Annotated in this window: 55 protein-coding genes (1 of these 55 cut by a window edge); 23 read left to right on the forward strand and 32 right to left on the reverse strand. The window is 61.8% G+C overall.

The window, feature by feature from the left end:
* The 3 genes from NTD80_RS25835 to coxB all read right to left on the reverse strand — a co-directional run.
* Positions 1–371, reverse strand: the 5' portion of a protein-coding gene (locus tag NTD80_RS25835) for a cytochrome c oxidase assembly protein (protein ID WP_262135436.1). The gene continues 181 nt to the left of window position 1, outside the view; the window shows 371 of its 552 coding nt (coding positions 1–371); the start codon lies at positions 369–371; the stop codon falls past the left edge of the window.
* A 144-nt stretch (positions 372–515) separates the two neighbouring features.
* Positions 516–2,105: a cytochrome c oxidase subunit I gene (ctaD, locus tag NTD80_RS25840; protein ID WP_065902781.1), complete on the reverse strand. Its 1,590-nt coding sequence runs from the start codon at positions 2,103–2,105 to the stop codon at positions 516–518.
* A gap of 58 nt (positions 2,106–2,163) precedes the next feature.
* Positions 2,164–3,291 (reverse strand): cytochrome c oxidase subunit II, encoded by a 1,128-nt coding sequence (coxB, locus tag NTD80_RS25845; protein ID WP_106805541.1) that lies wholly within the window; start codon positions 3,289–3,291, stop codon positions 2,164–2,166.
* Positions 3,292–3,658: 367 nt separating this feature from the next.
* On the opposite strand from coxB, the gene NTD80_RS25850 reads away from it, so the two are divergent.
* On the forward strand, positions 3,659–4,306 hold the full coding sequence (locus tag NTD80_RS25850) for a hypothetical protein (protein WP_065902777.1): 648 nt from the start codon (positions 3,659–3,661) through the stop codon (positions 4,304–4,306).
* A gap of 131 nt (positions 4,307–4,437) precedes the next feature.
* On the opposite strand, the gene NTD80_RS25855 is transcribed toward NTD80_RS25850, so the two are convergent.
* The 6 genes from NTD80_RS25855 to NTD80_RS25880 form a co-directional block, all read right to left on the reverse strand.
* A complete protein-coding gene (locus NTD80_RS25855; RefSeq protein ID WP_262135437.1) occupies positions 4,438–5,985 on the reverse strand; it encodes a SulP family inorganic anion transporter in 1,548 nt (515 codons plus the stop codon).
* 85 nt (positions 5,986–6,070) lie between these two features.
* Positions 6,071–6,802, reverse strand: coding sequence for a carbonic anhydrase (locus tag NTD80_RS25860; protein ID WP_065902773.1), 732 nt, complete (start codon positions 6,800–6,802; stop codon positions 6,071–6,073).
* Between the two features lie 227 nt (positions 6,803–7,029).
* Positions 7,030–8,088, reverse strand: a complete 1,059-nt coding sequence (locus NTD80_RS25865; RefSeq protein WP_262135438.1) for a PA0069 family radical SAM protein — start codon at positions 8,086–8,088, stop codon at positions 7,030–7,032.
* Positions 8,089–8,169: 81 nt separating this feature from the next.
* Positions 8,170–9,468, reverse strand: coding sequence for a cytochrome c (locus NTD80_RS25870; protein ID WP_262135439.1), 1,299 nt, complete (start codon positions 9,466–9,468; stop codon positions 8,170–8,172).
* A gap of 12 nt (positions 9,469–9,480) precedes the next feature.
* Positions 9,481–11,265 carry a GMC family oxidoreductase gene (locus NTD80_RS25875; protein ID WP_106805545.1) on the reverse strand — a complete coding sequence of 595 codons (1,785 nt, stop codon included), beginning with the start codon at positions 11,263–11,265 and terminating at the stop codon, positions 9,481–9,483.
* A 2-nt stretch (positions 11,266–11,267) separates the two neighbouring features.
* Entirely contained in the window at positions 11,268–12,020 is a 753-nt protein-coding gene (locus tag NTD80_RS25880; protein WP_262135440.1) for a gluconate 2-dehydrogenase subunit 3 family protein, read from the reverse strand.
* A gap of 273 nt (positions 12,021–12,293) precedes the next feature.
* On the opposite strand from NTD80_RS25880, the gene NTD80_RS25885 reads away from it, so the two are divergent.
* Positions 12,294–12,950: a dual specificity protein phosphatase family protein gene (locus tag NTD80_RS25885; protein WP_262135441.1), complete on the forward strand. Its 657-nt coding sequence runs from the start codon at positions 12,294–12,296 to the stop codon at positions 12,948–12,950.
* Between the two features lie 88 nt (positions 12,951–13,038).
* On the opposite strand, the gene NTD80_RS25890 is transcribed toward NTD80_RS25885, so the two are convergent.
* Together NTD80_RS25890 and prlC are read right to left on the reverse strand one after the other, a co-directional pair.
* Positions 13,039–13,311 (reverse strand): YheV family putative zinc ribbon protein, encoded by a 273-nt coding sequence (locus NTD80_RS25890; RefSeq protein WP_262135442.1) that lies wholly within the window; start codon positions 13,309–13,311, stop codon positions 13,039–13,041.
* On the reverse strand, positions 13,308–15,359 hold the full coding sequence (prlC, locus tag NTD80_RS25895; RefSeq protein WP_065902758.1) for an oligopeptidase A: 2,052 nt from the start codon (positions 15,357–15,359) through the stop codon (positions 13,308–13,310). Before prlC ends, NTD80_RS25890 begins: the two co-directional genes overlap by 4 nt.
* Positions 15,360–15,461: 102 nt before the next feature.
* On the opposite strand from prlC, the gene NTD80_RS25900 reads away from it, so the two are divergent.
* Together NTD80_RS25900 and NTD80_RS25905 are read left to right on the forward strand one after the other, a co-directional pair.
* Complete coding sequence (locus NTD80_RS25900) at positions 15,462–16,004, forward strand: gamma carbonic anhydrase family protein (RefSeq protein ID WP_262135444.1); 543 nt, start codon at positions 15,462–15,464, stop codon at positions 16,002–16,004.
* Complete coding sequence (locus NTD80_RS25905) at positions 16,001–16,660, forward strand: HAD family hydrolase (protein WP_106805549.1); 660 nt, start codon at positions 16,001–16,003, stop codon at positions 16,658–16,660. Before NTD80_RS25900 ends, NTD80_RS25905 begins: the two co-directional genes overlap by 4 nt.
* A 41-nt stretch (positions 16,661–16,701) precedes the next feature.
* Here NTD80_RS25905 and NTD80_RS25910 read toward each other — a convergent pair whose 3' ends face one another.
* Positions 16,702–17,811, reverse strand: coding sequence for an aminopeptidase (locus tag NTD80_RS25910; protein WP_262135445.1), 1,110 nt, complete (start codon positions 17,809–17,811; stop codon positions 16,702–16,704).
* A gap of 142 nt (positions 17,812–17,953) precedes the next feature.
* On the opposite strand from NTD80_RS25910, the gene NTD80_RS25915 reads away from it, so the two are divergent.
* Entirely contained in the window at positions 17,954–18,376 is a 423-nt protein-coding gene (locus NTD80_RS25915) for a hypothetical protein (RefSeq protein WP_262135446.1), read from the forward strand.
* On the opposite strand, the gene NTD80_RS25920 is transcribed toward NTD80_RS25915, so the two are convergent.
* Together NTD80_RS25920 and NTD80_RS25925 are read right to left on the reverse strand one after the other, a co-directional pair.
* Positions 18,377–18,616, reverse strand: a complete 240-nt coding sequence (locus tag NTD80_RS25920) for a DUF1161 domain-containing protein (protein ID WP_010207769.1) — start codon at positions 18,614–18,616, stop codon at positions 18,377–18,379.
* A gap of 163 nt (positions 18,617–18,779) precedes the next feature.
* Entirely contained in the window at positions 18,780–19,211 is a 432-nt protein-coding gene (locus NTD80_RS25925) for an OsmC family protein (protein ID WP_010207768.1), read from the reverse strand.
* A gap of 215 nt (positions 19,212–19,426) precedes the next feature.
* Here NTD80_RS25925 and NTD80_RS25930 point away from each other — a divergent pair, with 215 nt between their 5' ends.
* Complete coding sequence (locus tag NTD80_RS25930) at positions 19,427–20,428, forward strand: LLM class flavin-dependent oxidoreductase (RefSeq protein ID WP_065902748.1); 1,002 nt, start codon at positions 19,427–19,429, stop codon at positions 20,426–20,428.
* A gap of 151 nt (positions 20,429–20,579) precedes the next feature.
* On the opposite strand, the gene NTD80_RS25935 is transcribed toward NTD80_RS25930, so the two are convergent.
* Together NTD80_RS25935 and NTD80_RS25940 are read right to left on the reverse strand one after the other, a co-directional pair.
* A complete protein-coding gene (locus NTD80_RS25935) occupies positions 20,580–20,807 on the reverse strand; it encodes a DUF1161 domain-containing protein (RefSeq protein ID WP_025854355.1) in 228 nt (75 codons plus the stop codon).
* Positions 20,808–20,921: 114 nt separating this feature from the next.
* On the reverse strand, positions 20,922–21,137 hold the full coding sequence (locus tag NTD80_RS25940) for a dodecin (RefSeq protein WP_003187305.1): 216 nt from the start codon (positions 21,135–21,137) through the stop codon (positions 20,922–20,924).
* A gap of 154 nt (positions 21,138–21,291) precedes the next feature.
* Here NTD80_RS25940 and NTD80_RS25945 point away from each other — a divergent pair, with 154 nt between their 5' ends.
* A complete protein-coding gene (locus NTD80_RS25945; protein WP_003233664.1) occupies positions 21,292–21,618 on the forward strand; it encodes a YqjD family protein in 327 nt (108 codons plus the stop codon).
* On the opposite strand, the gene NTD80_RS25950 is transcribed toward NTD80_RS25945, so the two are convergent.
* Positions 21,615–22,511 (reverse strand): LysR family transcriptional regulator, encoded by an 897-nt coding sequence (locus NTD80_RS25950; RefSeq protein ID WP_262135447.1) that lies wholly within the window; start codon positions 22,509–22,511, stop codon positions 21,615–21,617. The genes NTD80_RS25945 and NTD80_RS25950 overlap by 4 nt on opposite strands.
* 110 nt (positions 22,512–22,621) lie before the next feature.
* Here NTD80_RS25950 and trpB point away from each other — a divergent pair, with 110 nt between their 5' ends.
* The 3 genes from trpB to NTD80_RS25965 all read left to right on the forward strand — a co-directional run bounded on the left by trpB (position 22,622) and on the right by NTD80_RS25965 (position 25,253).
* Entirely contained in the window at positions 22,622–23,863 is a 1,242-nt protein-coding gene (trpB, locus tag NTD80_RS25955) for a tryptophan synthase subunit beta (RefSeq protein ID WP_262135448.1), read from the forward strand.
* Positions 23,864–24,673 carry a tryptophan synthase subunit alpha gene (gene trpA / locus NTD80_RS25960; protein WP_262135449.1) on the forward strand — a complete coding sequence of 270 codons (810 nt, stop codon included), beginning with the start codon at positions 23,864–23,866 and terminating at the stop codon, positions 24,671–24,673.
* A gap of 139 nt (positions 24,674–24,812) precedes the next feature.
* Entirely contained in the window at positions 24,813–25,253 is a 441-nt protein-coding gene (locus NTD80_RS25965) for an anti-virulence regulator CigR family protein (protein WP_065902741.1), read from the forward strand.
* A 382-nt stretch (positions 25,254–25,635) separates the two neighbouring features.
* Here NTD80_RS25965 and NTD80_RS25970 read toward each other — a convergent pair whose 3' ends face one another.
* From NTD80_RS25970 to NTD80_RS25995, 6 genes are all read right to left on the reverse strand, one after another.
* Positions 25,636–26,946, reverse strand: coding sequence for an MFS transporter (locus NTD80_RS25970; RefSeq protein WP_262135450.1), 1,311 nt, complete (start codon positions 26,944–26,946; stop codon positions 25,636–25,638).
* A gap of 159 nt (positions 26,947–27,105) precedes the next feature.
* On the reverse strand, positions 27,106–28,254 hold the full coding sequence (gene dgoD / locus NTD80_RS25975) for a galactonate dehydratase (protein ID WP_003187297.1): 1,149 nt from the start codon (positions 28,252–28,254) through the stop codon (positions 27,106–27,108).
* A 48-nt stretch (positions 28,255–28,302) separates the two neighbouring features.
* Positions 28,303–28,923, reverse strand: coding sequence for a 2-dehydro-3-deoxy-6-phosphogalactonate aldolase (locus NTD80_RS25980; RefSeq protein ID WP_120447315.1), 621 nt, complete (start codon positions 28,921–28,923; stop codon positions 28,303–28,305).
* A gap of 1 nt (position 28,924) precedes the next feature.
* Positions 28,925–29,890: a 2-dehydro-3-deoxygalactonokinase gene (locus NTD80_RS25985; protein ID WP_262135451.1), complete on the reverse strand. Its 966-nt coding sequence runs from the start codon at positions 29,888–29,890 to the stop codon at positions 28,925–28,927.
* 176 nt (positions 29,891–30,066) lie between these two features.
* Complete coding sequence (locus NTD80_RS25990; protein WP_065902730.1) at positions 30,067–30,393, reverse strand: DOPA 4,5-dioxygenase family protein; 327 nt, start codon at positions 30,391–30,393, stop codon at positions 30,067–30,069.
* 31 nt (positions 30,394–30,424) lie between these two features.
* Positions 30,425–31,375 carry a choline sulfate utilization transcriptional regulator gene (locus NTD80_RS25995; RefSeq protein WP_120447313.1) on the reverse strand — a complete coding sequence of 317 codons (951 nt, stop codon included), beginning with the start codon at positions 31,373–31,375 and terminating at the stop codon, positions 30,425–30,427.
* A gap of 103 nt (positions 31,376–31,478) precedes the next feature.
* Here NTD80_RS25995 and betC point away from each other — a divergent pair, with 103 nt between their 5' ends.
* The 3 genes from betC to NTD80_RS26010 all read left to right on the forward strand — a co-directional run bounded on the left by betC (position 31,479) and on the right by NTD80_RS26010 (position 35,626).
* Positions 31,479–32,993, forward strand: a complete 1,515-nt coding sequence (gene betC / locus NTD80_RS26000) for a choline-sulfatase (protein ID WP_262135452.1) — start codon at positions 31,479–31,481, stop codon at positions 32,991–32,993.
* 16 nt (positions 32,994–33,009) lie between these two features.
* Positions 33,010–33,924 (forward strand): choline ABC transporter substrate-binding protein, encoded by a 915-nt coding sequence (gene choX, locus NTD80_RS26005; protein ID WP_262135453.1) that lies wholly within the window; start codon positions 33,010–33,012, stop codon positions 33,922–33,924.
* A 133-nt stretch (positions 33,925–34,057) separates the two neighbouring features.
* Positions 34,058–35,626 carry a SulP family inorganic anion transporter gene (locus NTD80_RS26010; RefSeq protein WP_120447310.1) on the forward strand — a complete coding sequence of 523 codons (1,569 nt, stop codon included), beginning with the start codon at positions 34,058–34,060 and terminating at the stop codon, positions 35,624–35,626.
* 126 nt (positions 35,627–35,752) lie between these two features.
* Here the strand turns inward: NTD80_RS26010 and aroE are convergent, their stop codons facing one another.
* Together aroE and hemF are read right to left on the reverse strand one after the other, a co-directional pair.
* Positions 35,753–36,571 (reverse strand): shikimate dehydrogenase, encoded by an 819-nt coding sequence (gene aroE / locus NTD80_RS26015; RefSeq protein WP_262135454.1) that lies wholly within the window; start codon positions 36,569–36,571, stop codon positions 35,753–35,755.
* Positions 36,571–37,503, reverse strand: a complete 933-nt coding sequence (gene hemF / locus NTD80_RS26020; RefSeq protein WP_065902724.1) for an oxygen-dependent coproporphyrinogen oxidase — start codon at positions 37,501–37,503, stop codon at positions 36,571–36,573. The genes aroE and hemF overlap by 1 nt, the downstream gene beginning before the upstream one ends.
* A gap of 160 nt (positions 37,504–37,663) precedes the next feature.
* Between hemF and NTD80_RS26025 the strand changes: the two genes are divergently transcribed.
* Positions 37,664–38,641 (forward strand): NADPH:quinone reductase, encoded by a 978-nt coding sequence (locus tag NTD80_RS26025; RefSeq protein WP_065902722.1) that lies wholly within the window; start codon positions 37,664–37,666, stop codon positions 38,639–38,641.
* 67 nt (positions 38,642–38,708) lie between these two features.
* Here NTD80_RS26025 and NTD80_RS26030 read toward each other — a convergent pair whose 3' ends face one another.
* The 3 genes from NTD80_RS26030 to NTD80_RS26040 form a co-directional block, all read right to left on the reverse strand.
* Positions 38,709–39,266, reverse strand: coding sequence for an L-threonylcarbamoyladenylate synthase (locus NTD80_RS26030; RefSeq protein WP_065902720.1), 558 nt, complete (start codon positions 39,264–39,266; stop codon positions 38,709–38,711).
* Between the two features lie 54 nt (positions 39,267–39,320).
* Positions 39,321–40,415 carry a DNA-processing protein DprA gene (dprA, locus tag NTD80_RS26035; protein WP_262135455.1) on the reverse strand — a complete coding sequence of 365 codons (1,095 nt, stop codon included), beginning with the start codon at positions 40,413–40,415 and terminating at the stop codon, positions 39,321–39,323.
* Positions 40,416–40,478: 63 nt separating this feature from the next.
* Complete coding sequence (locus NTD80_RS26040; RefSeq protein ID WP_262135456.1) at positions 40,479–41,255, reverse strand: peptidoglycan-binding protein; 777 nt, start codon at positions 41,253–41,255, stop codon at positions 40,479–40,481.
* A 135-nt stretch (positions 41,256–41,390) separates the two neighbouring features.
* Between NTD80_RS26040 and def the strand changes: the two genes are divergently transcribed.
* The 5 genes from def (at position 41,391) to NTD80_RS26065 (ending at position 46,071) form a co-directional block, all read left to right on the forward strand.
* Positions 41,391–41,897, forward strand: coding sequence for a peptide deformylase (gene def, locus NTD80_RS26045; RefSeq protein WP_053127413.1), 507 nt, complete (start codon positions 41,391–41,393; stop codon positions 41,895–41,897).
* A 69-nt stretch (positions 41,898–41,966) separates the two neighbouring features.
* Positions 41,967–42,920 carry a methionyl-tRNA formyltransferase gene (fmt, locus tag NTD80_RS26050; protein ID WP_262135457.1) on the forward strand — a complete coding sequence of 318 codons (954 nt, stop codon included), beginning with the start codon at positions 41,967–41,969 and terminating at the stop codon, positions 42,918–42,920.
* Positions 42,917–44,227, forward strand: coding sequence for a 16S rRNA (cytosine(967)-C(5))-methyltransferase RsmB (gene rsmB / locus NTD80_RS26055; protein WP_065902715.1), 1,311 nt, complete (start codon positions 42,917–42,919; stop codon positions 44,225–44,227). The genes fmt and rsmB overlap by 4 nt, the downstream gene beginning before the upstream one ends.
* Positions 44,228–44,249: 22 nt before the next feature.
* A complete protein-coding gene (gene trkA / locus NTD80_RS26060) occupies positions 44,250–45,623 on the forward strand; it encodes a Trk system potassium transporter TrkA (protein ID WP_065902713.1) in 1,374 nt (457 codons plus the stop codon).
* Positions 45,624–45,759: 136 nt separating this feature from the next.
* Positions 45,760–46,071 carry a hypothetical protein gene (locus NTD80_RS26065; protein ID WP_262135458.1) on the forward strand — a complete coding sequence of 104 codons (312 nt, stop codon included), beginning with the start codon at positions 45,760–45,762 and terminating at the stop codon, positions 46,069–46,071.
* A gap of 129 nt (positions 46,072–46,200) precedes the next feature.
* On the opposite strand, the gene NTD80_RS26070 is transcribed toward NTD80_RS26065, so the two are convergent.
* Both NTD80_RS26070 and NTD80_RS26075 read right to left on the reverse strand, forming a co-directional pair.
* On the reverse strand, positions 46,201–47,088 hold the full coding sequence (locus tag NTD80_RS26070) for a lysophospholipid acyltransferase (protein ID WP_065902711.1): 888 nt from the start codon (positions 47,086–47,088) through the stop codon (positions 46,201–46,203).
* Between the two features lie 40 nt (positions 47,089–47,128).
* Positions 47,129–47,686 carry a DNA-3-methyladenine glycosylase I gene (locus tag NTD80_RS26075; protein WP_262135459.1) on the reverse strand — a complete coding sequence of 186 codons (558 nt, stop codon included), beginning with the start codon at positions 47,684–47,686 and terminating at the stop codon, positions 47,129–47,131.
* Between the two features lie 81 nt (positions 47,687–47,767).
* Here NTD80_RS26075 and glyQ point away from each other — a divergent pair, with 81 nt between their 5' ends.
* From glyQ to NTD80_RS26095, 4 genes are all read left to right on the forward strand, one after another.
* Complete coding sequence (glyQ, locus tag NTD80_RS26080) at positions 47,768–48,721, forward strand: glycine--tRNA ligase subunit alpha (protein ID WP_003187265.1); 954 nt, start codon at positions 47,768–47,770, stop codon at positions 48,719–48,721.
* Positions 48,718–50,772 carry a glycine--tRNA ligase subunit beta gene (glyS, locus tag NTD80_RS26085; protein WP_065902707.1) on the forward strand — a complete coding sequence of 685 codons (2,055 nt, stop codon included), beginning with the start codon at positions 48,718–48,720 and terminating at the stop codon, positions 50,770–50,772. The genes glyQ and glyS overlap by 4 nt, the downstream gene beginning before the upstream one ends.
* Complete coding sequence (gmhB, locus tag NTD80_RS26090) at positions 50,772–51,311, forward strand: D-glycero-beta-D-manno-heptose 1,7-bisphosphate 7-phosphatase (RefSeq protein WP_262135471.1); 540 nt, start codon at positions 50,772–50,774, stop codon at positions 51,309–51,311. Before glyS ends, gmhB begins: the two co-directional genes overlap by 1 nt.
* 82 nt (positions 51,312–51,393) lie before the next feature.
* Entirely contained in the window at positions 51,394–52,164 is a 771-nt protein-coding gene (locus NTD80_RS26095; RefSeq protein ID WP_065902705.1) for a lysophospholipid acyltransferase family protein, read from the forward strand.
* Positions 52,165–52,346: 182 nt separating this feature from the next.
* Here NTD80_RS26095 and NTD80_RS26100 read toward each other — a convergent pair whose 3' ends face one another.
* Positions 52,347–54,626 carry a CHASE2 and HATPase_c domain-containing protein gene (locus NTD80_RS26100; RefSeq protein ID WP_262135460.1) on the reverse strand — a complete coding sequence of 760 codons (2,280 nt, stop codon included), beginning with the start codon at positions 54,624–54,626 and terminating at the stop codon, positions 52,347–52,349.
* Positions 54,627–54,629: 3 nt separating this feature from the next.
* Positions 54,630–55,565: a FecR domain-containing protein gene (locus NTD80_RS26105; protein WP_262135461.1), complete on the reverse strand. Its 936-nt coding sequence runs from the start codon at positions 55,563–55,565 to the stop codon at positions 54,630–54,632.
* Positions 55,566–55,638: the final 73 nt, after the last annotated feature.

Consider the following 55,638-nt stretch of genomic DNA (forward strand, 5'->3'; position numbering starts at 1 on the left):
TGGAAGTACATCGCCGCTTCGGCCGGGGAAATGCTGGGTACGGCCTGGGCGGTCATGGCTTTGTCGGTAGGGTTGTAGGCCACGAACAGCATTTCGGTGACGGCACCCGGATTGACCACCACCTCATCGGCCTTGGAATGAAATTCCCAGACCATGTCGATGGCATTGGTCGACAGGAACTGCACCCGCACCTGCCGCGTGGGGTCGACGACCTGCTCGCCCTCGTACTGCCCGGCGGTCTTGCCGTTGATACCGAACGCCTTGCACATCACGTCGTAGATCGGCACCAGCGCAAAGCCGAAGCCGAACATCGCCACCACCAGGATCAGCAGGCGGGTGACCAGGCGCTTGGTGGGGATCGACTCAAGCATGACGATCACCCGCTCTTGGCTTTTCTGTAGGGGCTGACTTGCCGGCGATAGCGGTGTAACAGTCACGCAATCCATCAACTGTCAGGCCCTCATTGCAGGCAAGCCAGCTCCCACAGGAGACCCTGGCAGCCTGCGCCAAGCTGTTCACTTGACCTCCGGTGGCGTAGTGAAGGTGTGGTACGGCGCAGGCGAGGGGATGCTCCACTCCAGGCCTTCCGCGCCGTCCCAGGGCTTGGCCGGCGCAGGCGGGCCGCCACGGATGCACTTGATCACGATGAACAGGAAGAAGATCTGCGTGGCGCCAAACATGAAGGCGCCGATCGAGGAGACCATATTGAAGTCGGCGAACTGCAGGTTGTAGTCCGGCACACGGCGCGGCATGCCAGCCAGCCCGACGAAGTGCATCGGGAAAAACGCCATGTTCATGCCGATGAAGGACAACCAGAAGTGCAGCTTGCCGAGGGTTTCGTCGTACATGTGGCCGGTCCATTTCGGCAGCCAGTAGTAGGCCGAGGCGAAGATGCCGAAGATCGCACCGGGCACCAGCACGTAATGGAAGTGCGCCACCACGAAATAGGTGTCGTGGTACTGGAAGTCCGCCGGGGCAATCGCCAGCATCAGCCCGGAAAAGCCGCCGATGGTGAACAGGATCACGAAAGCCACGGCAAACAGCATCGGCGTCTCGAAGGTCAGCGAGCCTTGCCACATGGTGCTGACCCAGTTGAATACCTTCACCCCCGTCGGCACCGCAATCAGCAGCGTGGCGTACATGAAGAACAACTCGCCCACCAGCGGAATGCCGACCACGAACATGTGGTGCGCCCACACGATGAACGACAGGAACGCGATGCTCGCCGTGGCGTACACCATCGACGTATAGCCGAACAGCGGCTTGCGCGAGAACGTCGGGATGATCGAACTGACGGCGCCAAAGGCCGGCAGGATCATGATGTACACCTCGGGGTGGCCGAAGAACCAGAACACATGCTGGAACAGCACGGGGTCGCCACCGCCGGCAGCACTGAAAAAGCTGGTGCCGAAGTGGATGTCCATCAGCATCATGGTCACGCAACCGGCCAGCACCGGCATCACTGCGATCAGCAGGAAGGCAGTGATCAGCCACGTCCAGACGAACAACGGCATCTTCATCAGGGTCATGCCGGGGGCGCGCAGGTTGAGAATGGTGGCGACCACGTTGATCGCGCCCATGATCGAACTGATACCCATCAGGTGAATCGCGAAGATGAAGAAGGTCACGCTTTCCGGCGCGTAGGTGGTGGAGAGGGGCGCGTAGAAGGTCCAGCCGAAGTTCGGCCCGCCACCCGGAGTGAACAGGGTCGAGACGAGCAACAGGAACGCCGCCGGCAACAGCCAGAAACTGAAGTTGTTCATGCGCGGCAGGGCCATGTCCGGCGCGCCGATCATCAACGGAATCATCCAGTTGGCCAGGCCGACGAACGCTGGCATCACCGCGCCGAACACCATGATCAGGCCGTGCATGGTGGTCATCTGGTTGAAGAACGCCGGCTCGACAATCTGCAGGCCGGGCTGGAACAACTCGGCGCGGATCACCATGGCGAACGAACCGCCGAGCAGGAACATGGTGAAGGCGAACCACAGGTACATCGTGCCGATGTCCTTGTGGTTGGTGGTCAGTACCCAGCGCATCAAACCCTTGGCGGGGCCGTGGGCATGGTCACTGGCGTGGCCATGGTCGTCGATCACAGTGCTCATGGCCGTTCTCCTGCAAGCGAGTGGGCGGGGCGGTTCGGGGCATACGCAATGAAGGAGGTCATTTGCTTTCCGCCTGCTTGATGGCCAGCACGTCTTTAGGCGTGACCATGTCGCCTTTGTTGTTGCCCCAGGCATTGCGCTCGTAGGTCACCACCGCGGCGATATCCACTTCCGAGAGCTGCTTGCCGAACGCCGCCATGGCGGTGCCGGGCTTGCCGAAGTAAACGCGGTGCAGGTGATCTTCCTTGGGCCCGGTGGCAATCGGCGAGCCCTTGAGCGCCGGGAACATCGGTGGCAGGCCCTGGCCTTCGGCCTGGTGACAGGCCACGCAGGTGGTGTGGTAGACCTTGTCGCCGCGCGCCACCAGCTCTTCCAGCGTCCATTCCTTGGATGTCAGTTCCTTGAGCTTGGCCGCCTCTTCCTTGCGCTCGCCGAGCCAGGTGTCGTAGTCCGCCTTGGACTTGACCTCGACCACGATGGGCATGAAGCCGTGATCCTTGCCGCACAACTCGGCGCACTGGCCGCGGTAGATGCCGGGCTTCTCGATACGGGTCCAGGCCTCGTTGACGAAGCCGGGGATGGCGTCACGCTTGACCGCGAAGGCCGGCACCCACCAGGAGTGGATCACGTCGGCGGCGGTCACCAGGAAACGCACCTTGGCGCCCACCGGCAGCACCAGTGGCTGGTCGACCTCCAACAGGTAATGCTCGCCCTTGACCGCCTGGTTATGGATCTGCTCGGCGGGCGTGGCCAGGTTGCTGAAGAACTCCACGTCCTGGCCCAGGTATTTGTAATGCCACTTCCACTGATAGCCGGTGACCTGGATATCGATGTCCGATTCACTGCTGTCGTAGATATTGATCAGGGTCTTGGTCGCCGGGATGGCCATCGCGATCAGAATCAGCAAGGGCACCACGGTCCAGAGAATTTCCACGGTGGTGCTCTCGTGGAATTTGGCCGCGACCTGGCCCGTGGATCGGCGGTGAACGATCATCGACCAGAACATCGCGCCAAACACAACAATGCCGATCACCACACAGATCCAGAAAATGGTCATGTGCAGGTCAAACACAGCGTGACTGACTTCAGTCGCCCCTGGCGCCATATTCGTTGTCCAGGCGGCGTGCGCCTGGCCGAATACCGACCACAACAGGAGGCCCATCCAAACGTGTGGATGTCGCATCATTGCGGGTTCCCCTTATCGTTCTTGTTATCCCGCCGGTTTGCACCTGCGTCGAAGGGAGCGGCTTCCATACTGCCTACAACCGCTTAGCCTTGCCTGCTCATGCAGTCTGGCGTCATCAGCTAATCGCGTACAAATCCGAGTATAGACAGGCTCTGCAACCCCGCAATGTGTAGGGGCAAATGAGCAAAAATGACTGGTCGAAGCCAATAAAACCGGGGGCGGAATCGTTTATCCGACGAACGATGGCAATTCGATATAACGCACGCGCATAACCATGAAATAATTATGACAAATGCGTCTTAGGCGCTCGTATAAACGAGCTACCTTATCCTCTCCCTTTTCCTACGCCTGTTTCACTGGAGCTTTCATGAACACCGCCGCATTGCGCGAGCAGATTTCCCGTGCCCATCAACACGAAGCCAGCACTGGCCAGCTTGCCCAGCAACTGGAAAAACAATTGCCGCACCTGCATTCGGCCATTTCCCTGGCTGACGGTGATCGCAAGATTGTCATGACCCGCTTTGTCACCGCCTACATTGAGCTCGTCCCGGACCTGCTGGAAGCCGCCAACGACGTGGCCCGCGAAGCCGGTATCGAAAGCCAGATCAAACCGGTGCTGAAAATCGCCGAGCATTTCTTCCTGCAACCGCCGGCGATCCTGGCCGGTCACGAAGGCCTGGACGGCTTGCTCGACGAGGCCTACCTGGCCCATCGCCTGGTGGAAGAAGTCAACGATCTGTATATCAAGCATTTCGGCCAGCCGTTGATTCCGGCCGACACCACCGTAGCCAACCTGATTGCCCACCAACTGATCGGCGAAGAATTCGCCAACCAGCTGGATGAGGCCGTGCACCTGGCGGTAGATGAAATGCTCAACGAGGAGAGCTTTGCGCTGGAGTCAGTCGAGGCCTATCGCGAAACCCTCAAGAGCCCCAACACAGAAGCTGCATGGAAGCGCTGGCCGTGCCTGTCGCGCCAGTTGGGGGTTGAGTTGGCGCTGGAACAGCCGGCGTAACGCTTTAGCCTGACGCAGAACAAAATGTGGGAGCGGGCTTGCTCGCGAATGCGGCGTGCCAGTCACTGAATATTTGACTGATCCGCCGCCTTCGCGAGCAAGCCCGCTGCCACTTTTTTGATCCGGTTTCGTCAGCCAGCAGAAGGCGCCGAACCGATTCCCACCGTCGTACGCACCCGGCCTTCCAGCCTGCGCTTCAACCCACGTGCCTCGATCACCAGCGTCGAGCCCTTGGCGGCATTCGCCCGGCCCCATTCTTCCAGCAGCTCGAGGCAGGAATGGTCGATGTAACTCAGATTACTCAGCGGCACATGCACCGTGGTTCCCGCAGGTACCGTCGACAGCACCTGGGTCAGCATCGGCACTTTCAGGAAGGTCGCCGCACCGGTCAGGCGCAACTCCATTTCACCTGCCTGAGGCAGGTCGACCAGGCTGACTTTCAAGCGCGACGCCTTCAAGGCCAGCTTCACCAGTGTCAGCCCGAAACCCACCAGTACGCCGGTCAGCAGGTCGGTAAAGATGATCGCCAGCGCCGTCGCCGCATAGGTGAACATCGGCATCCGCCCATAGCGTCCCAACGCCCGGAACGCCTTGACGTCAACCAGCTTGATGCCGGTGTACACCAGCACACCCGCGAGGCTCGCCACCGGAATGCTTTGCAGCACACACGAGAGCAACAGCACGAACGCAAGCAGCCACAGCCCATGGAACATCGCCGACAAGCGCGTGGTGGCGCCCGCCTGTACGTTGGCCGAACTGCGCACGATCACACCGGTCATCGGCAGGGCGCCGACCAGGCCACAGAGCATGTTGCCTACACCCTGAGCGGACAATTCCTTGTCAAAATCAGAACGCTGACCACTGTGCATGCGGTCGACAGCCGCCGCAGACAGCAAGGTTTCGGCGCTGGCGATAAACGCCACGGCGAACGCAGCGATCAACAGTTGTGGATCGGCCAGGTTCAGCAGGTCGCTGGGACGCAGCCAGTCGATGGCATCGGCGAGGTTTTCCGGGACCTCCACACGGTTGACCTGTAACGCCAGCAACAAGCTGGCACCCGTTGCCAGGCCTACGCCCAACAGCGCGCCTGGTACAAAGCGCAGGGTTTGCGGGCGGAACTTGTCCCACAGGTACATCACCAGCATCGTCGAAAGCCCCAGCAAACCAGCCTGCCAACCCAGGCCTCCGCCAACAGTCGGAATGGCCTCGACCAGCGCCGCCGGGAAGCCAGCCAGGTTATCCAGCCCCGATGGCTTGGGGGCACCGTCGAGCATCACATGCACCTGCGACAGCACAATCAGCACCCCGATCCCCGCCAGCATCCCGTACACCACCGCCGGCGCCGTGACACGAAACCAGCAGCCCAGGCGCAGCCGTCCAGCCACCAATTGCAGGAAGCCCGCCAGTAACAGGATCGGCCCGAGCATCAGCATGCCGTGCTGGCGCACCAGTTCGAACACCAATACCGCCAGGCCCGCCGCCGGACCGCTGACCTGCAGCGGCGAACCTGCCAGCCAACCCACCACCAGGCCACCGATGATCCCGGTGATCAGGCCCTTGGCCGGCGGCATGCCCGACGCAATCGCAATGCCCATGCACAACGGCAGGGCGACCAGAAACACAACCACGGACGCAAGCAGCTCCCGTGGCAGTACAGCTTTCAATTGAGCAGCACGCATGATGACTCTCCCGAGGCATTCGCCGGGCGCGGCAAAGCCTGGCTGCGTCCATGGCAGCCACCGCTTTACCCGGCAGGGAAGTGTGTTAGAAGCGCGCTTTAGGCGTCGCGGAAGGAATTGGGCCTTCGCCGCCCAACGGTCGGAACGTCGATTGATCCGCGTCGTAAGCCCGGATTTCGCTGGTCTCGATGTTGTAGATCCAACCGTGGATGAACAGGTGACCATTGGCCATGCGCGATGCCACGGAAGGGTGGGTGCGCAAATGCTGCAACTGGGCGATGACGTTTTCTTCGGTCAGCACCTTCATGCTCTCGCCTTCATTGGCGCAGTCACAGTTGTCGTGGACCATGGTCTTGGCGACCTCGGCATGCCGCAGCCAGGCCTTGACCGTGGGCATCTTCTCGAGGCTCTCAGGGTTGAGTACCGCGCGCATGGCGCCGCAATCGGAGTGCCCGCACACAATGATGTGCTGCACGCCCAGGGCGAGCACGGCGTACTCGATGGCGGTGGAAACACCCCCGTTCATCTGACCATAGGGCGGCACTACGTTGCCGACGTTACGCGTCACGAACAGGTCGCCAGGCGAGCTTTGGGTAATCAGCTCCGGCACGATGCGCGAATCGGCGCAGGTAATGAACATCGCCCGTGGGCTCTGGGCCGTGGCGAGTTTCTTGAAGAGTTCTTCCTGCTGGGGGAAGACGTCGTGATGGAAATGCAAAAAGCCGTCGACGATGTGCTTTAGCGCTGCATCGGCGGATTCCGCCACCTGAGGGGCAGAAGCCGACGCAGCCAACGGCTGTTTATCCTTGTCACTCATGATTCATCCTCTTGATTAATGCAGGGGGAGCTTGCAGGCAAGTTCGACGCCGGGCCGCTGGAATAGTTGTAAACATCCAAAAACCCGGCTTGCGACTCATCAGTCACTCGCTGAACAAGGTAACCGCCGAAACTTAACTCAAACTGAATGAACCGCTCTAGACCGCGGGTTTCAGTGATGTCAAAACGCGACTATTCCTACCAGGAAGCAGGATGCGCCTCTACAGTTTACAACAATGCCATCTGCCTGCCCGGTGGGCAGAACGCGGTGCAATCCAGATTAAACCCTTCCCGTCGGTTAAGCCCCAGGCGCTTGATCGCCTTGCTGAAACGCTGGGCGAGCAAATCGGCAAACGGCCCCTCGCCGCGCATGCGCACGCCGAAACGGCTGTCATAGACCTCGCCGCCGCGCACCTGGCGCACCAGGCTCATCACATGGGCCGCGCGCTGCGGGTAATGCGCCGCCAGCCACTCCTCAAATAACGGCGCCACCTCCAGCGGCAGGCGCAACATCATGTAGGCCGCACTCTGGGCCCCCGCGGCGTGGGCTTCGGTGAGCAGGCTTTCCAACTCGCTGTCGTTGATCATCGGGATCATCGGCGAACACAGCACGCCGACCGGGATTCCCGCCTCGCGCATCACCCGAATCGCCCGCAACCGCGCCTTGGGCGCCGCCGCACGCGGCTCCAGGATGCGCTTGAGCTCGTCGTCCAGGCTGGTGAGGCTGATCATCACGGCAACCAGGCGCTGCCGGGCCAGCTCGGTGAGCAGGTCGAGATCCCGCAGGATCAACGAACCCTTGGTGATGATGGTCACCGGGTGCCGATAACGCAGCAACACTTCGAGGGTTTGCCGGGTGATCCTGTACTCGCGCTCGATGGGCTGGTACGGGTCGGTATTGGAGCCCAGGTTGATCGGCGCACACACGTAGCCCGGCTTCGACAGCTGCTGTTCCAGCACGTCGGCGGCATTGGTCTTGGCGATCAGTCTGGTTTCGAAATCCAGCCCTGGCGACATATCCCAGTAAGCATGGCTGGGCCGCGCATAGCAGTAGATACAACCATGCTCGCAACCCCGATACGGGTTGATGGAGCGATCGAACGGCAGGTCTGGCGAGTTGTTGCGGGTGATGATGCTCTTGGCCGTTTCGATGCGCACTTCAGTGCCCTGGGTCGGCGGTACTTCCTGGAACCAGCCGTCGTCCTCGACCACGCTGACGGTCGGCGCAAAGCGGTTGTGCAGGTTGGTGGCCGTGCCCCGACCCCGGGGCGGCAGCGGAGTAGACATGAAAGCGCCTCGATACTGTTTTTATATACAGTATCGAGGCGCGAGGTTCCTGACCAGTGCCGTCTGGCGGTCAGGGCAGGATCAGTGCTTTTGCGTCACTTGGCCCAGGTCATCGCCCGAGGTCGTGCGCATATCACTCTTGCGCAGGTCCGCCACGTCGCTGGCCTTGACCGGCGCGCCCTTGTTGCCCCAGCTGCCGCGAACGAAACTGACCACATCCGCCACTTCCTGGTCCGACAGACGCCAGGCGAAGGCCGGCATGGTGAAGGTCGACGGTGCCGTGTGCGTCGCCGGCAAGGTGCCGCCGTTCAACACGATGTTGATCAAGGACGTGGCATCCGCCGTCTGCACCACCGGGTTGCCCGCCAGCGCCGGGAACACCCGCGTGTAGCCATGGCCGTCGGTCCGGTGGCAGGCCGCGCAGTTGTCGATATACACCGACGCGCCCGGCTTGCTGTCATCCCCCTTCCACAAGGCCTCGGCCACCTGCTTGTCGTAGGCGTGCGGCTGATCCTTGGGGTCCACCGCCGGCAGGCTCTTGAGGTAGCGAGCGATAGCGGTCAGGTCGTCCTGCGACATGTATTGCATGCTGTGCACGACCACGTCGCTCATGCCGCCAAACACCGCGCTGCGATCACTGCGACCGGTCTTGAGAAATTGCACCAGTTGCTCCTCGCTCCAACTGCCGAGGCCGTCCTTGTGGTCGCCGCGCAGGCTCTTGGCGATCCAGCCTTCCAGCGGCGCGCTGCCGGACAGGAATGCATTGCCGTCAGTCGCACTCAGGGCTTTTTCCTGCATGGTCAGCGCCCGTGGCGTATGGCACGCGCCGCAGTGGCCGAGGCCTTCAACCAAGTAGGCACCGCGGCTGATCACCGGGTCGCCACCCGCCGCTGCCTGGTAGTCCGCCACCTCGGGGGCGAACATCCAGCGCCACGCCGCCAACGGCCAGCGCATGCTCAGGGGCCACGGAATATCGCTGTCCTTGTTCTCCTGCGCGACCGGCTCGACGCCCTTCATGAAGTACGCATACAACGCCTGCATATCGCTTTCGCTGACGCGCGCATAGGACGGATATGGCATTGCCGGGTAAAGCGTACTACCGCTCTTGGCGACGCCATGGCGCACGGCCTTGTCGAAGTCCTCAAAGCTGTAGTCACCCAGGCCGGTCTTGTCCGGGGTGATGTTGGTGGAATAGATCACCCCGATCGGGGTCTCCATCGGCAGGCCGCCAGCGAATGGCTTGCCGCCTTTGGCGGTATGGCAGGCCACGCAGTCACCGGCGCGGGCCAGGTATTCACCCTGCTTGACCAGGTCGGTTTCAGCGGCGCTGATCGAACAACTGCTGAACAGCGCCAGGGAGGCGATAACGAGTGCTTTCATGGTCATCGCTCCTTATGCCTGAACCAGTGGGCCGGGGTTTTTCAGGTACTGCTCGCGGATCGCCCGCGCCGACCAATAGGTCAGGGCAGCGACCAGGCCGGTAGGGTTGTAGCCCAACCCTTGTGGGAAGGCGGACGCGCCTGGGACAAACACGTTGTGTACATCCCAGGATTGCAGGTAGCGGTTCAACGCACTGGTTTTCGGATCGGTGCCCATGATCGCGCCACCATTGAGGTGGGTGGTCTGGTAAGAGGCGGTGTTGAAGTGCTCACCGACCTTTTTGCCGAGCACGGCAATTGCCTTGGGGTTCATTGCCTGAGCGACCTTGCCCATCTTTTCCATCATGAAGCGGTTCATCTTGATGTCGTTTTCCTGCCAGTCGAACGTCATCCGCAGCAATGGCAAGCCGTAGGCATCGCGATACACCGGGTCCAGATCCAGGTAGTTGCCCCGGTAGGATTGATGCGCGCCGTGGGAGTCCATCGACACCTGGTGGGTGTAGTAATCGGCGGTAGCGCGTTTCCAGGCACTACCCCAGGCCGGGGTGCCCGGCGGGTTGGACGTACCGGCAATCGGCCGGCTGCCAGCCTGGTTGACCCACATCGGCGAGCCGCCCACAAAGCCGTGGGGCCCGTGGTCGAAGTTATCGGCGTTGAAGTCATCGATGGCCACGCCATTGCCGCCCGCGCCGATGAAGTTGTTGGTGTGGGTGTCCTTGTCGAAGAACGCCTTGATCGTGCCCATGTTCTGGTAGGCAAAGTTCCTGCCCACCACACCCTCGTTGGTAATCGGGTCGTAAGGCTTGCCGATACCCGAAAGCAACATCAGGCGCACATTGTTGAACTGGAAGGAGCCGATGATCACCAGGTCCGCCGGTTGCTCGCATTCGCGACCCTGGCCGTCGATGTAGGTCACGCCCGTGGCCTTGCTCTTGGTGCTGTCGAGATTGACCTTGAGCACGTGGGAATTTGGCCGCAGCTCAAAGTTCGGCACCTGGCGCAGCGCCGGCAGGATGTTCACGTTCGGCGAGGCCTTGGAATACATGTAGCAGACATAGCCGCTGCAGAAACCGCAGAAGTTGCACGGGCCCATCTGCGCGCCGTAGGGGTTGGTGTACGGCCCCGAGGTATTGGCCGACGGCAGGTTGTAGGGTTTGTAGCCGACTTCGGCCGCCGCTTTCTGAAACAGCTGTGCGGAGACGGTGTTTTTCTGCGCTTCCAACGGGAACGGGTTGGAGCGATCCGGCGCATACGGGTTGCCGCCACGGCCTTCGCCTACGAGCTGACCTTTCACGGTCCAGGCCTGGCCTGAGGTGCCGAAGACTTTCTCCGCATAGTCGAAAAACGGCTCCAGCTCTTCGTAACTGACGCCGAAGTCCTGGATAGTCATGTCCTTGGGAATGAAGTTCTTGCCGTAGCGCTCTTCATAGTGACTGCGCATGCGCAACTCGATCGGGTCGACGCGAAAGTGCACCCCCGACCAGTGCAGGCCCGCGCCGCCCACGCCGTTGCCGGGCAAGAACGCGCCCAATTGGCGGTTGGGCAGGGCGACATCATTCACGCTATGGCGAATGGTCACGGTCTCCTTGGAGATGTCCTGGAAGAGTTTTTTACGCACGCTGTAGGTCAATTCGTCGATGACCTGCGGATAGTTGCCGTCCGGGTAAGTGTCCTGCATCGGGCCGCGCTCCAGCGCTACCACGTTGAGGCCGGCTTCCGTCAGCTCCTTGGCCATGATCGCGCCGGTCCAGCCGAAACCCACGATCACTGCATCCACTTTCTTCATGATGGTCGCCACGTTTATGCCCTCTCGCCGCGGATGGAAACAGCCGGGAAGGGGTATTGCTCGTTGCGTTCCACCCAATCCATGAAATCGGCGCGGGCGCCGGGGAAGCCGATCATGGTCCAGCCGACCATGCCTTTGTTGCCGCCGTGAATCGGGTCGCAGAAGAACCCTTCCTTGGTATTTTGCAGCAGCAAATTGAAAAACATCTTCGCCGGCACTGTGTCGAAATGCGCGCTGACTTCACTGCCACCGGCTTCCAGGCGCCGCAACATATCGTCCTGGGTAGCGCTGTCTTGCGCAGCAAAAGCCTTACCGTTGAACGCCTTCGACCAGGCATCCGTGGCAGCGATGCCCAGGCGATAGATCTCCTTGGGCACCAGCTTGCTCTGCCAGCCCATCTCGGGCGCGGCATCGGCATTGAATGGGCCTTGCATGAACCACAGTGCGCCGCTGGCGTAGGGCGTGTTCATCTGGCGGTCGATGTACTCCGGCGCGCCGGCTTCCAGCGCACCGGGGCCTTGGGCGTCGGCAGGGATCAGGCGGGCGACGGCAGCGTTGAGAAACGCCCACTCTTCGGCGCTGAAATAGCTCGGTTCATAGGCCTTGTCGCTGGCCGCAGGCTTGGCCGGCGCAGCCTGGGCAGGCTCGGGCGTGGCCATCAGTATCGAACCGCCAAGGCCGGTACTGGCAACCGTGACCACCGGGATCAAGGTCAAGGATTTGCGCAGAAAGTCACGCCGGGGGTTGTCTTGATCTTGATCAGACATGGGTGCACCTCATCATGTGGTCACGGGTTTTATCAGCCGCTTCTGGGAGCAGCGTGAAGGCTTGCCAGGAAATGGGATCCAAAGGGATAGAACACATTGGCAATCAATAGTTACAAATGATAGCAGGCTAAGGATTTGAAGAATCGATTCAGCGAGAAAAACAGCCGATCCGGCGCTTCAATCACGATTCTTTGACGAGCCCCTCACGCGCCGTTGACCGCCGGCAAGCGACGCTAAGGCTCATCAATCAACGCCCTGTTCGGTCACTCACCCATGTTCAAGATTCGATTGCTGCCGGCGCTCGGCCTGGCCTGTATGGCGCTGCTCGCCATCGCCCAAGCCCGAGCGGACGAGACTACATCGCTGCGCTCCCCGGAGTGGGCCCAACCCGTGGGCAATCAATTCAACCTGCACCAGATGACGCCCACGCTCTATCGCAGCGCGCTGCCGGACAGCAATGCGCTGCCGGTCTTGAAAAACCTGAAGATCGGTACGGTGATCAACTTCCTGCCGGAATCCGATTCCGCCTGGCTGAAGAACGCTGATATCAAGCAGGTGCAACTGACCTACCGCACCAACCATGTCGATGACGCCGACGTTCTCACTGCGCTGAGGGCCATTCAGGCTGCCGAGGCCAACGGCCCGGTGCTGATGCATTGCAAGCATGGCTCAGACCGCACCGGCCTGATGGCGGCGATGTATCGCGTGGTGATCCAGGGATGGAGCAAGGAAGACGCGCTGAACGAGATGACCTCGGGTGGTTTCGGCGGCAGCAGTGGCTTCAAGGACGGTGTTCGCTACATGATCCAGGCGGATGTCGACAAGTTGCGCACGGCCTTGGCGAATGGTGATTGCAGCACCAGTGCGTTTGCACTGTGCTCGATGAAGGATTGGATTTCGACAACGAACAAGACTGAAGAGCAACTGTAGGAGCCTGCCTGCGAAGCAAGTACGCGGTGTTTCAGTCACACCGCGTTGGGGCTATCGCAGGCTAGCCAACGCCGCCAGGAAGCAGGCTTCAGTCTTTTTTCAGCTTGGGATTCGGAAAGAACTGCACCGCCTGCACCTTTGGATCCGACGCTTTCAACGCCGAGGTGTTGACCCGCGTACCCAACTCCTTGGGCACCGACAACCCCTGGTCATTCAGCGTATCGGTATACCCGCAGGCCACACACTCGCGGTGCGGCACGTTGTCTTCAGTCCACATCTTGAGCTTGTCCGGCTCGCTGCACGCCGGGCAGACCGCCCCGGCGATAAATTGCTTTTTGGTAATCACAGGCCCTTCACTCATGCTGCCGCGTCCTCACTCAGGCCGCTGTGGCGCAAGAGTGCGTCAATCGACGGCGCCCGTCCGCGGAAGTCGACGAACAGCACCATCGGCGCCTGCGAGCCGCCACGGGCGAGGATCGCCTCGCGGAATGCGCGGCCGGTCTCGGCATTGAGCACGCCGTCTTCCTCGAACTTGGAAAAGGCATCCGCCGACAGCACTTCGGCCCATTTATAGCTGTAGTAACCCGCCGCATAACCGCCGGCGAAGATGTGCGCAAAGCTGTTCGGGAAGCGGTTGTAGGCGGGCGGACGCATCACCGACACCTCGTCACGCACGCCTTCGAGCACTTGCGCCACGCTGCGGCCGTCGCCGTGAGTGGCATGCAGTTCGAAGTCGAACAGCGAGAACTCCAGCTGGCGCACCATCATCAGGCCGGACTGGAAGTTTTTTGCCGCGAGCATTTTTTCCAGCAGGTCCTGGGGCAGCGGCTCGCCGGTTTCATAGTGGCCGGAGATCAGTGCGAGGCCTTCCGGCTCCCAGCACCAGTTCTCCATGAATTGGCTCGGCAATTCCACCGCATCCCAAGCCACGCCGTTGATACCGGACACGCCGGCATGTTCGACGCGGGTCAGCAGGTGGTGCAGGCCGTGGCCGAATTCGTGGAACAGGGTGGTCACTTCATCGTGGGTCAACAGGGCAGGCTTGCCGCTATCGGCCGGGGTGAAATTGCACACCAGGTTGGCGACCGGGCTTTGCAGCACGCCATCGAGGGTGCGACGACGATCGCGCGCGCCGTCCATCCAGGCACCGCCACGCTTGTTGGCGCGGGCGTACAGGTCGAAGAAGAAGCGGCCGACATGCTGGCCGTTTTCCTTGATTTCAAACAGGCGGACATCCGGGTGCCAGGTGTCGAAGCCTTTCTGCTCGGCAATCTCGATGCCGTACAGGCGCTGCACGATGGCAAACAGGCCACCGAGCACTTTGTCGATCGGGAAATAGGCGCGCAGGGCTTCTTGCGACACGCTGTAGCGCTGCTCGCGAAGTTTTTCGCCGTAGAAACCGCTGTCCCAGCTTTGCAGGTCGGCGCAGCCTTGTTCGGCGGCGTAGGCCCGAAGCTGCTGCAGATCCTGGGCGGCAAACGGCTTGCTGCGCTTGGCCAGGTCACGCAGGAAGGTCAACACCTGGTCGCTGGACTCAGCCATTTTGGTCGCCAGGCTCAGCTCGGAGAACGAGGCGTAGCCGAGCAGCTTGGCCAGTTCCTGACGCAGGTCGAGGATCTGTTCCATCACCGGGCCGTTATCATTCTGACCAGCGTTCGGGCCTTGGTCCGACGCACGGGTGCAGTACGCCGCGTAGACTTCTTCACGCAGGGCGCGCTCCTGGGCGTAGGTCATCACCGCGTAGTAGCTCGGGAACTCCAGGGTGATCAGCCAGCCATCCAGGCCTTTGGCCTGGGCGGCGGCAGCCATCTGCGCCTTGGCCGAATCGGTCAGGCCGGCGAGGGTGGCTTCATCGGTAACGTGCTTGGTCCAGGCCTGGGTGGCGTCCAGCAGCTGGTTGGAAAACTTGCTGCCCAACTCGGACAGCTTGCTCTGCACTTCAGCGTAGCGCTTTTGCTGCTCAGGCGGCAGATCGATACCCGACAGGCGGAAGTCGCGCAGGGAATGTTCCAGGATGGTTTTTTGCGCCACGTCGAAACCGGCAGCCTCCGGGCTGTTGGCCAGGGCTTCGAAGGCCTGGAACAGTTCGCGGTTCTGGCCCATCTCGGTGGAATAGGCGCTCAACGCCGGCAGGCAAGCCTCGTAGGCTTCGCGCAGTTCGGCGCTGTTGCACACGGCGTTGAGGTGGCTGACCGGGCTCCAGGCGGCGCCCAGGCGGTCGTTCAGTTCGTCCATGGCCAGCACCAGGCCTGCCCATGTCGGATTTTTACCCTGGCTTTGCAGGATGCCTTCGATGGCGACACGGTTGTCGGCGAGGATCTGTTCGATGGCCGGCTGCACGTGCTCGGCACGGATCGCCGAGAACGGCGGCAGGTCGTAGGACTGCAGAAGAGGGTTGTTCGCGCTCACGGTTGGCACCTTGGCTGAAGAAACATGTAAGAACAAAGATGGGGCCATCTTAATTACAATCAACGCCCACCGCAGCTATCAGCACATAAGAGAGAGGCTATCGTGACCCTTCGCACCTATCAGAACCACACGCCAACCCTGGGCGCCGGGGCTTTTGTCGATATTTCGGCGGTGGTGATCGGCGATGTCGAAATCGGCACCGACAGCTCAGTCTGGCCGCTGACCGTGATTCGCGGCGACATGCACCGCATCCGTATCGGCGCGCGCACCAGCGTGCAGGATGGCTGCGTGCTGCACATTACCCACGCCGGGCCCTTCAATCCTGACGGCTTCCCGCTGCTGATCGGCGATGACGTGACCGTCGCCCACAAAGTCATGCTGCATGGTTGCAGCGTCGGCAACCGGGTGTTGATCGGCATGGGCAGCATCGTGATGGACGGCGTCGTGGTGGAGGACGACGTGATTATCGGCGCCGGCAGCCTGGTGCCGCCTGGCAAGAAACTCGACAGTGGCTTTTTGTACGTGGGTAGCCCGGTTAAACAAATCCGCGCGCTGACTGACAAGGAGCGTGCCTTTTTCACCTACAGCGCCGCGAACTACGTGAAGCTCAAAGACCTGCACCTGGCGCAAGGATTCGATCAATGACCCTCAACTACTCAACCGTCCTGTTCGACCTGGATGGCACCCTCACCGATCCGCGCGAGGGCATCACCCGTTCGATCCAGTACGCCCTCGGCAAGCTGGGGATCGATGAGCCGGACCTGACCAAGCTCGAACACTTCATCGGCCCGCCGCTGTTGCAGGCGTTCATGCAGTTTTATGGCTTCGACGAGGCCAAGGCCTGGGAGGCGGTGAATTTCTACCGTGAGCGCTTCAAGGTCACCGGCCTGTATGAAAACCGCGTGTTCGACGGCGTGATGCCACTGCTGGAAGACTTGGGCAACCAGGGTCGCCAGCTCTATGTAGCAACCTCCAAGCCTTGGGTGTTTGCCCGCGAGATCGCTCGGCATTTCGACTTCGCCAAGCACTTCAAGGTGATCTACGGCAGCGAGCTGGATGGGACGCGGACCAACAAGGTTGAGCTGATTGCGCACTTGATCAGCGAGGAAGGCCTTGATCCTTCGACCACCCTGATGATTGGCGACCGCAAGCATGACCTGATCGGCGCCCGTAGCAATGGTCTGGATTCGGCGGCGGTCGGCTATGGATTTGGCAGTTTTGCAGAGTTGAATGCCGAGGCGCCGACCTGGCATTTCGAAACGCTGGCCGAGATGCACCAGGCATTTTTGCCGCGCGCTTGAGACCGCCTTCGCAGGCAAGCCAGCTCCCACATTTGATCTTCTTACACCCGCGGCCCCGAGTCATACCCGGATCCCTCTGTGGGAGCTGGCTTGCCTGCGAGAGGCCCTGATGGCCCCGTACCCTCCAACTGCCTCAACGCCGCCTTGCGCTGCGCCTGCGGCAACCGCCCCAGTTGCTCGACCGCTGCATAAAACTTCAGCCAATCCCCGCCCTGCTGCGCAAACAACGCCGCAAACGCCGGCACCCATTGGTCATACAGCCCAAACGGCAGCAACCGCGCATTGTTCATCGGCTGGTTGATCCACACGTCATAACGCTTGTCGCCGCCCCACTGGCTATCACGCAGTTGCCGATAATCACTGCGCAAACGCTCGAATTCCGCCGCCTTGGCCTGGCGCATCACCTCGCCAGACAGGGGCTGCGCATAGAGTTTTTCCAGGCGTTGACGGGTCTCGAGGATCAGCCGGGTGAATTGGTCACGCTGCGCCACCGCCGAGTCGCTGAGGGGCGCCAGGCCCCGTGCCGCGCGCCATTGGCGGGTGCCTTCCTGCTCGACGAAATTGGCGAATGACTCGTTGAACTCGGTGTCATCCTTCACATAGAAACGCTGGTGCGCCAACTCGTGGAAGATCAGCGTGGCCAGGCGCTCGTCACCCCAGTTCATCATCGAATTCATGATCGGGTCGTTGAACCACCCCAGGGTGGAATAGGCCTCGACGCCACCGATCGAGACATCCATACCCTGTTGCTTCAACAACGCCGCCTCACCGCGCGCCGCGCCTTGGTTGTAGTAGCCGCGATAGGCCACGCAACCGGCAATGGGGAAACAGTGTTTTTCAGGCGACAGGGAAAATTCCTGCGTGGCAAAAACATTCCAGACCACGTAAGGCCGGCCAATATCGGCGTACAAACGGTAACTCTGGTTGTCAGGAAGGTGCAGGTGCTCGCTGGCGAATGTCCGCGCTTTTTGCGATTGCACCAGGTGCTCACGCAGTGGCTGTGGGCGGGACGGGTCGGCGATGACCTCGGCCACCGGCTCGCGGGCACGCAACAATTGCCATTGTCCGCTGGCCAACTGGCTGTAATAACTGAGGCTGGAACAGCCGCTGAGCAACACAACCACCGCCCCTGCAAGAAAACGCCTGACCATGCCCCGACCGCTCCTGGCTGATTTGCTCGCCAGACTATCCTGCCTGTACGGAATTTTTCCATGGCGTGACGTGTTTATACTCATAGCGAGTCTGTTGCCGTGCGCGCCAGGCTCAATTCTTTCCCTGCGATGAGTGCCTGCCATGCGTCAGCTCTTGCTCCCCGTCACCGCGCTGCTCCTGAGTGCGTGTGCTTACACCCCCATCCCGCCGGTTGACCCGCACCAGGCCTGGATCGATTTCGCCACCCCGACACCGGGTGCCAAACTGGTGATGGCCCAGCGCCTGGACGGCAAGAACCTCCCCGACGGGCGCTACTTCCAGGTCCCGCCCGGCAGTCATGAGTTGATGGTGCGCTTTGATTTCGAGGTGCCGACCGGCGGCAGTTTCAGCGGGTTTGGACAAACGACAGATCGGACGTGCTTCATTACCTTGCAGTACGACCATTTCGAAGCCGGCCAACGTTATAGCCTGGAAGGGCGCTCATTGGCCTACACGCCGAATATCCGCCTGTACAACGCCGCCCGCCAATTGCTGGCCGAAGAGCGCAGCGTCAACTGCCTCTGATCAGTCGTTGTTTTTCTGGTAGACGATGGCTTTAGTGCCGTTCTCACAGCTGCCGACGACCATGGCGGAGTCGTGCTTGTCGGCTTCTTCCTTGCTGACAATTTCCAGGGTGTAGGACGGAACGGCGTTCGCCTGGATCTTGACCTCAATCTCTTTCCTGAGCTCTTCGCAGTCTTTTGGCGCGGCCACGGCCGAAGTGGCCAACACACCGCAGATGATCGCCAAGGCAAAACGTTTCATGTGTGAAGCTCCCTGAATGCATTGCGCACGGGTGTGCGTCTAAGGCTGCATAGGCTATAGGACCACATCGGTGAAACACGAGTTCTGATTTAACGCAGATGTTTTGGCGCCGCCCAGAAACAACTGCAGGCGCCGGCTTGCCGGCGACCTACAGGTAGCGGTGTCAGTTTACGAGGGTGGCATCCAGGCTAATTTTCGCATTCAGCACTTTCGATACCGGGCACCCTTCCTTGGCTTTCTTGCTCAGTTCATCGAACTGCGCCTGGCTCGCGCCTGGAATCTTGGCCTTGAGGATCAAGTGCACAGCAGTGATCGCAAAGCCGCCATCGACCTGGTCCAGGGTCACTTCAGCCTGGGTGTCGATGCTGTCAGCCTTGAGGCCGGCATCACCGAGAATCATCGAAAACGCCATCGAGAAACACCCGGCGTGCGCCGCACCGATCAGTTCTTCAGGGTTGGTGCCTTTACCGCCTTCGAAACGCGCCTTGAAGCCGTAGGGGGCTTCGCGCAGCACGCCGGTTTCGGTGGAAATGGAACCCAGGCCAGTCTTCAGATCACCTTCCCAATGCGCGGATGCCTTTTTAACAATACTCATAGCTTTCTCCTCGAACGGTGGTTTTGCGTCAGTAAGGTTCTGAGGATAGAAGCTTTGGCAAAGTTCACTTGTAAGAAAAACCAAGCGATTAAGTAGGAAATTTCGGGTCAGCTATTGAATCTCGGGTATATGCCCTCATTGCATAGGACATGCACATGAAGCGGCAGGTTTTGGTTCGTCTATGAAGCCTGCGCCCCCATTGGAGAAGCAGGCTTATGAAATCGCTGTCCGACGTAAAGTTCTCGACCCTCGACCTCGTGCCCGTGCGGGCCAACGGCAGTCCGGCGCAGTCGTTACGCAATTCCCTGGACCTGGCCCAGCACGTGGAAAAGTTCGGCTACAACCGTTTCTGGGTGGCGGAACACCACAATATGGACGGTATCGCCAGCTCGGCCACTTCGGTCTTGCTGGGCTATCTGGCTGGCGGCACCTCGACGATTCGCGTCGGCTCGGGCGGCGTCATGCTGCCCAACCATGCACCGCTGGTGATCGCCGAGCAGTTCGGCACCCTCGAAAGTCTCTACCCGGGCCGTATTGACCTGGGCCTGGGCCGCGCGCCCGGTTCCGACCAAATGACGGCCCGCGCCCTGCGCCGTGAGCGCTCGGGCAGCGCGGATGACTTCCCCGAAGACGTCGCTGAGCTGATGGCCTACCTGGGCCCACGCACGCCCGACCAACGGGTGATCGCCGTACCGGGCACCGGCACCAATGTGCCAGTGTGGCTGCTGGGTTCCAGTCTGTTCAGCGCCCAGCTGGCGGGCGAGCGCGGTTTGCCCTACGCCTTCGCCTCCCATTTCGCACCGCGCCTGATGCATGAAGCGATTCGCGTGTACCGCAATCACTTCAAGCCATCGGCCGTGCTCGACAAACCCTACGTGATGCTCGGCATTCCACTGGTCGCGGCGGACACCGATGAGCAGGCGGACTACCTGGCCACCTCTGTATACCAGCGCATCCTTGCGCTGATGCGCGGGCAAAGCCTGGTGCAGCGCCCACCGGTGAAAACCATGGACGGTCTGTGGCTACCGCATGAAAAAGATGCGGTAGGCAGCTTCCTGGGCCTGGCCATGGTCGGCAGCCCGGCGAAGATCCGCGCCAAACTGGAGGTGCTGGTCGAACAGACCGGCGCTGACGAGCTGATCTTTACCTGCGACCTGTACGAGCATGCCGACCGGATTCATTCCTACGAGCTGCTGGCACAGTTGATGAAGGGCTAAAACTTCAGGCGAAAAAAAACGACGCACCTGTGGCCAGGGAGCTTGCTCCCGCTGGGCTGCGTAGCGCCGCCGAAAAAGGCAGTGCTGCGCACTCCAGCGGGAGCAAGCTCCCTCGCCACAAGTGCGTCGATTTTATATCTGAAGCACGGGATCACCCGCGCTTGTAGGCGATTTCCTTGGTACCGGCTTCGCAGCTGCCGACCACTGTGTGATCGCTCGGCGCTGCGCCCTTGTCCACGACTTCCAGCGAATAACCCGAAGCGCCCTTGGCGTCGATTTTCGCTGCAATTTCGCTTTTCAGCTCTTCACAAGGCTTGCCCGCCGCCAGGGCAGTGCCCGCAATGCTCAACAAACCTACCGCTAACAGGAACTTCTTCATCCGTTACTTTCCTTGCGCTGATCGAAAAGAGCGTGCCGACGCTTTCGCCTCGGCACCCATTGGTTGTAGCGCAGGTTATGGCAATCGGCCAGTCGGCAAGTTCAACCGACGTGATCAACTACTGGCGATTCGGAACCCGACTTTGAGGGTGACCTGGAAGTGCGCGGCCTTGCCGTCCTTGATGTGGCCACGGGTTTCGGTCACCTCGAACCATTCCAAGTGCTTGATGCTCTTGTTGGCTTCAGCCAGGGCGTTGTTGATCGCATCTTCAATGCTGGTCGCCGACGAGCCAACCAGTTCGACTTTCTTGTACGTGTGATGATCAGACATAGCGTTTCTCCTGAGGTCTCTAGTGAGCGTAGCAGTCAATGTTCGTACTGCTTCTGGCGACCGTTCCTACCTGAAAGTTCAGATTTACTGCACTTTCTGAAACGGGCGCAGTCGGTATCTACACCTGCCACTCAATCATTTCAGGAGAGTCCACATGGCCAACACTTCTTTACGCAAAGCGTCGCTGGAAAGCATGGAAGCCGAGATTTCGAGCCTGCTCAAGTCGCTTGAGAGCCTCAAGGACGATGCGTCCGATGAGTCGCGCAAAACGCTGAAGGCCCTGAAAAGCAATGCCGAGAATGCCCTCAAGCACTCCCGCCACCTGATCAGCGACGCGTACGAAGAAAGCAAAGTCAAACTCCGCGAAACCGGTGTTGCGACCCGGGACTACGCACAAGAGCACCCATGGACTACCGCCGGCGTCGCCGTTGGCGCACTGGGCCTGCTGGCGGCTTATCTGCTGTGCAAACGCGGCGACTAAACGTCCTGGTGCGCCAGCTCAGCCTTGAGCCACTGCGCCAGTTGCCCGGCGCGCCCATCCGCGGCGCGCTTGGGTAGCCACAACGCCAGGTGCGCCGGGGTTTCACTGAAGCCCCACGGCGCCACCAGGCGACCCGCGCGCAGATCCTCTGCCACCAGCGGTTCCGGCGCAATCGCCACCCCCAGACCTGCCACTGCCGCCTCCAGCAAATAATACAAATGCTCGAACCCCTGGCCGTGTTTCAACGCGCCGGGCGCGATGCCGTGTTGCTGCGCCCAACTGGGCCAGGCCTGCGGGCGTGAAGTGGTGTGCAACAAGGCTTCTGCGCACAGCGCTTGCGGCGGCGCCTGGCGCAAGCGCTCGTAACCGGCAAAACGCGGGCTCATCACCGGGCCGATACGCTCGCTGGCCAGTTCATACACCTGCATGTCCGCCGGCCATGGCGGCTCGGCAAACACCAGCAAAGCGTCCAGGCCCGGGCGCCTGGGGTCGAAGTCGCCGTCACCCGCCGACAGGTGCAGGCGCAAGTCCGGCAAGTCGGCATTCAAACGACCCAGGCGCGGAATCAACCAGCGCGCCAGCAAACTGCCCGAGCAGCCCAGCACGAAGGGTGCGTCGGCGCTGGCCTGGGTAAGTTCGGCACAGACATCTCTCAGACGCTCGAACGCTTCAGCGCTGGCATCACGCAGGCGGGCGCCGGCATCTGTGAGTTTAAGGCCGCGCCCATCCTTGGCGAACAGGCTGACACCCAGGTGCTCTTCCAGCACCTTCAACTGGCGGCTGACGGCACCATGGGTCACATGCAATTGCTCGGCCGCCTGGCTGACACTGTTGAGCCGGGCGGTGGCTTCGAACGCACGCAAGGCATTCAGGGGCGGAAGGTCTCGGCTCATCTGTGAGTTTTCCTGACAGGTTAATGCGATCTTATCGGTTTTCAGTGCGGGATGTGAGGGGTAGAGTGGCCGTCATTGCTGGTTACCCAAATTCCTACCTGGAGCGTCCCATGACTCAGTCCCAGACCGATCTGCGCAACGGCCCTGATGCCAACGGCCTGTTTGGCGCGTTCGGCGGCCGCTACGTCGCCGAAACCCTGATGCCGTTGATTCTCGACCTGGCCCGCGAATACGAAGCGGCCAAGATCGATCCGGCGTTCAACGAGGAATTGGCCTACTTCCAGCGCGACTACGTCGGCCGCCCGAGCCCACTGTACTTCGCCGAACGCCTGACCGAGTTCTGCGGCGGCGCCAAGATCTACCTCAAGCGCGAAGAGCTGAACCACACCGGCGCGCACAAGATCAACAACTGCATCGGCCAGATCCTGCTGGCGCGGCGCATGGGCAAGAAACGCATCATCGCTGAAACTGGCGCGGGCATGCACGGCGTGGCCACTGCCACCGTTGCCGCACGGTTTGGCCTGCAGTGCGTGATCTACATGGGCACCACCGACATCGAACGCCAGCAGGCCAACGTGTTCCGCATGAAGCTGCTGGGCGCTGAAGTGATTCCAGTCGTCGCCGGCACCGGCACCCTGAAGGACGCGATGAACGAAGCCCTGCGCGACTGGGTCACCAACGTCGACAGCACCTTCTACCTGATCGGCACCGTGGCCGGCCCGCACCCGTACCCCGCGATGGTGCGCGACTTCCAGGCCGTCATCGGCAAGGAAACCCGCACCCAGCTGCAAGCCCAGGAAGGCCGCCTGCCGGACAGCCTGGTCGCGTGCATCGGCGGTGGTTCCAACGCCATGGGCCTGTTCCACCCGTTCCTGGATGACACCAGCGTCGAGATCATCGGCGTTGAAGCCGCCGGCCACGGCATCGAAACCGGCAAGCACGCCGCCAGCCTGAACGGCGGCGTACCCGGCGTACTGCACGGCAACCGCACCTTTCTGCTGCAGGACGACCACGGCCAGATCATCGACGCCCACTCGATTTCCGCTGGCCTGGACTACCCCGGCATCGGCCCGGAACACGCCTGGTTGCATGATATCGGCCGCGTCCAATACACCTCGGTGACCGACGACGAAGCCCTCGACGCGTTTCACAAATGCTGCCGCCTGGAAGGGATTATTCCTGCACTGGAAAGCGCCCACGCCCTGGCTGAAGTGTTCAAGCGCGCCCCGACCTTGCCCAAGGATCACCTGATGGTGGTGAACCTGTCCGGCCGTGGCGACAAAGACATGCAAACCGTGATGCACCACATGGAACAGGCTTCACAAGAGCCATCTCAGCAGGAGAAACACTAAATGAGCCGCCTGCAAACACGTTTTGCGCAACTGAAAGAACAAAACCGCGCGGCCCTGGTGACCTTCGTTACCGCCGGCGACCCGGGTTATGACACCTCGCTGGCGATCCTCAAGGGCTTGCCGGCAGCCGGCGCCGATGTGATCGAGTTGGGCATGCCCTTCACCGATCCGATGGCCGACGGCCCGGCCATCCAACTGGCCAACATCCGCGCACTGACCGCCAAGCAGAACCTGGCGAAAACCCTGCAGATGGTCCGAGAGTTCCGCAAGGACAACACCGACACGCCGCTGGTGCTGATGGGTTACTTCAACCCGATCCACAAATACGGTGTGCCGCAGTTCATCGCCGATGCCAAGCAAGCCGGTGTAGACGGCCTGATCGTGGTCGACATGCCGCCCGAGCATAACGGCGAGCTGTGCGACCCGGCCCAGGCTGCGGGTATCGACTTTATCCGCCTGACCACGCCGACCACCGATGATGTGCGCCTGCCTACCGTGCTCAACGGCAGCTCTGGATTTGTGTACTACGTGTCGGTGGCCGGTGTGACCGGCGCCGGCGCGGCCACCCTCGAGCATGTCGAGGAAGCCGTGACCCGCCTGCGCCGGCATACCGACCTGCCGATCAGCATCGGTTTTGGTATCCGCACGCCGGAACAAGCCGCCGCCATCGCGCGCCTGGCAGACGGTGTCGTGGTGGGGTCGGCCTTGATCGATCACATTGCGAATGCCAAAACTGATCAGCAAGCGATTGATGGCGTGTTGGGCCTCTGCGCGGCACTGTCGGAAGGTGTCCGCAGCGCCCGTAAGTAAGCTGCTCGTAAGCGGTAGGTAAAGTTCCTGATACAGAGGAATCATACCGTCGATTCAGTACCTAAACTGACAAGACCAAGGGATTTCGAACCTCGTTCGAGGTCCCTTTTTTGTTCGTGCAGTACTGAGGAAACACCCCATGAAAATGCCTAAACGCTTGATCGCTGGTCTCGGCGTGTTGATGCTCGGCGCAAGTGCCCTGGCGCAGGCCGCGCCTTACGACCAAGGCGGCCCAGACCGTGGCGGCCCGCAAGGCCAGCACGAGCAACATGGCGACGACCACCGCGGCCCCCAGGACAACCGTCGCGGCGGCCCACCCCAGGACTTCGGCCCGGTGCGGCAGATCATCCACGACAACCATGGTCAGTTCGCGCGCGGCGCCCCACCGCCGCCGAATGTGCGCCTGGTACGCGGCCAACCACTGCCCCGTGGCTACTACGGCGAACGCCTGGACAACCGAGCGCTGGCGCGCCTGCCGGTGTACCCAGGCTACGAATGGCGCCGCTCCGGCCCGGACGTGGTGTTGATTGCGGTGGGTACCGGCATCGTCTACGAGATCCTTGACGGCGTCCTCAACTGAAACCGAGGGGCAGGGTGAGCTTGCTAGGCAAGCAGGCTGTCTGTCTGTCTGTGGCAAGCCTGCTCCCTGTGACAAGCCTTCTTCCTGTGCAAGCCCGCTCCCTGTAACAAGCCCGCTTCCTGTGGCAAACCCGCATCCTGTGGCGAGCGGGCTTGCCCCGCGTTGGGCTGCGCAGCAGCCCCAATAGAAGCTACTGCGGTATTTCAGGAATAACGCATCGCCAGGTTTTGGGGGTGCTTCGCACCCCAACGCGGGGCAAGCCCGCTCGCCACAGGATGCGGGTTTGCCACAGGATGCGGGCTTGCCACAGGGAGCCTGTCTGCTACAAAGGCTCACCTGGTAGAGAAGCCCCCATCAGCGCCAAACGCCCATCCGCCACAGGCTATTCATTCAGTTCAATACGCTCGACCTTACCCACCAACAGCACGTAGGAAAGCGCACCGAGCAACGCCAGCACCGCGATGTAGGTGATCGCCGGCGCAAACGAATCGCCGCTGGCCAAAAAGCCAATCACGATCGGCGTGGCAATCGCCGACAGGTTGCCGATGAAATTGAACACCCCTCCCGTCAGCCCGAGCAGACGCGCAGGCGCCAGGGTCGAGACCAGCGACCAGGTGATCGACGCCAGGCCATTGCCGAAAAACGCCAGCGCCAGGAACGCAATCACCCATGCCGCCGAGTCCACATAGTTGGCGCCGATGATCGCCGTGGAAATCAGCAATCCACCGATGATCGGCAATTTGCGTGCGAAACCCACCGACGCCCCCCGGCGAATCAGCCAGTCGGAAAATATCCCCGAGCAAAGCACCCCGACAAACGCCGCCAGAAACGGCAGCGACGCCAGCAAGCCGGACTTGATGAAGTCCATGCCGCGATATTTCACCAAGTACGTCGGAAACCACGTCAGGAAGAACCACAGCGTCGAGTTCAGGCAGAACTGCCCGAGGTAGATGCCCCAGAGCTTGCGCTTGCTCAGCACGATACCCAGGTCGACCCAACTGAACGGCGCCTTGGTGGCTTGCGCCTGCATGTCCACCAACCCGCCACCTTCGCGGATCAGGTCGATTTCAGCGGCGTTGGCGCCTTTGAAATCCTTCGGCTCGCGGTACACCGCGTACCAGATCACGGCCCACAGGATGCCGACGCCACCGGTGGCGACAAACACCATGTGCCAGCCGAACGCGTGCTGCAGCCACGCCAGGACCGGCGTGAGAAAGGCCAGCCCGACAAACTGCCCGGAGGTATAGACGCCAATCGCAGTGGCGCGCTCGCGTTCGGGAAACCACGTGGTGACCACACGGCTGTTGATCGGATAGGCCGGCGCCTCCAGCGCGCCGACGGCCATGCGCAGCACGAACAGCGCGATGAAACTGGCGGCGAACCCGAGCATCACCGTTGCGATCGACCACAGCAGCAGGGCGGCGGTGTAGAGAATGCGGGGCGGCACGCGGTCGACCAGCCAGCCGCCAGGGATCTGCATGGCGGCATAGGTCCAGCCGAATGCGGAAAAGATCAGCCCGACGTGCACCGGGTCGATCCCCAGTTCACTGGTCAGGGCCGGGGCGGCAATCGACAGGTTGCTGCGGTCGAGATAGTTGATCACCACGGTGATAAACAGCAGCACCATGATGAAGAAGCGCTTTCGGGTAGGCGTGACTAAAGATGCCTGCCCGGTGAAGGATTCAGGGTGCATGGGGGTTGCCTCTTGTTATGTTTATTGAGGACGGGTCGACGCGGTCAATGTGGGAGCTGGCTTGCCTGCGATGGCGGTGCGACCGCTGACTCAGCTGGCACAGGCAGACCGCTATCGCAGGCCAGCTCCCACATTCGAACAGGTCCCTTCAGGTCAATATCACCACTCGGCAAAACTGCCGTCGGCATGCCGCCAGATCGGGTTGCGCCAGCGGTGGCCGATGGCCGCGCGTTCGACCACGTATTCCTCGTTGATCTCGATGCCCAGGCCAGGCCCGTTGGGGATCTTCACGAAGCCCTGGTCATAGTCGAACACGCCCGGATCGCGCACGTAGTCGAGCAGGTCGTTGCTCTCGTTGTAGTGAATGCCCAGGCTTTGCTCCTGGATAAACGCGTTGTAGCAAACCGCATCCAGTTGCAGGCAGGCCGCCAAGGCAATCGGACCTAACGGGCAGTGCAGGGCCAGGGCCACGTCGTAGGCTTCGGCCATATTGGCGATCTTGCGGGTTTCGGTGATGCCGCCGGCATGGGAAGCATCAGGCTGGATGATGTCGACGTAGCCTTCGCTGAGCACGCGCTTGAAGTCCCAACGCGAAAACAGGCGCTCGCCCAAGGCAATGGGCGTGCTGGTCAACGGTGCCAGCTCCTTGAGGGCTTCATAGTTTTCACTGAGCACCGGCTCTTCGATAAACATCAGTTTGTACGGGTCCAGCTCCTTCATCAGCACTTTGGCCATGGGCTTGTGCACCCGGCCATGGAAGTCGACGCCGATGCCGACGTTAGGGCCGACTGCATCACGCACGGCCGCGACGTTGGCCAGGGCCAGGTCGACTTTCTCGAAGCTGTCGACGAACTGCAATTCTTCGGTGCCATTCATTTTCACCGCAGTAAAACCACGGGCCACGGCCTCTTTGGCAGCGCGCGCGGTGTCGGCGGGGCGGTCGCCGCCGATCCACGAATACACGCGGATCTTGTCACGCACCTGGCCACCGAGCAGGTCGCTGACCGACACACCGAGGGCCTTGCCCTTGATGTCCCACAGCGCCTGGTCGATACCGGCGAGGGCACTCATGTGTACGGCGCCGCCTCGGTAGAAGCCACCGCGATAGAGCACGGTCCAGATGTCTTCGATATTGCGTGGGTCTTTGCCGATCAGGTAGTCGGACAGTTCCTCGACCGCAGCAGCCACGGTGTGGGCGCGGCCTTCGACCACGGGTTCACCCCAGCCGGTGACGCCCTGGTCGGTCTCGACCTTGAGGAAGCACCAGCGCGGCGGGACGATGAAGGTCGTCAGTTTGGTGATTTTCATCTGTTATCTCTCTTATAGATGCGGCGCCTGCAGGCGCGGAACTTGATATCAGCTCAGGGCTTTCCAGGCGGCGACATAAGCCTGGGCGCGGCTCGCTACCTGATCCACTGTCATACCCGGTTTGAACAATCCCGACCCCAACCCGAAGCCCTTGGCGCCGGCGTCGATGAACACCTGCATGTTGTCCGGGGTGATACCGCCCACCGGCAGCAGCAACGTGCCGGCCGGCAATACCGCCAGCCATGCCTTGATCACCGAAGGGCCCATTTGCTCGGCCGGGAACAGTTTCAACACGTCGGCACCTTCGGCCAAGGCGGCAAAGGCCTCGGTAGGCGTGGCCACGCCGGGCGACAGGTACAGGCCGGCGGCCTTCGCCGCGCGCAACACCTTGGCATCGCTGTGGGGCATGACGATCACCTGGCCACCGGCGGCCTGCACCTGCTCGACCTGCTCGGGCGTCAACACCGTGCCGGCACCGATCAGGCAATCGGCGGGCAGGCTGTCGCGCAAGGTGCGGATGCTGGTGTACGGGTCGGGCGAGTTCAGCGGGACTTCGATCACCCGAAAGCCCGCCTGGTACAGCACTTGGCCGATGGCTTGGGCTTCGTCCGGTCGTACCCCGCGCAGAATCGCGATCAAACCGTTTTGTGCGAGTGCTTGCTTGAGCATGTCAGGCCTCCGTTGCAGGTTGAGTGAGCCCGGCCGCCACGGCCAATTGCCACAGGCCACGCTCGGTCGCTTCCTGCGCCAGGCTGACGTGGGCGAAACCGCACAAGGCGAGGGCGCGTTGGTAGCGGGCGCAGAGGGCGCCAGCACCGACCAGGATGATCGGCGTTTGCTTGGCGTGGCCAGGCAAGCCGGCGAGTTCATGGCCGATCAGCAGGCCAGACAAGTAATCGGGTTGTTGCTCCGGGGCGAGTTCGGCAGTGAGGCCCAGCGCGCGTGCGCTGAACAGCGTCGACAGCACGCCACGCTGGCCGTCCCGGGAGAGCGCCACCTGCACGCCGCGATCAAACGCGTCGGCCTGAAACTGCTCGGCGACCTTTTGCGTACGCCCGAGAATGCTGTGCTTGCTCAGTACCGCGAACAGCTCGCCGGTCATGAAGGTGTCGAAGTGAGTGATGCAACCGTCGACCACCTCGACCCATTTGGAATGGCTGCCCGGCAGGCCGATCAAGACTTCAGCGGTGCTCGGCAGGCTTTGCAGCACGCCCAGCACCTGGGTTTCTTCGCCGCGCATCACGTTGGGCAAGCCGACCTGCTCGATCACTCCCGGCACGATGTGCACCACCACGCCGCGCAGGCTGCGCACGGTGTGCAAAGCCTTGCCGAGGCTCGCGACGTCCACGGGGGTATTGCGATAAGCCGCTTCGCTCCAGCCCTGGGCGCTGCCGACCATGCCGCAGGCGATCACCGGCAAGCCTGGCTCGGCGTCGAGCCAGTCGCCGCACGCCGCATCGAACGCCAACTCGAAGCCATCGCTGCAGCGCACACCGGCAATATCCCGGGGCTCGCTGGGCAAGTGCATGATGCCGGACGCCAGCGCGCGCTGTTCCAGCACCACACCCGCCGGGCCGAGTTTGTAAGCACGAAGGGAGCTGGTCCCCCAATCGAGCGCGATCAATTGCGCCTGCATCGCTTCACCTGAGTTCTGAGCGGATGCAGCGAATATAAACCCAGGCGTACGCAAGTCTCAATATATAAATACACATCCCATATATAGGGAGAGAGCGTACAAAAGAACCGGCCTGGCGGCGATAGCGTTCTTGAGGCGCCATCGCCGGCAGGCCGGATCCTGCATCAGGGCGCAGGTCAGAAAATAGACAGGTCCAATTCGCGCATCGCCCCCATCCAGATCGCGTAGTCGGTGTGATCTTTCAGGTCATCGCCGGTATCGGGGTGCAGGAACACCACCAGGCCATTGCGGTTGAGCGCCAGCCACGGCAACACCACGCCGATGTATTCGGCGTCGAACGCCAGTTGGCAACTCCAGTCCGGGTGCGGGCCGACGGGCCGTTCATGCACGCGGCCCATGCGCAGCGGAAACAGCCTGGCACCGTCCTCGCACAAGGCCCGCGCCTGGTCGATGGTGCTGGCGTCAAAGTAGATGTGGGCGTGGTAGCCCTTGATACGTTGCATGTCGGACTCCGGATCCACTGTGCGCCAAATCCTAGACCGCAATCGATGGCAGGGCCAGCCCGGTCAGCGACTGCGCGCTGCTGGCCTGTTCCGCCACCAGCCAGTCGACAAAACGCTCGACCAGTTGCCCACGCCGCTTGCGCTGGGGTTGCACCACGTAATAGCCGAAGCGCGAGATCACGGTGTCGCCGATTGGCCGGCACAGCCAGTTCTGTTCCAGCAGGTTATCCACCAGGTGGCGCCAGCCGATGGCCACGCCCTGGCCGGCGATCGCCGCCTGGATCAGCAGGGTGTAGTTGTCGAAGCGCAGTTGCCCCGGGGTGGGCGCGGTGCTGATGCCCAGTTCGCGAAACACACCACTCCAGTCGAACCATTGGCTGTTGTTTTCCTGGCGCAGGTGCAGCAAGGGGAAATCCTGCAAATTCTGAACGGTCAGCGGCACGGCCTGGTCCTTGAGCCACTGCGGGCTGCAGACCGGGAATACTTCCTCGTTGAACAGCCACAGGCTGTCGCCCTGTTTGAACCGGCCATCACCGAAGAGCACAGCGACGTCGATATCGCTGCGCAGGGTCGCGTGGTTGCGCTCGCTGGTCACCAGGCTCACGTCGACCTGAGGGTTGGCCTGGTGGAAGCGATGCAGGCGCGGCATCAGCCAATAGGCGGCGAAGGCGAAGTCGGTGGCCACTTGCAGCACTTCATGCTGGTCCTGCTGCGTAATCGCGCTGAGGCCATGATTAATGCTTTGCAAGCCGCCTTGCACATGCTCGAACAGCAGGGCACCGGCGTCGGTCAGCTCGATGCCACGGTAGATGCGATCGAACAGGCGGATCGCCAGCTGTTCTTCCAGGCGCTTGATCTGCTGGCTGATCGCGGGCTGGGTGGTGCCCAGCTCCATAGCGGCAGCCGTAAAGCTGCGGTGGCGCGCGGCGGCTTCGAAGGCGCGCAACAGGTCGAGGGACAGGTCACCGAGGGCTTCATACATAAGCTGTGCTTATCCTAGACATTGCTTTTCATGGGCTTTACCCCATTTTCCATGGGCTGCATGCTCATTCGCATAAACACCGCCTATGGAATGCCGAAGACCCATGAAGCGCAAGAACATTCTTTTCATCATGGCCGATCAAATGGCCGCGCCGCTGCTTCCGTTCTACGGACCTTCCCTGATCAAGTTGCCCAACCTGAGCCGCCTCGCCGCGCAGGGTGTGGTGTTCGACGCCGCTTATTGCAACAGCCCGCTGTGCGCGCCGTCGCGATTTACCCTGGTCAGCGGCCAGTTGCCGAGCAAGATCGGCGCCTACGACAACGCAGCGGATTTCCCCGCCGATGTCCCGACTTATGCCCACTACCTGCGTCGTCTCGGTTATCGCACGGCGCTGTCGGGCAAGATGCATTTCTGTGGCCCCGATCAGTTGCATGGCTATGAAGAACGCCTGACCAGCGATATCTACCCGGCCGACTACGGTTGGGCAGTCAATTGGGATGAGCCGGACGTACGCCCCAGCTGGTACCACAACATGTCCTCGGTGCTGCAAGCCGGCCCTTGTGTGCGCACCAATCAGCTGGATTTCGACGAAGAGGTGGTGTTCAAGGCCCAGCAATACCTGTTCGACCATATCCGCGAAGACGGCGACCAGCCGTTCTGCCTGACCGTGTCGATGACCCACCCCCACGACCCGTACACCATTCCCAAGCCGTTCTGGGACCTGTACGACGATGCCGACATCCCTTTGCCTGCAACACCCGCGCAAGGCGACCTCGACCCGCATTCGCAACGCCTGCTTAAGGTCTACGACCTGTGGGACAAGCCGCTGCCGCTGGCCAAGATCCGCGATGCCCGCCGCGCCTACTTCGGCGCGTGCAGCTATATCGACAGCAATGTCGGCAAGCTCCTGCAAACCCTGGAAGACACCGGCCTGGCCGATGACACGATCATCATCTTCTCCGGCGACCACGGCGACATGCTTGGCGAGCGCGGCCTCTGGTACAAAATGCACTGGTTTGAAATGGCTGCGCGCGTGCCGCTGCTGGTCAGTGCGCCGGGGCAGTTTGCCGCGGGCCGCGTGACCCACGCCGTTTCCACTGCCGACCTGTTGCCGACCCTGGTGGAGCTGGCCGGCGGCGAGCTGGACCCACGCCTGCCGCTGGATGGCCGCTCGCTGCTCCCACACTTGCTGGGGCAGGGCGGGCATGACGAAGTGTTCGGCGAATACATGGCCGAAGGCACCATCAGCCCGCTGATGATGATCCGCCGTGGCGCCTACAAGTTCATCTACAGTGAGGACGATCCTTGCCTGTTGTTTGATGTACATAACGACCCGCACGAGCGGGAGGACCTCAGCCAGGCACCGGAACACCGGCCACGGTTCGAGGCGTTTTTGCGTGAAGCGCGGGCCAAATGGGACATCCCGGCGATCCACCAGCAGGTGCTCGCCAGCCAACGCCGTCGTCGCCTGGTGTTTGAGGCGCTGACCCAAGGCAAGCTGAAGAGCTGGGATCACCAGCCACTGGTCGACGCCAGTCAGCAATACATGCGCAACCATATCGACCTCGACGACCTGGAGCGCAAGGCACGTTATCCACAACCCTGCCAAAACCAATAAATACAGAGGGAAGGCCATGCAAAAATTGACTGTGGTGCTGGGCATGCTGGCGTTGAGCTGCGCCAACGTGTACGCCGACACCGGTTGTGAGACGGTGAAGATGGCCGATCCAGGCTGGAGCGACATTGCCGCGACCAATGCCATCACCGGTTTCCTGTTGAGCGGCATGGGCTACAAGGCCAAGGTCGACACCCTGGCGGTGCCGATCACCTTTGGCGGGCTCAAGGATGGCCAGGTGGATGTGTTCCTGGGCAACTGGATGCCGGCGCAACAGGGTTTCTACGACAAGTTCGTGGCCAATGGCGATGTGGTGCAACTGGCGAAAAACCTCGGCGGCACCGAGTTCACCCTCGCCGTACCGGACTATGTGTGGGACGCCGGGGTACATGACTTCGCCGACTTGAACAAATTTGCCGACAAGTTCGACAAGAAGATCTACGGCATCGGCTCCGGCGCGCCAGCGAATATCTCGCTGCAGGAGATCATCAAGAAAAATGACTTCGACCTTGGCCAGTGGAAACTGGTGGAGTCCAGCGAACAGGCGATGCTTGCCGAGGTGTCGCGGGCAGTGAAGAAACAGAAGTTCGTGACCTTCCTCGGGTGGACGCCGCACCCGATGAACGTGCAGCTGAAAATGCATTACCTCAAGGGTGGCGAAAAGTACTTCGGTGATACCGGCAGCGTGTACACCTTGACCCGCAAGGGTTATGCACAAGCCTGCCCGAATGTCGGAAAACTGCTGACCAACCTGAGTTTCACCCAGGACATGGAGAACGCGATCATGGCGCAGGTGGCCAACAACAAGGTCAGCAATGCCGATGCGGCGAAGGCGTGGATCAAGGCTAACCCGGCGGTCTTGGACAAGTGGCTGGACGGCGTGAAAACCGTGGATGGCCAGGATGCGCTGGCCGCCGTAAAAGCCAAACTCTGAAGGCAACACCACCCCCTGTAGGAGCCGGCTTGCCGGCGAAGCACTCGAAAACGCCGCGTTTTTTCAGACAACCCGCGTTATCGTTACCCACCTTCGCTGGCCCGCCAGCTCCTACAGTATTTCGAGCAGCCCGATGCCCCGGCCCACCCGCCAATCACTCTTCCCCTTCCTCGCCTGGCTCCCGCGCCAGACCCGCGCCAGTGTCGGCCGCGACGCGATGGTCGGCCTCAGCGGTGCCGTGCTCGCCTTGCCGCAGTCGATTGCCTACGCGCTGATCGCCGGTCTCCCACCCGAATACGGCCTGTACGCCGCCATCATCCCGGTGCTGATCGCCTGCCTCTGGGGCTCGTCCTGGCACCTGATCTGCGGCCCCACGGCGGCCATTTCCATCGTGCTCTACGCCAGCGTCAGCCCGTTGGCCGTGCCCGGATCACAGGACTACATCACCTTGATCCTGCTGCTGACCTTCCTCGCCGGGGTGTTCCAGTGGCTGCTGGGCATGTTGCGCTTCGGCGCGCTGGTGAATTTCGTCTCGCATTCGGTGGTGTTGGGTTTCACCCTCGGCGCCGCCGTGGTGATTGCCCTGGGGCAATTGCCTAATCTGCTCGGGCTGGATTTGCCCAGCCAGGCCACAGCGATCAACAGCCTGCTGGCGCTGATCGACCATGGCGGCGAGTGGGACCACGCTTCCTTGGGCCTCGGTTTAGGCACGTTGCTGGTGGGTGCGTTGCTCAAAGTGCTGGTGCCGCGCTGGCCGACACTGCTGATCGCGCTGGCCCTTGGCAGCCTGGCCGCCTGGGTATGGCCGGCGATGTTCGGGCATGTGGCGCTGGTCAGTTCGTTTACCGGCAAGCTGCCACCGTTCAGCCCGTTGCCGATGGACCTGGACATGATCCTGCGCCTGCTGCCCAGCGCCGTTGCGGTGGGCATGCTGGGGCTGGTGACCAGCCTGTCGATTGCCCGCTCGCTATCAGCGCGTTCTCAGCAATTGCTCGATGCGAACCAGGAAGTTCGCGCGCAGGGTTTATCCAATATTGTTGGCGGATTTTTCTCTGGCTATCTGTCAGCCGGTTCCTTTACCCGCTCCGGCCTCAGCTACGAGGCCGGTGCCTGCTCACCCTTGGCCGGGGTGTTTTCTGCCCTCTGGGTGGCGCTCTTCGCACTGTTTGGTGCGGCGCTGATCGCGCATATTCCGATCCCGAGCATGGCCGCCAGCATCTTGCTGATTTGCTGGGGCCTGGTTGACCAACGCGGCATTCGCGCATTGTTCCGGGTCAGCCGCGCCGAGTTTGTGGTGATGAGCCTGACCTGCGTCGCCACGTTGTTGCTGGAGCTGCAAACGGCGATTTACGCGGGGGTGCTGGCCTCGCTGTTTTTCTACCTCAAGCGCACGTCGCAACCGAGGGTCCAGCAGTGGCGCGACGGTGATGAAGATGTGTTGCGCGTGGGCGGCTCGATCTTTTTCGGCGCCAGCCATTACCTGCAAGTGCGCCTGCAAAGCCTTTCGGGCGAGCGGGTGGTGATCGAGGCGCAGCAGATCAATTTTATCGACTATTCCGGCGTCGAGATGCTGCACCAGGAGGCGCGGCGGTTGCGGGGGTTGGGGCGTAGCCTGACGTTGCGCCGGGCGCGGCCGCAGGTGGTGGAAGAGTTGAAAAAGCTGGAAGGGGCGGATAAATGCCCCATCCATTTCGAAGACTGAACGCGGTTAAACCTGTGGGAGCTGGCTTGCCTGCGATTGCGGTGTATCAGTGCCAGGTGAGTGGCTGACCTGCCGCTATCGCAGGCAAGCCAGCTCCCATATTGGCCATGCCCACATCAGATAGCTTCAGGCCAGCTGCCGCCGCAGTTCAGCTAAAACCGGGGCCGACTCCGGGCGCACGCCGCGCCACAGGAAGAACGCTTCCGCGGCCTGTTCCACCAGCATGCCCAGGCCATCCATCGCCACGGAGGCACCTTGCTCGGTAGCCCAGCGACAAAACGCGGTCGGTTCCTTGGCGTACATCATGTCGTAGCAGAACGTCTTGCCCGGTTCGATCAGGCTGCCGGCAATCGGCGGTACATCGCCTGACAGGCTGGCGGACGTGGCGTTGATGATCACGTCCACCGGCTCACGCAGCCAATCGAAACCACTGGCGGACACCGGGCCCAGATCGTCGAACAACTCGGCGAGCAATTCGGCTTTTTCCACCGTGCGGTTGGCGATGATCAATGAAGCGGGCCGCTCGGCCAGCAACGGCTCCAGCGCGCCGCGCACCGCACCACCGGCACCCAGCAACAGAATGCGTTTGCCTTGCAGGCCTAACCCGGCGTTGACCGTCAGGTCGCGTACCAGGCCAGCGCCGTCGGTGTTATCGCCGAGCAAGGTGCCGTCGGCCAGTTTGCTCAGGGTGTTCACAGCACCGGCGCGTTGGGCGCGTTCGGTCAAGGTATTGGCCAGGCGGTAGGCGTCTTCCTTGAACGGCACGGTGACGTTGGCACCACGGCCCTGCTGAAAAAACTCACGGGCGCAGCCGGTAAAATCCTCCAGCGGCGCCAGCAGGGTGCTGTAGTCCAGGTGCTCGCCGGTCTGCTCGGCGAACATCCGGTGAATCAGCGGCGACTTGCTGTGGCCGATAGGGTTGCCGAATACCACATAACGATCCATCAGACGGCCGCCTTGGGCGCAGCCACGCCAAGCCAGTCGCGGTCTTGCAGGAAGTAGTCAGTGAGGCGTGCTTCTTCGCTGCCGGCTGCGGCTTTCCAGTCGTAGCTCCAGCGCACTTGCGGCGGCAGCGACATCAGGATCGACTCGGTACGCCCGCCCGACTGCAGTCCGAACAGGGTGCCGCGGTCGTAGACCAGGTTGAACTCAACGTAGCGGCCGCGGCGAAACTCCTGGAATTCGCGCTGCTGCTCGGTGTAAGCCATGGCTTTGCGGCGCTGCACGATGGGCAGATAAGCGTCGATGTAGGCGTCGCCGATCGCACGGATGAAGGCGAAGCAGGTGTCGAAGTCCCACTCGTTCAGGTCATCGAAGAACAGCCCGCCGATACCCCGGGGCTCGTTGCGATGCTTGATGTGGAAGTAGCTGTCGCACCAGGCCTTATAACGCGAGTAGACCTCTGCACCGAACGGCGCACAGGCCTGCTCGGCCACACGGTGCCAGTGGATGCAGTCTTCTTCGTTGCCGTAGTAGGGCGTGAGGTCGAAGCCGCCACCGAACCACCACACCGGCTCTTCGCCGTCTTTTTCAGCGATGAAAAAACGCACGTTGGCGTGGGAAGTCGGCACATGCGGGTTGTGCGGGTGGATCACCAGCGACACGCCCAGGGCTTCAAACCCGCGACCGGCCAGCTCGGGACGATGCGCACTGGCGGACGGTGGGAGGCCGCTACCGAACACGTGGGAAAAGTTAACGCCGCCTTTTTCGATCACCGACCCGTTTTCGATCACACGGGTGCGCCCCCCGCCGCCGGCAGGCCGGGTCCAGGCGTCTTCGATGAAGCGAGTGTCCGTCTCGAAGGTTTCCAGGGCGCTGCAAATGCGGTCTTGCAGGTCAAGCAGGTAGGCCTTTACAGCCTCGGTGCGGGTAGTCATGGCATCACCTTGAATCGGGCAAAGCTACGCGAGGCCATTGGGCGTCGGCGGCAAATGGGCGCACAGGATACCACTGCACCCTGTGTCGCCGCAGTTGACGAAGATCAAGCTTAGGAGTGGGATAGTGGGCTACGCGAAATAGACCTCAGGAGAAGTGCAGATGGCCAAACGTATCCAGTTCAGCGCCCATGGCGGCCCCGAAGTGCTTGAGTATGTGGACTACACGCCGGCAGAGCCGGGCCCGCAGCAGGTTCGCGTGCGTAACGAGGCCATTGGCCTGAACTTCATCGACACCTATTTTCGCAGTGGGCTCTACGCGCCGCCGGCCTTGCCATCGGGGCTCGGCGCGGAAGGCGCTGGCGTGGTCGATGCGGTCGGCAGCGAGGTCAGCCAGTTCAAGGTCGGCGACCGCGTGGCCTATGGCAGCGGCCCGCTGGGCGCCTACAGCGAATTGCACGTGTTGCCCGCCGCCAACCTGGTGCACCTGCCGGACGACATCAGCTTCGAACAAGCCGCCGGCGCCATGCTCAAGGGCCTGACCGTGCAATACCTGCTGCGCCAGACGTATGAGCTCAAGGGCGGCGAGACCATCCTGTTCCACGCCGCTGCCGGTGGCGTGGGCTCCCTGGCCTGCCAATGGGCCAAGGCGCTGGGCGTCAAGCTGATCGGTACGGTCAGCTCGCCGGAAAAAGCTGCGCTGGCCAAATCCCTCGGAGCCTGGGAAACCATCGACTACAGCAAGGAAAACGTCGCACAGCGCGTTCTGGAATTGACCGACGGCAAAAAGGTCCCGGTGGTGTACGACGGCGTCGGCAAGGACACTTGGCTGACCTCTTTGGACAGCGTGGCACCACGCGGCCTGGTGGTGAGCTTCGGTAACGCGTCAGGCGCGGTGGACGGGGTGAACCTGGGGATTCTGGCAGCCAAGGGCTCGCTGTACGTGACCCGCCCGACCCTGGCGACCTACGCCAGCAACCCGAAAGACTTGCAGGCCATGGCTGACGACCTGTTTTCGATGATCAAGAGCGGCAAGGTGCGCATTGATATCAATCAGCGGTTTGCGCTGGCGGATGCGGCCAAGGCGCAGACGGAGCTGTCGGGGCGTCGCACCACCGGGTCGACCATTCTGTTGCCGTAAGGCTTGAGGGTGCCATCGCCAGCAAGCCGGCTAAAGCGGGCCTGCCGGCGATGGGCACGATGCGCCCTCAGGACGGCCGCACCACCTCACCGGTTGCCAGGTTTCGAATCAGGCTCGGGTTCTTGCGCCCACCCAGGGCGCCGCCCAATACCAGGTCCACCTGGCCGCGGAAGTACTGCTCCACGCGAATTCGCGTGCGCGCGGCAGGACGGCCTTGAGGATTGGCCGACGTCGAAATCAACGGCCCGACCAGCGAACACAGGTCCCGCACCAGCGGATGGTCGGTGACGCGCAACGCGACGGTGTCGTGCATCCCGGTCACCCATTCCGGCAACAGATCCTGGTGGGGCACCAGCCAGGTGTTCGGCCCCGGCCAGGTGCTGGCCATGCGGTCGATCCAGTCCTGCGGGAAGTCTTCGAAGAGAAAATCGAACTGGCGAATGTTGTCCGCCACCAGGATCAGGCCCTTGTCTACCGAGCGGTTCTTGATCGCGAGCAGACGGTCGACTGCCTCTTCATTCCACGGATCGCAGCCCAAGCCCCACACCGCCTCGGTTGGGTAGGCGATCACCGCGCCTGCGCGAATTTCTCGTGCGGTTTCCAGCACACGCCACCTGTTGACCATTGCTCACTCTCCGGACTAAAGCTCTGCGCAGTTTACCGATCTTCGTTACAAAACCTAGCAGCGCGCAAGCCAGCGCCCGCTTTCGCAGATCACCTGGCCTTCCAGCTCCAGCTCCGTCAAGGTCGCCAACACCTGGGACAGCGGGCGCCCGCTGGCAATCGCCAATCCCTCACTGGTGTGAGGCGCCGCGTGCAGCAGCGCCACCAACGGATGCACCACCGGTATCGGCACCGGACGAGACAACGCCTGCCAGCCGCGCAACCCTTCCAGAATGTGCTCGATGGTTTCCACCAGTACCGCGCCGTCGCGGATCAACTGGTGGCAGCCCTTGGCGCCGGGATGATGGATAGAGCCCGGAATCGCATACACCTCACGCCCCTGTTCAGCCGCCAGTTTCGCCGTAATCAACGAGCCACTGGCGATGCTGGCTTCCACCACCAGCACGCCCAGGGACAGGCCGCTGATGATTCGGTTGCGTCGTGGAAAGTTGGCCGCATGGGGCGCGGCGTCCAGCGCAAACTCGGAAACCACTGCGCTGCCGTGGGCAATCATCGCTTCTGCCAGGCGTCTGTGGCGCTGTGGATAAAAATTTTCCAGGCCCGTGCCGAGCACGCCGATGGTCTGGCCGCCGACATCCAATGCCGCTTGATGAGCCGCACCGTCAATGCCCAACGCCAGGCCACTGGTGATGACAAAACCGGCGCTTGCCAGGCTGCGGGAAAAGGCAGCGGCGGTGTCCATGCCTGGGCGTGATGCACGGCGACTGCCGACCATCGCCAGCTGTGGTTTTTCCAGGATCCCGGGGTCGCCTGCGACGAATAAAAGCGGCGGCGCATCGTCGATCTGGGCAAGCAAGGCGGGGTAGTCCGGCTGGTCCCACATCAGCAAATGCTGGGCCGGGTGCTGAAGCCAGCCCAATGCCCGGCTGGCACCGTCGCGGATCTCATGACTGCGCCGAGCCTCGGCGCTGATGGCTGGCAAACCCAGGGAACGCCAGGCACTGGCCGGCGCGCTGATGGCCTTTGAGGCCGAGCCGAATGCTTCCATTAATAAGCGAAAACGCTTCGGGCCCACCTCCGGCAGCCTGTGCAAGCGTAGTCGGGCTTCCAGTTCTGAAGGGGATATTTCACTGCTGTTTATCGGATACATCTGATCATCCTTGACCGGAACAAGCTGTGGATAACTCTGTTGGTAACTTATTTAGCAGGCTATTTATTGCGTTTGATCAGCACTCTCGAAACGATCCATTACGGCCAGGGGTCGGGAAGCACTGAGCACCAGGCCATAGCTGAGCTTTTCATAGGTGCGAAACACCAACAGCGTGCCGGCGCGTTCGTCCGGTAGCGTGACCGGTGCGCCAGTCAGGGTGTCGCGCACGGTCGCGCCGGCCTTGATCAATGTCAGCAGTTGGCCTTCGACCACACCGTCACGGCGGCCTTTGTTGAGGGTGACGGCATCCAGCACGCCGATCTGGGTCACCCCCCTGGGGATATCGATGATCTGTCCCGCAATGAACGGCGCTGACCGGGATGCGCCAAAGTTGGCCGGATCGATGGCAGGTTGGACGCGCAGCAAGCGATCGCCAGGCCGGACCTCCTGGGTGACCCGATGCACGGCGAGGGTGGTGAGATCACCTGCGGTTACAAATTGTGCGGTGCCGATGTCATCCGCGTTGATACCCAGCAGCTCCTGGGTGTACGGATCGGTGTAAGCCTTGCCGCGTCGCACGATTGCATAACCCGGCTGGGCAGGGTCCAGGTCGCCCCGGGCATGCACGTGCTCGTCATGGGCACCCAATACCCGGCCGTTGCCGGCGGCGACAATGTAGGGCGCGGTGTCCAGGTCGGTGGGCGAATCAAGAATGCGGTTGTGCAACAAAAAGCGCTGGATGGCCTGATAGGCCGGCGGATCCAGGCGCTGGACGGGTGCAGGAAGCAGGGCCATGGCAAGCGGGGCCCACAGCAGCAAGACGAGTAGCGATTTCCTCATGGGGTGAATCTCCTTTATTATGTGCGTTCGCGTGAAATGCCATAGCCTTCGCGGCTTGCGAGCCTTTCACACCGGCTGTCTGGGTCCATCCCAACGCCGATTTGCCTCTACCTCACATGTGCAGCAATTACGCTTATGGCTATTTTGAACATCCTCGAATTCCCCGACTCGCGCCTGCGCACGATCGCCAAACCGGTGGCCGTAGTGGACGACAAGGTTCGTCAGTTGGTCGATGACATGTTTGAAACAATGTATGAAGCCCCGGGCATCGGCCTCGCCGCGACCCAGGTCAACGTGCATCAGCGCGTCGTGGTCATGGACCTGTCGGAAGACCGCAGCGAACCGAGGGTGTACATCAATCCCGAGTTCGAACCGCTGACCGACGAGATGGGCGAATACCAGGAAGGCTGCCTGTCGGTGCCGGAGTTCTACGAGAACGTCGAACGCCCGCTGCGCGTGAAGATCAAGGCCCTGGACCGCGACGGCAAGCCGTTCGAGCTGATTGCCGAAGGCCTGCTGGCAGTCTGCATCCAGCACGAATGCGACCACCTCAACGGCAAGCTGTTTGTCGATTACCTGTCCACGCTCAAACGTGACCGGATCAAGAAGAAGCTGGAAAAAAAGCATCGCCAGCAAGCTTGATGCCCTTCTTCCAAAGGCTTGCTGCGGCAAGCCTTTTTCTTTTGTGACTGCTTTTAACCGAGACCTCCCATGACCGAGCCATTGCGCATTGTTTTTGCCGGCACCCCCGAATTCGCCGCCGAACACCTCAAGGCGCTGCTTGCCAGCCCTTATGACATCGTCGCGGTGTACACCCAGCCGGATCGCCCGGCCGGTCGCGGGCAAAAACTGATGCCGAGCCCGGTCAAGCAACTGGCGCTCGAGCACAACATTCCTGTGCTGCAACCGCCGACCCTGCGCAATGCCGAGGCCCAGGCCGAACTGGCCGCGCTGCAGCCGGATTTGCTGGTCGTGGTCGCTTATGGCCTGATCCTGCCGCAAGCGGTGCTGGATATCCCACGCCTGGGTTGCATCAACAGCCATGCGTCGCTGCTGCCGCGCTGGCGCGGTGCGGCGCCGATCCAACGCGCCGTGGAAGCCGGTGACCGTGAAAGCGGCGTCACCGTGATGCGCATGGAGGCTGGCCTGGACACCGGCCCGATGCTGCTCAAAGTCACTACCCTGATCACCGCCGAAGACACTGGCGGCAGCCTGCACGACCGCCTGGCCGAACTGGGCCCACCTGCCGTGATCCAGGCCATCGCCGGGCTCGCCGCCGGTACCCTGGAAGGCGAAGTGCAGGACGACAGCCTGGCCACCTACGCCCACAAGCTGAACAAGGACGAGGCGCGCATCGACTGGAACCGCCCGGCCGTGGAGCTGGAGCGCCTGGTGCGCGCGTTCAACCCGTGGCCGATCTGCCACAGCAGCCTCAATGGCGAAGCCCTGAAGGTATTGGCTGCCACCCTGGCCGACGGTAAAGGCGTTCCCGGTGAAATCATTGGCGCCAGCAAGGACGGCCTGCTGGTCGCCTGTGGTGAGCAGGCGCTGTGCCTGACTCGTCTGCAATTGCCCGGGGGCAAGGCGCTTAATTTCAGCGATTTGTTCAACAGCCGTCGTGAGAAATTTGCCCTGGGCACGCTTCTCGGGGTGGTCGCGCAATGAATCCGCGTCTGGCCGCCGCCAAGGCTCTCGCCGCCGTCCTCAACGGCAAGGCTTCGCTGAACAGTTCGTTGCCCACGCAGCTCGATAAGGTCGACGACCGCGACCGTGGCTTCACCCAGGACCTGGCCTTCGGCACTGCCCGCTGGCAGCCGCGCTTGTCGGCGCTGGCGGCCAAGCTGCTGCAAAAGCCGTTCAAGGCGGCGGATGCCGATGTCGAAGCGTTGCTGCTGGTGGGCCTCTACCAGTTGCTCTACACCCGCGTGCCGGCCCACGCGGCCATCGGCGAAACCGTCGGTTGCGCCGATAAACTGAAAAAGCCCTGGGCCAAGGCGCTGCTCAATGCCGTACTGCGCCGCGCCCAACGTGAAAGCGAAGCGCTGCTGGCCGAGCTGGAGCATGACCCGGTGGTGCGCACCGCCCACCCGCGCTGGCTGCAAAAGTCCCTGAAAGCCTTCTGGCCCGAGCAATGGGAAGCCATTTGCGCGGCCAACAATGCACACCCGCCGATGATTCTGCGGGTCAACCGTCGCCATCACCACCGGGACAGCTACCTGCAACTGCTGGCGGACGCCGGCATTGGCGCTACCGCCTGCGTGTACAGCATCGACGGCATTGTGCTCGACGCCGCCACCGATGTGCGCAGCCTGCCGGGCTTTGCCGAAGGCTGGATCAGCGTGCAGGACGAAGCCGCGCAACTGGCCGCCGACCTGCTCGACCTGGCCCCCGGCCAGCGCGTGCTGGACGCCTGCTGCGCGCCTGGCGGCAAGACCTGTCACATTCTTGAGGTCGAAAAAGACCTCGCCGGTGTGGTCGCCGTCGACCTCGAAGCCAAGCGCCTGGTGCGCGTGCGGGAAAACCTCGCACGCCTGGGCCTGAGTGCCGAGCTGATCGCCGCCGACGGCCGCGATACCGCCACCTGGTGGGATGGCAAGCCGTTCCAGCGCATCCTGCTTGACGCCCCCTGTTCCGCCACCGGCGTGATCCGTCGCCACCCGGACATCAAGCTGACCCGCCAACCCGACGACATCGCCGCCCTGGCCGTGCTGCAGGGCGAGTTGCTCGACGCACTGTGGCCGACCCTTGAAGTCGGCGGCATCCTGCTCTACGCCACCTGCTCGACCTTGCCCACCGAAAACACCGAGGTGATCCAAGCCTTCCTCGCCCGCACCAGCGGTGCGCGTGAGCTCGATCTCGCCACGGCCGCCGGCATCAAGCAGCCCCATGGTCGCCAATTGCTTGCACAGGAAGGCGGACACGACGGCTTCTATTACGCCAAACTGATCAAGATTGCCGCCGCACGCGGCTGAATGGGTTTAAGGGAGTGACCGGATGAAAATCATCATCCTTGGGGCAGGGCAAGTTGGTGGCACGCTGGCCGAGCATTTGGCCAGTGAAGCCAACGACATCACTGTGGTCGACACCGATGCCGAACGCCTGCGCAACCTTGGCGACCGCCTGGACATCCGCACCGTGCAGGGCCGCGCGTCATTTCCGACGGTGCTGCGCCAGGCCGGTGCCGACGACGCCGATATGCTGGTGGCGGTGACCAACAGCGACGAGACCAATATGGTCGCCTGCCAGGTCGCCCACACCCTGTTCCACACGCCGACCAAAATCGCCCGCGTGCGTGAGGCGGCTTACCTGACCCGTGCCGGGCTTTTCGACAACGACGCGATTCCAGTGGACGTGCTGATCAGCCCGGAACAGGTGGTGACCCACTACATCAAGCGCCTGATCGAAATTCCCGGGGCCTTGCAGGTGATCGACTTCGCCGAGGGCAAGGCCCAACTGGTGGCGGTGAAGGCCTACTACGGCGGTCCGTTGGTGGGCCAGCAATTACGCCAGCTGCGCGAACACATGCCGAATGTGGAAACCCGCGTGGCGGCGATCTTCCGCCGCGACCGACCGATCCTGCCCCAGGGCGACACCGTGATCGAGGCCGACGACGAAGTATTTTTCATCGCTGCCAAAGCCAATATTCGTGCGGTGATGAGCGAAATGCGCCGGCTGGACGAGACCTACAAACGCATCGTCATCGCCGGTGGCGGGCAGATTGGCGAGCGCCTGGCCGAAGCCATCGAGAGCCGCTATCAGGTCAAGATCATCGAGATGAATCCTGCACGCTGCCGGCACTTGTCCGACACCCTCGACAGCACCGTCGTCCTCCAAGGCAGCGCCTCGGACCGTGACCTGCTGATGGAGGAGAACATCGCCGACGCCGATATCTTCCTGGCGCTGACCAACGATGACGAGGCCAACATCATGTCGTCCTTGCTGGCCAAGCGATTGGGCGCCAAGAAGGTGATGACCATCATCAACAACCCGGCCTATGTCGACCTGATCCAGGGCGGCGATATCGACATCGCCATCAGCCCGCAGCTGGCGACCATCGGCACCTTGCTTGCCCACGTGCGCCGGGGCGATATCGTCAGCGTGCACTCCCTGCGACGTGGCGCGGCGGAAGCCATCGAGGCGATTGCCCACGGCGATGCGAAATCGAGCAAGGTGATCGGCAAGGCCATCCGCGATATCGGCCTGCCGCCGGGCACCACCATTGGTGCGATCATTCGCGACGAAGAGGTGATCATTGCCCACGACGACACGGTGATCGCCACGGGTGACCATGTGATCCTGTTCCTGGTGGACAAGAAACATATCCGTGATGTGGAGAAATTGTTCCACGTGGGGCTGAGTTTTTTCTGATCAACACATTCAGCTGAGCCTGCCGCCCTCATCGCGGGCAAGCCCGCTCCCACAGGAGATCGCGCTCCTGCTATGGAAGCGGGTTTGCCCGCGAGGGCGTTATTGAAAACCCGACCTAGCTAAAGGATGCACAGCCATGCTCGAATCCCTGGAAAAAATGCTCGCCAAGGGTGTGGATAACTCATTGCTACGCTTTGGCTTGGGCAAGGGTTATCTGGATCTGAAGGACAACGCCAAGGCGGCGGAGCATCTGCACAAGTGCGTCGAATTTGATCCGAAGTATTCGGCGGCGTGGAAGCTGTTGGGCAAGGCGCAACAAGGCCTGGGTGATAACGCCGCAGCGCGGCTGGCGTGGGAGAAGGGGATCGAAGCGGCCCTGGCGCATGGCGATAAACAGGCCGAGAAAGAGATGACGGTGTTCCTGAAGAAACTTGATCGCCAAGCCTGAAGAGATTCCTGTGGGAGCTGGCTTGCCTGCGATGCAGGCAACTCGGTCCTTCAGTTACACCGAGGTGATGCCATCGCAGGCAAGCCAGCTCCCACACTGGATCTGCATGGGTCTACAGATCGACGTGAATCAATACCACCGCGCCTCGCCCGGCGGGCGTTTCTTGAAGCGCTTCATGCTCCACATGTACTGGCTCGGGTAGGCGCCGACATAACGCTCCACCACCTTGCTCATCGCCGCGCAGGAGGTGGCAGTGTCGGTGCTGTACATGTCTTCCGGCGCCGCTTCCAGGATCACTTTGTAACCCGAGCCGTCCGGCAGCCGCAGGGCATGCAGGAACACGCCGACCGCCTTGTGGCCCGCGAGCATGTTCGGCACGAACTTGCTGGTCAGGGCCTGGGTGGCAAAAAACGGTACGAAGATGCCGGCCGACTCCGCCGGCTCCGGGTCGGCAGGGATGCCCACCTGGCCGCCTTTTCGCACTTCCTTGATCACACTGAGGATGCCTTCCTTGGTGGAGGCCGCCACGCGGTTACCCAATTGCACGCGCTGTTTGCGCAACAATTCGTCCACGGCCTTGAGCTTGGGCGGACGGTAAAAGATGATCGGTTTGCACTGGCTGCAATAGAAGTGGTTCAACACCTCCCAGTTGCCCAGGTGGCTGGTGATACCGACCACGCCCTTGCCCGAGGCCAGGGCTTCATGCAGCACTTCCAGGCCTTCGACTTCGCGCACCAGGTCGATGGAGCGCTGGGCCGGCCAGATCCAGGCGCAGGCGCTTTCGGTCAGCGACTTGCCGATGTCCATCAAGCTGCGACCGACCAGGCGTTCGCGCTCGACCGGGTCCATCTCGGGGAAGCATTTGGAGAGGTTGATCCGCACCGTGTCGCGAGAGCGGTTGGGGGTCTTCCACATGATCCAGCCAATCGCCGTGCCGACCGCTTGAACCGCGCGCCAGGGCAATAGGGCAAACAACCGAAGAGCGCCTACCAGCAAGGCGCCTTTAAACTTTTCCACAGGTCACTCCTGATCGTGTGTGGTGCGCAAAGCGGCCATTCTAACCGGCGTTGGCCAAGTCCGCGTAACGGTCGCAATCCTGAGTGTGGTCCATGACCATGCCCGAGGCCTGCATGAACGCGTAACAGATGGTCGGGCCGACGAAGGTGAACCCGGCTTTTTTCAGGGCGCGGCTCATGGCCTCGGCCTCCGGCGTAATGGCCGGGACCTGGCTGCGGTCCTTGAAATGATTGACCTTGGGCACGCCTCCCACAAACGACCACAGAAACTCCACCGGGTCCTCCAGCGCCAGCCAGGCAGCGGCATTGCGTCGGGTGGCGTTGAGCTTGAGGCGATTGCGCACGATGCCCGGGTCGAGCATCAGCGCTTCGATTTCTGCATCGGTCAGCTGTGCCAGGCGCTGGGCATCAAAGCTAAACAAGACCTTTCGATAATGCTCGCGTTTGCGTAAAACGGTGATCCAGGACAGGCCCGCCTGGAACCCTTCGAGCAAAAGCAACTCGAACAAACCCTGCGCATCGCGCAGCGGCGTTCCCCACTCTTGATCGTGATAAGCCATGTACAGCGGATCTTCAGAACACCAAAAGCAGCGTGGCATAAGGCTCCAGGGAGTGGTGGCAGGGCCGAATCGGGTATACTCCCGCTCTTTAAATCGCAGCCCAAGTAACAGGTGAATTTCGTGAGCCAGCCTACGCCAGCCGTGCGTACCTTCCAAGACTTGATCCTCGCCCTCCAGCAATACTGGGCCGAGCAAGGTTGTGTGGTACTTCAGCCCTACGATATGGAAGTAGGCGCCGGCACTTTCCACACCGCTACCTTCCTGCGGGCCATCGGCCCGGAAACCTGGAACGCCGCTTATGTGCAGCCCAGTCGTCGCCCGACTGACGGCCGCTACGGCGAAAACCCGAACCGTCTGCAGCACTACTACCAGTTCCAGGTAGTCCTGAAGCCGAACCCGGACAACTTCCAGGAACTGTACCTGGGCTCGTTGAAACATGTCGGCCTGGACCCGCTGGTCCACGACATCCGTTTCGTCGAAGACAACTGGGAATCGCCAACCCTCGGCGCCTGGGGCCTGGGCTGGGAAGTCTGGCTCAACGGCATGGAAGTGACCCAGTTCACCTACTTCCAGCAAGCGGGCGGCATCGAGTGCTACCCGGTAACCGGCGAGATCACCTACGGTCTCGAGCGCCTGGCCATGTACCTGCAAGGCGTGGATTCGGTCTACGACCTGGTGTGGGCTGACGGCCCGTTCGGCAAAGTCACCTACGGCGACGTGTTCCACCAGAACGAAGTGGAGCAGTCCACCTACAACTTCGAACACGCCAACGTCGACAAGCTGTTCGAACTGTTCGACTTCTATGAAAGCGAAGCCAAGCGCCTGATCGAACTCGACCAGCCGCTGCCGTTGCCGAGCTATGAAATGGTGTTGAAGGCGTCCCATACCTTCAACCTGCTGGATGCTCGCCGTGCCATCTCGGTAACCGCGCGCCAGCAATACATCCTGCGTGTGCGCACCCTGGCGCGTTCCGTCGCCCAAGCCTACCTGCTGGCTCGCGCCAAGCTGGGCTTCCCGATGGCTACCCCGGATTTGCGTGATGAAGTGTTGGCTAAGCTGGAGGCTGCACAATGAGTGCTCAAGATTTCCTGGTTGAACTGGGCACCGAAGAGCTGCCACCCAAGGCACTCAATACCCTGGCCGACGCGTTCCTGGCCGGTATCGAAAAAGGCCTGCACAGCGCTGGCCTGAAGTTTGAAGCGAAAAAAGTCTACGCCGCGCCACGTCGCCTGGCCGTATTGCTGACCGCGCTGGAAACCCAGCAGCCAGACCGTAACATCAACCTGGACGGCCCACCGCGCCAGGCCGCTTTCGATGCTGACGGCAACCCGACCCAAGCGGCCCTGGGTTTTGCCAAGAAGTGTGGCGTCGAGCTGAGCGAAATCGATCAAAGTGGCCCGAAACTGCGTTTCAGCCAGGTCATCAAGGGCAAGCCAACGGCCAGCCTGTTGCCGACGATCGTGGAAGATTCCCTGAACGACCTGCCGATCCCCAAGCGCATGCGCTGGGGCGCGCGCAAGGAAGAGTTCGTGCGTCCGACCCAATGGCTGGTGATGCTGCTCGGTGACCAGGTCATCGACTGCACGCTCCTTGCCCAGAAGGCCGGCCGTGATTCCCGTGGCCACCGCTTCCACCATCCGCAGAGCGTGCGCATCACCTCGCCGGCCAACTACCTCGACGACTTGCGTGCAGCCTACGTGCTGGCCGATGCCAACGAGCGTCGCGAGCTGATCAGCAAGCGCACCGAAGAGCTGGCCCGCCTGCAGGAAGGCACCGCCATCGTGCCGCCAAGTCTGCTCGACGAAGTGACCGCGCTGGTTGAATGGCCGGTGCCGCTGGTGTGCTCGTTCGAAGAGCGTTTCCTCGACGTGCCGCAAGAAGCGTTGATCACCACCATGCAGGACAACCAGAAGTACTTCTGCCTGCTGGACGTGGATGGCAAGTTGCTGCCGCGCTTTATCACCGTGGCCAACATCGAGAGCAAGGACCCACAGCAGATCATCGCCGGTAACGAGAAAGTCGTGCGCCCGCGCCTGACCGACGCCGAGTTCTTCTTCAAGCAAGACAAGAAGCAGAAGCTCGAAGACTTCAACCTGCGCCTGCAAAACGTGGTGTTCCAGGAAAAACTCGGCAGCGTCTACGACAAAGCCGTGCGCGTCTCCAAGCTGGCCGCCTACATCGCGCCACGCATTGGTGGGGATGCTGCCTGGGCTGCGCGTGCAGGCTTGCTGTCCAAATGCGACCTGGCCACCGAGATGGTCGGCGAGTTCCCGGAGATGCAAGGTGTTGCCGGCTACTACTACGCCCTCAACGACGGCGAGCCGGACGATGTCGCCCTGGCGTTGAACGAGCAGTACATGCCGCGCGGTGCCGGCGCTGAACTGCCGACCACCCTGACCGGTGCAGCCGTGGCGATCGCCGACAAGCTGGACACCCTCGTGGGTATCTTCGGTATCGGCATGTTGCCTACCGGCAGCAAAGACCCGTATGCCCTGCGCCGTGCGGCCCTGGGCGTGCTGCGTATCCTGATCGACAAGAAGCTGGACCTCGACCTGACCCAGGCCGTGGTGTTCGCGGTCGGCCAGTTCGGCGGCAAGGTCAAGCAGGCCGGCCTGGCCGAGCAAGTGCTGGAGTTCGTGTTCGACCGCCTGCGTGCGCGTTACGAAGACGAAGGCGTGGATGTCTCGGTGTACCTGTCGGTACGTGCCCTGCAGCCGGGTTCGGCGCTGGACTTCGACCAGCGCGTACAAGCCGTGCAGGCCTTCCGCAAACTGCCTGAGGCCGATGCCCTGGCCGCCGTGAACAAGCGCGTGTCGAACCTGCTGAGCAAGGCCGAAGGCCTGGGCAACGCCGATGTCGACCCTGGCCTGTTTGCCGATGCCAAGGAGTTCTCGCTGAACTCGGCCATTGCCAAGGCAGAGAACGCCGTGAAGCCGCTGATCGCCGAACGCAACTACGCCGAAGCCCTGGCGCGCCTGGCCACCTTGCGTGAGCCGGTGGATGCGTTCTTCGAAGCGGTGATGATCAATGCCGAAGACGCGGGTGTACGCAAAAACCGCTACGCCATGCTGGCGCGTCTGCGTGGCCTGTTCATCAATATCGCCGACATTTCCGTACTGGGCTGATCATGTTGAAACTGCTGATTCTCGATCGGGACGGGGTGATCAATTACGACTCCGACGCTTACATCAAGTCGGTGGCGGAGTGGATTCCACTGCCCGGCTCGATCGAGGCCATCGCGCAGTTGAGCAAAGCCGGCTGGACGGTGGCCATCGCCACCAACCAGTCCGGCATCGCCCGCGGTTACTACGACATCGCCACCCTGGACGCCATGCACGCGCGCTTGCGCACGTTAGTGGCCGCGCAGGGCGGTGAGGTGGGGCTGGTGGTGTACTGCCCCCACGGGCCGGATGAGGGCTGCGATTGCCGCAAACCCAAGCCTGGCATGTTGAAAACCATTGCAGAACATTACAAGGTGCCCTTGGCTGGGCTATGGTTCGTCGGGGACAGCCTCGGTGACCTGGAGGCGGCCAAAGCCGTCGACTCTCAGCCAGTTTTGGTTAAGACCGGGAAAGGCGAAAAGACCCAGGCGAAAAACCTGCCGGTAGGCACCTTGATTTTTGACGATCTGGCGGCGGTTGCCGCAGAACTTATCAACAACTAGCCGCCCTCGACTTCCTGACCAAGGACCGTTCGGGAGTGCGCTTTTAACAGGCGGGCGTTGTCCCGCAACGGTAAATGCCGCCATGTCGATTTTGCAGGCCATCAGAACCTTTTTCTTTTACCTGCTGTTGGGCACCAGTTCTTTCCTCTGGTGCACCCTGAGCTTTTTTATCGCGCCCTTCCTGCCGTTCAAGGCGCGCTATCGCTTTATCAACGTCTATTGGTGCCGCTGCGCGTTGTGGCTGACCAAGGTGTTCCTCAATATCCGTTTCGAGGTGAAGGGCGCCGAAAACGTGCCGGACCAGCCGTGCGTGATTCTGTCGAACCACCAGAGCACCTGGGAGACGTTCTTCCTCTCGGCGTACTTCTCGCCCCTGAGCCAGGTGCTCAAGCGTGAGCTGCTGTACGTGCCGTTCTTCGGCTGGGCCATGGCCATGTTGCGTCCCATCGCGATTGACCGTGACAACCCCAAGGCGGCGCTCAAGCATGTGGCCAAGAAGGGCGACGAGCTGCTCAAGGACGGCGTTTGGGTGTTGATCTTCCCCGAGGGTACCCGTGTGCCCTACGGCACCGTAGGCAAGTTCTCACGCGGTGGTACCGCGTTGGCCGTCAACGCCCACCTGCCGGTCTTGCCGATTGCGCATAACGCCGGCAAGTACTGGCCAAAGACCGGCTGGGCCAAGCGTGAGGGCACCATCACCGTAGTGATTGGCGAACCGATGTATGCAGAAGGTGAAGGCCCGCGCGCCATTGCCGCGCTGAATGACCGTGCTGCGGCCTGGAATGAAGCGCAGCAGCGGGCCATGGGTTCGCTGCCGCCAGAGCCGGTTGTGGTCGACACGCCGGTGGTATGAGCTTCTGTGGATAACCTGTGTACGGTTTGTTGGCGAATTGGTCTTTTTGACTTATAAGAAGCTGATTTACTTACATATTTCCCAAGCTCATAAAATAGCGGAAAAGGTGCATAAGTTTTTCTCGCAGAAAAAAACCGGTCCTTGGGACCGGTTTTTTATGCACAGCAGGAAAGTGGGTTTTCTCACTCTTCCCACAGCGGCAACTGCAGGCTGAACGTGGTGCCTTTACCGACCACGCTTTCGCAACTGATCCGCCCTCCATGACGCTCGAGAACGGCTTTGACCATGGTCAGGCCCAGCCCCAGGCCTTCACTGCCCTGCGCGGAATCGAAGCGTCGGTACTGGCTGAACAGCTCCGGTAAATCCTGCGCAGCGATCCCCGGCCCCTGGTCACTGATACGGCATTCCAACCAACCTTGCACAGTGGCGTGACTCAGCCGGACGGTGGTACCCGACGGGGAGTATTTGATCGCGTTCTCCAGCACGTTGAACAACGCGCGCGTGAGCAACGATTGATCGGCCCACACCATGCCCTCATCGGCTTCATCCAGGTCGTGCACCAAGTGAATGCCCTTGAGCTGGGCGATCAACGCGACTTGATCAAAGGCATCCATCACCAGCATCGCGAACAGGGTCGGCTGGAATTGATAGCCATCAGCCTCGGCTTTCGCCAGCTGTACGAACGACTCGGTAAGGCTCAAGGCGCGTCGTACCTGCTGCTCGATCTGGGCGAATACCGGTGACTCGCCGTTGTGCACATCCAGCAACGCGAGGATCGCCGAGTGCGGCGCGCGCAGGTCATGGGAGAGGAAGCGCAGCATGGTCTCGCGATGCTGCTGGGCATCACGCTCCTTGCTCAGGTCCGTCAGGCTCAGCAGCCAACCCAATGCGACGTCACCTTCAGCCGGCAGCAAGGGGGCCAGCTCCATGCGCAGGCTACGCTGGCGGATATCTCGGAACTCGATGAGTTCGAGTGCGGACAGGGCAGGGCGCACACCATTGTGCAGCGGTGGATAACCGAGGTCGGCGAGTTGTTCGATGAGGTTTTCGTTGACCAGGTCATTGCCGAACACCTCACGGGCAATGCGATTTGCCAGCAAAATATTGCCGCCGGGATCGGTGATCAGGGTGGCTACCGGTAAGCACTCCAGGCCATCGGCCATAAAGCGCCGCGTATCTCGCGTGCGGCTCACGGCTTGCTCCAGCGCGAATATACGCCCCTGCAACACATCACCATGGCTGGCAGGCGCGCGCCGGCGCTCGGGCAGCACTTTGGGCTCGTTATCCAGCCGCGCCAGCTCCCAGCCGAAATAGGCGAGGATCGCGCTCAGGCGCCGCCAGTTCCAGATCAGGTAGCTCAGTAACAAACCAATCAAGCAGGCCGCCGGCGACCACCAGTGGCCCAGGCGCAGCAGCGCCCAGGCACCGAACAACGCCGTGGCCATGCAGCCCAGGGTCATCCATAGCGCATAGCGCGGGCGGTACAGCAACAATCCCAGCAACAATGCGACCAGCGACGTCGCCAGGGTTGCCGCCAGCCATGCGGGCACGTCAACGATGCTTCGCCCTTGCAGCAAGCCATTGAGCACATTGGCCTGGATCTCTACGCCGGCCGTGGTGCCAACGGTGGAGGAGAGGGGCGTGACGAATCGATCGCCCATTCCGGAGGCCGTGGCGCCCACGAGAATCAGACGGTCGCGCAGTTGCTCGGGAGGCACCTCACCGTTTAATACGCTGACGTAGGACACACTAGGGAAATGCGTGTGCGGCGCAATGAACGGAATGCGAATGGCATGCTCCCGGTGCCAGTGTTGATCGACCGGCTCGCGTGCCTCCCCCGGCATCGGCGACTTCTCACCGCTCATCTCGTAGGCCAGCCATGCCAACTGCGCAACGGCAGCATCCGGTGGGCCCTCGCGCATATACAAGCTGCGCACCACGCCGTCGTTGTCGGCTTCCACGTTGATATGGCCAACGCCCCTGGCGCATTTCAGCAGCGCCGACATTTGCTCGCCTGGCCGGCTGTAGCTGGCGGTGCTATCGCGCAACAGTGGCAACAACACGTTACCGGCATTGCACACGGCATCGGCCAGGCGTTTGTCATTAACTGGGTTGCCGGGCTCGCTGAAGATCACATCAAACAGGATGCCGGCGGGTTGTGCGGCATTCAGACGGTCGATCAGGTCGGCGTGCAAACTGCGCGGCCAAGGCCATTGACCGAGCTTTTTCACGCTCTGATCGTCAATCGTCACCAGCAAAATACGCGGGTCCACCGGCAGTGGGGTCAGCCGACGCAGGCTGTCATACAACGGGTTGTTCAAGGCAAGGCCGGGGCTCAATGACAGATAGGCCGTGATCGGCAGCAGCAGTAAACCGATCCACAGCCACTCGCGGACCAGGCCATGGAACAAGCGCTGGGCGTGGGTGGGCTGGCGTTTCTCGGGCTTGCCCCAGAGCATCATCGGTCAGCCACCGGTAGCCTGCGCCTGTACGGCGGGCGGGTAGTAGAAAATGTCATAGACCCCGGTTTCTCCTTCCAGTCCGTGGGCGTCATACGCCGACAAACGCACGTGATAAAACGACGCCTTGAGCCCAGTGAAGCTCATTTTCGGCTCACTGGAGAAGTTTTCCTGCTTGATGTTCATGAAGGCTTTATCAGTCGCCACCTGGGCGCGATAACGTTGCGCGCCCGCCAATGGCCGCAGGTATAGACGCCAGACTGGCGCGTCGCCTTTCTGCCCATCCTGGCCAATGAGTTTCGGCGCGGGCAGCAACGCTAACGGCTCAAGCTCGCCTTGTTTCTTGAACAGCAGCCCTTGTCGCGCGCCGACTTTGACTTCGCTGTCAGACGGGCCAGCCTTGATGTCACGGTTGACCGCGACGTGGCCGTCGAGTACTTCGAGCACCGATTGCTCACCATCGTCGCGCACTCGAAAATGTGTGCCACGTACCCCCAGCACGCCCACCGGCGTGACGATCTGGAAGCGATCATAATCGGTGGCCCGCTTGATCACATACGCTTCGGCCTGGCCTTGTTCGAGTATCACTTGGGGGATCAACTGCTTCTCGTCGAGGTGCAGACGCACCTGGGAACTGGACGGCAGCACCACCCGAGAACCGTCGCCGAGCAACAGGCTGACAAATGCCGCAGCGGATGTTCTCACCCCCTCTTGCTCATCAATGGTCATGCCCTCCTGCAAAGGCGTCACATTGCCGTGTACATCGAGCTTCCAGGCTTCCCCGGTCAGGTGCTGGACAACAGCCGGCAACGGCTGCGCACGGCACAGGGTATGGTCATCGATATAGGCCGGCCGCGCTTTGGCCGATGCACCCGCAACCCCTACCGCCAGGATCAACAGTGAGGGAAGGGCGCGAAGTATTGAATGGGGGGAAAGCGTCATGGTTCTCATCAATGTCCAGGTTCCAGAGGACGTCTGACATCGGCACGCGGGCATTTACGGCAGCGCATGTGTC

The organism is Pseudomonas sp. 13B_2.1_Bac1 (assembly GCF_025466155.1).
GTDB classification, from domain to species: Bacteria; Pseudomonadota; Gammaproteobacteria; order Pseudomonadales; family Pseudomonadaceae; genus Aquipseudomonas; species Aquipseudomonas aylmerensis.

What these genes read in the sequence shown, in the direction of transcription:
- ctaD (WP_065902781.1), bottom strand. Translation starts at nt 2,105, where the DNA reads ATGAGCACTGTGATCGACGACCATGGCCACGCCAGTGACCATGCCCAC.
- coxB (WP_106805541.1), bottom strand. Translation starts at nt 3,291, where the DNA reads ATGATGCGACATCCACACGTTTGGATGGGCCTCCTGTTGTGGTCGGTA.
- NTD80_RS25850 (WP_065902777.1), top strand. Translation starts at nt 3,659, where the DNA reads ATGAACACCGCCGCATTGCGCGAGCAGATTTCCCGTGCCCATCAACAC.
- NTD80_RS25855 (WP_262135437.1), bottom strand. Translation starts at nt 5,985, where the DNA reads ATGCGTGCTGCTCAATTGAAAGCTGTACTGCCACGGGAGCTGCTTGCG.
- NTD80_RS25860 (WP_065902773.1), bottom strand. Translation starts at nt 6,802, where the DNA reads ATGAGTGACAAGGATAAACAGCCGTTGGCTGCGTCGGCTTCTGCCCCT.
- NTD80_RS25865 (WP_262135438.1), bottom strand. Translation starts at nt 8,088, where the DNA reads ATGTCTACTCCGCTGCCGCCCCGGGGTCGGGGCACGGCCACCAACCTG.
- NTD80_RS25870 (WP_262135439.1), bottom strand. Translation starts at nt 9,468, where the DNA reads ATGAAAGCACTCGTTATCGCCTCCCTGGCGCTGTTCAGCAGTTGTTCG.
- NTD80_RS25880 (WP_262135440.1), bottom strand. Translation starts at nt 12,020, where the DNA reads ATGTCTGATCAAGATCAAGACAACCCCCGGCGTGACTTTCTGCGCAAA.
- NTD80_RS25885 (WP_262135441.1), top strand. Translation starts at nt 12,294, where the DNA reads ATGTTCAAGATTCGATTGCTGCCGGCGCTCGGCCTGGCCTGTATGGCG.
- NTD80_RS25890 (WP_262135442.1), bottom strand. Translation starts at nt 13,311, where the DNA reads ATGAGTGAAGGGCCTGTGATTACCAAAAAGCAATTTATCGCCGGGGCG.
- NTD80_RS25905 (WP_106805549.1), top strand. Translation starts at nt 16,001, where the DNA reads ATGACCCTCAACTACTCAACCGTCCTGTTCGACCTGGATGGCACCCTC.
- NTD80_RS25910 (WP_262135445.1), bottom strand. Translation starts at nt 17,811, where the DNA reads ATGGTCAGGCGTTTTCTTGCAGGGGCGGTGGTTGTGTTGCTCAGCGGC.
- NTD80_RS25915 (WP_262135446.1), top strand. Translation starts at nt 17,954, where the DNA reads ATGCGTCAGCTCTTGCTCCCCGTCACCGCGCTGCTCCTGAGTGCGTGT.
- NTD80_RS25920 (WP_010207769.1), bottom strand. Translation starts at nt 18,616, where the DNA reads ATGAAACGTTTTGCCTTGGCGATCATCTGCGGTGTGTTGGCCACTTCG.
- NTD80_RS25925 (WP_010207768.1), bottom strand. Translation starts at nt 19,211, where the DNA reads ATGAGTATTGTTAAAAAGGCATCCGCGCATTGGGAAGGTGATCTGAAG.
- NTD80_RS25930 (WP_065902748.1), top strand. Translation starts at nt 19,427, where the DNA reads ATGAAATCGCTGTCCGACGTAAAGTTCTCGACCCTCGACCTCGTGCCC.
- NTD80_RS25935 (WP_025854355.1), bottom strand. Translation starts at nt 20,807, where the DNA reads ATGAAGAAGTTCCTGTTAGCGGTAGGTTTGTTGAGCATTGCGGGCACT.
- NTD80_RS25940 (WP_003187305.1), bottom strand. Translation starts at nt 21,137, where the DNA reads ATGTCTGATCATCACACGTACAAGAAAGTCGAACTGGTTGGCTCGTCG.
- NTD80_RS25945 (WP_003233664.1), top strand. Translation starts at nt 21,292, where the DNA reads ATGGCCAACACTTCTTTACGCAAAGCGTCGCTGGAAAGCATGGAAGCC.
- NTD80_RS25950 (WP_262135447.1), bottom strand. Translation starts at nt 22,511, where the DNA reads ATGAGCCGAGACCTTCCGCCCCTGAATGCCTTGCGTGCGTTCGAAGCC.
- trpB (WP_262135448.1), top strand. Translation starts at nt 22,622, where the DNA reads ATGACTCAGTCCCAGACCGATCTGCGCAACGGCCCTGATGCCAACGGC.
- trpA (WP_262135449.1), top strand. Translation starts at nt 23,864, where the DNA reads ATGAGCCGCCTGCAAACACGTTTTGCGCAACTGAAAGAACAAAACCGC.
- NTD80_RS25965 (WP_065902741.1), top strand. Translation starts at nt 24,813, where the DNA reads ATGAAAATGCCTAAACGCTTGATCGCTGGTCTCGGCGTGTTGATGCTC.
- NTD80_RS25970 (WP_262135450.1), bottom strand. Translation starts at nt 26,946, where the DNA reads ATGCACCCTGAATCCTTCACCGGGCAGGCATCTTTAGTCACGCCTACC.
- dgoD (WP_003187297.1), bottom strand. Translation starts at nt 28,254, where the DNA reads ATGAAAATCACCAAACTGACGACCTTCATCGTCCCGCCGCGCTGGTGC.
- NTD80_RS25980 (WP_120447315.1), bottom strand. Translation starts at nt 28,923, where the DNA reads ATGCTCAAGCAAGCACTCGCACAAAACGGTTTGATCGCGATTCTGCGC.
- NTD80_RS25985 (WP_262135451.1), bottom strand. Translation starts at nt 29,890, where the DNA reads ATGCAGGCGCAATTGATCGCGCTCGATTGGGGGACCAGCTCCCTTCGT.
- NTD80_RS25990 (WP_065902730.1), bottom strand. Translation starts at nt 30,393, where the DNA reads ATGCAACGTATCAAGGGCTACCACGCCCACATCTACTTTGACGCCAGC.
- NTD80_RS25995 (WP_120447313.1), bottom strand. Translation starts at nt 31,375, where the DNA reads ATGTATGAAGCCCTCGGTGACCTGTCCCTCGACCTGTTGCGCGCCTTC.
- betC (WP_262135452.1), top strand. Translation starts at nt 31,479, where the DNA reads ATGAAGCGCAAGAACATTCTTTTCATCATGGCCGATCAAATGGCCGCG.
- choX (WP_262135453.1), top strand. Translation starts at nt 33,010, where the DNA reads ATGCAAAAATTGACTGTGGTGCTGGGCATGCTGGCGTTGAGCTGCGCC.
- NTD80_RS26010 (WP_120447310.1), top strand. Translation starts at nt 34,058, where the DNA reads ATGCCCCGGCCCACCCGCCAATCACTCTTCCCCTTCCTCGCCTGGCTC.
- aroE (WP_262135454.1), bottom strand. Translation starts at nt 36,571, where the DNA reads ATGGATCGTTATGTGGTATTCGGCAACCCTATCGGCCACAGCAAGTCG.
- hemF (WP_065902724.1), bottom strand. Translation starts at nt 37,503, where the DNA reads ATGACTACCCGCACCGAGGCTGTAAAGGCCTACCTGCTTGACCTGCAA.
- NTD80_RS26025 (WP_065902722.1), top strand. Translation starts at nt 37,664, where the DNA reads ATGGCCAAACGTATCCAGTTCAGCGCCCATGGCGGCCCCGAAGTGCTT.
- NTD80_RS26030 (WP_065902720.1), bottom strand. Translation starts at nt 39,266, where the DNA reads ATGGTCAACAGGTGGCGTGTGCTGGAAACCGCACGAGAAATTCGCGCA.
- dprA (WP_262135455.1), bottom strand. Translation starts at nt 40,415, where the DNA reads ATGTATCCGATAAACAGCAGTGAAATATCCCCTTCAGAACTGGAAGCC.
- NTD80_RS26040 (WP_262135456.1), bottom strand. Translation starts at nt 41,255, where the DNA reads ATGAGGAAATCGCTACTCGTCTTGCTGCTGTGGGCCCCGCTTGCCATG.
- def (WP_053127413.1), top strand. Translation starts at nt 41,391, where the DNA reads ATGGCTATTTTGAACATCCTCGAATTCCCCGACTCGCGCCTGCGCACG.
- fmt (WP_262135457.1), top strand. Translation starts at nt 41,967, where the DNA reads ATGACCGAGCCATTGCGCATTGTTTTTGCCGGCACCCCCGAATTCGCC.
- rsmB (WP_065902715.1), top strand. Translation starts at nt 42,917, where the DNA reads ATGAATCCGCGTCTGGCCGCCGCCAAGGCTCTCGCCGCCGTCCTCAAC.
- trkA (WP_065902713.1), top strand. Translation starts at nt 44,250, where the DNA reads ATGAAAATCATCATCCTTGGGGCAGGGCAAGTTGGTGGCACGCTGGCC.
- NTD80_RS26065 (WP_262135458.1), top strand. Translation starts at nt 45,760, where the DNA reads ATGCTCGAATCCCTGGAAAAAATGCTCGCCAAGGGTGTGGATAACTCA.
- NTD80_RS26075 (WP_262135459.1), bottom strand. Translation starts at nt 47,686, where the DNA reads ATGCCACGCTGCTTTTGGTGTTCTGAAGATCCGCTGTACATGGCTTAT.
- glyS (WP_065902707.1), top strand. Translation starts at nt 48,718, where the DNA reads ATGAGTGCTCAAGATTTCCTGGTTGAACTGGGCACCGAAGAGCTGCCA.
- NTD80_RS26095 (WP_065902705.1), top strand. Translation starts at nt 51,394, where the DNA reads ATGTCGATTTTGCAGGCCATCAGAACCTTTTTCTTTTACCTGCTGTTG.
- NTD80_RS26100 (WP_262135460.1), bottom strand. Translation starts at nt 54,626, where the DNA reads ATGATGCTCTGGGGCAAGCCCGAGAAACGCCAGCCCACCCACGCCCAG.
- NTD80_RS26105 (WP_262135461.1), bottom strand. Translation starts at nt 55,565, where the DNA reads ATGACGCTTTCCCCCCATTCAATACTTCGCGCCCTTCCCTCACTGTTG.